61 protein-coding genes and 1 riboswitch (2 of these 62 running past the window's edge) are annotated in these 54848 nt (G+C 71.4%); of the genes, 37 read left to right on the top strand and 24 right to left on the bottom strand.

Annotated elements, in window-relative coordinates; all coding sequences use genetic code 11:
- Positions 1–566: the 5' portion of an ABC transporter ATP-binding protein gene (locus WAB15_RS24250; RefSeq protein WP_407289284.1), read on the bottom strand. It extends 1336 nt beyond the left edge of the window; the window shows 566 of its 1902 coding nt (coding positions 1–566); its start codon is at positions 564–566; its stop codon lies off the left edge, out of view.
- A 110-nt stretch (positions 567–676) separates the two neighbouring features.
- Positions 677–2410: an ABC transporter ATP-binding protein gene (locus tag WAB15_RS24245; protein ID WP_407287525.1), complete on the bottom strand. Its 1734-nt coding sequence runs from the start codon at positions 2408–2410 to the stop codon at positions 677–679.
- Positions 2411–2619: 209 nt separating this feature from the next.
- Here WAB15_RS24245 and WAB15_RS24240 point away from each other — a divergent pair, with 209 nt between their 5' ends.
- From WAB15_RS24240 to WAB15_RS24210, 7 genes are all read left to right on the top strand, one after another.
- Positions 2620–2865 (top strand): MoaD/ThiS family protein, encoded by a 246-nt coding sequence (locus WAB15_RS24240; protein WP_393488526.1) that lies wholly within the window; start codon positions 2620–2622, stop codon positions 2863–2865.
- Between the two features lie 10 nt (positions 2866–2875).
- Positions 2876–4048, top strand: coding sequence for a hypothetical protein (locus tag WAB15_RS24235; protein ID WP_407287524.1), 1173 nt, complete (start codon positions 2876–2878; stop codon positions 4046–4048).
- Between the two features lie 228 nt (positions 4049–4276).
- Positions 4277–4975: a DUF2993 domain-containing protein gene (locus tag WAB15_RS24230; protein ID WP_399148697.1), complete on the top strand. Its 699-nt coding sequence runs from the start codon at positions 4277–4279 to the stop codon at positions 4973–4975.
- Between the two features lie 226 nt (positions 4976–5201).
- Entirely contained in the window at positions 5202–5309 is a 108-nt protein-coding gene (locus WAB15_RS24225) for a putative leader peptide (RefSeq protein ID WP_393488412.1), read from the top strand.
- Positions 5310–5523: 214 nt separating this feature from the next.
- On the top strand, positions 5524–6369 hold the full coding sequence (locus WAB15_RS24220; protein WP_399148698.1) for a sulfurtransferase: 846 nt from the start codon (positions 5524–5526) through the stop codon (positions 6367–6369).
- A 42-nt stretch (positions 6370–6411) separates the two neighbouring features.
- A complete protein-coding gene (locus tag WAB15_RS24215) occupies positions 6412–6699 on the top strand; it encodes a DUF1416 domain-containing protein (protein WP_030660503.1) in 288 nt (95 codons plus the stop codon).
- A 211-nt stretch (positions 6700–6910) separates the two neighbouring features.
- Positions 6911–7141 carry a hypothetical protein gene (locus WAB15_RS24210; protein WP_384486793.1) on the top strand — a complete coding sequence of 77 codons (231 nt, stop codon included), beginning with the start codon at positions 6911–6913 and terminating at the stop codon, positions 7139–7141.
- Positions 7142–7257: 116 nt separating this feature from the next.
- Here the strand turns inward: WAB15_RS24210 and WAB15_RS24205 are convergent, their stop codons facing one another.
- Positions 7258–7623, bottom strand: a complete 366-nt coding sequence (locus WAB15_RS24205) for a DsrE family protein (protein ID WP_399148699.1) — start codon at positions 7621–7623, stop codon at positions 7258–7260.
- Between the two features lie 340 nt (positions 7624–7963).
- On the opposite strand from WAB15_RS24205, the gene WAB15_RS24200 reads away from it, so the two are divergent.
- The 6 genes from WAB15_RS24200 (at position 7964) to WAB15_RS24175 (ending at position 13177) form a co-directional block, all read left to right on the top strand.
- Entirely contained in the window at positions 7964–8551 is a 588-nt protein-coding gene (locus WAB15_RS24200) for an FABP family protein (protein ID WP_399148700.1), read from the top strand.
- Positions 8544–8674, top strand: a riboswitch (cobalamin riboswitch). Its footprint overlaps the gene before it by 8 nt.
- 123 nt (positions 8675–8797) lie before the next feature.
- Positions 8798–9841, top strand: a complete 1044-nt coding sequence (locus WAB15_RS24195) for a FecCD family ABC transporter permease (RefSeq protein WP_407287523.1) — start codon at positions 8798–8800, stop codon at positions 9839–9841.
- Positions 9841–10650, top strand: a complete 810-nt coding sequence (locus WAB15_RS24190) for an ABC transporter ATP-binding protein (protein WP_407287522.1) — start codon at positions 9841–9843, stop codon at positions 10648–10650. Before WAB15_RS24195 ends, WAB15_RS24190 begins: the two co-directional genes overlap by 1 nt.
- An 8-nt stretch (positions 10651–10658) precedes the next feature.
- Positions 10659–11678, top strand: coding sequence for an ABC transporter substrate-binding protein (locus WAB15_RS24185; protein ID WP_407287521.1), 1020 nt, complete (start codon positions 10659–10661; stop codon positions 11676–11678).
- A gap of 46 nt (positions 11679–11724) precedes the next feature.
- Positions 11725–12162 (top strand): Fur family transcriptional regulator, encoded by a 438-nt coding sequence (locus tag WAB15_RS24180; RefSeq protein ID WP_399148704.1) that lies wholly within the window; start codon positions 11725–11727, stop codon positions 12160–12162.
- A 31-nt stretch (positions 12163–12193) separates the two neighbouring features.
- A complete protein-coding gene (locus WAB15_RS24175) occupies positions 12194–13177 on the top strand; it encodes a YgfZ/GcvT domain-containing protein (protein WP_407287520.1) in 984 nt (327 codons plus the stop codon).
- Positions 13178–13289: 112 nt separating this feature from the next.
- Here WAB15_RS24175 and dtd read toward each other — a convergent pair whose 3' ends face one another.
- Positions 13290–13715, bottom strand: coding sequence for a D-aminoacyl-tRNA deacylase (gene dtd / locus WAB15_RS24170; RefSeq protein ID WP_399148706.1), 426 nt, complete (start codon positions 13713–13715; stop codon positions 13290–13292).
- 175 nt (positions 13716–13890) lie between these two features.
- Between dtd and WAB15_RS24165 the strand changes: the two genes are divergently transcribed.
- The 4 genes from WAB15_RS24165 to WAB15_RS24150 all read left to right on the top strand — a co-directional run bounded on the left by WAB15_RS24165 (position 13891) and on the right by WAB15_RS24150 (position 17399).
- Positions 13891–14676, top strand: a complete 786-nt coding sequence (locus WAB15_RS24165; protein WP_399148707.1) for an ABC transporter substrate-binding protein — start codon at positions 13891–13893, stop codon at positions 14674–14676.
- 55 nt (positions 14677–14731) lie between these two features.
- Complete coding sequence (locus WAB15_RS24160) at positions 14732–15757, top strand: asparaginase (protein WP_407287519.1); 1026 nt, start codon at positions 14732–14734, stop codon at positions 15755–15757.
- 408 nt (positions 15758–16165) lie between these two features.
- Positions 16166–16597 (top strand): ankyrin repeat domain-containing protein, encoded by a 432-nt coding sequence (locus WAB15_RS24155; protein ID WP_399148709.1) that lies wholly within the window; start codon positions 16166–16168, stop codon positions 16595–16597.
- A 235-nt stretch (positions 16598–16832) separates the two neighbouring features.
- Positions 16833–17399 (top strand): NADPH-dependent FMN reductase, encoded by a 567-nt coding sequence (locus WAB15_RS24150; RefSeq protein ID WP_407287518.1) that lies wholly within the window; start codon positions 16833–16835, stop codon positions 17397–17399.
- A gap of 82 nt (positions 17400–17481) precedes the next feature.
- Here the strand turns inward: WAB15_RS24150 and WAB15_RS24145 are convergent, their stop codons facing one another.
- Positions 17482–18084 carry a TetR/AcrR family transcriptional regulator gene (locus WAB15_RS24145; RefSeq protein WP_407287517.1) on the bottom strand — a complete coding sequence of 201 codons (603 nt, stop codon included), beginning with the start codon at positions 18082–18084 and terminating at the stop codon, positions 17482–17484.
- 138 nt (positions 18085–18222) lie between these two features.
- On the opposite strand from WAB15_RS24145, the gene WAB15_RS24140 reads away from it, so the two are divergent.
- On the top strand, positions 18223–18636 hold the full coding sequence (locus tag WAB15_RS24140) for a VOC family protein (protein ID WP_399148712.1): 414 nt from the start codon (positions 18223–18225) through the stop codon (positions 18634–18636).
- A gap of 138 nt (positions 18637–18774) precedes the next feature.
- Here WAB15_RS24140 and WAB15_RS24135 read toward each other — a convergent pair whose 3' ends face one another.
- The 5 genes from WAB15_RS24135 to WAB15_RS24115 form a co-directional block, all read right to left on the bottom strand.
- Entirely contained in the window at positions 18775–19677 is a 903-nt protein-coding gene (locus tag WAB15_RS24135) for a class I SAM-dependent methyltransferase (RefSeq protein ID WP_407287516.1), read from the bottom strand.
- A gap of 162 nt (positions 19678–19839) precedes the next feature.
- The gene (locus tag WAB15_RS24130; protein WP_399148714.1) at positions 19840–20253 is read right to left on the bottom strand and encodes a VOC family protein; all 414 of its coding nucleotides are present in this window, start codon (positions 20251–20253) and stop codon (positions 19840–19842) included.
- A 292-nt stretch (positions 20254–20545) separates the two neighbouring features.
- Positions 20546–21538, bottom strand: coding sequence for an aldo/keto reductase (locus WAB15_RS24125; RefSeq protein WP_407287515.1), 993 nt, complete (start codon positions 21536–21538; stop codon positions 20546–20548).
- Positions 21539–21639: 101 nt separating this feature from the next.
- The gene (locus WAB15_RS24120; protein ID WP_399148716.1) at positions 21640–21957 is read right to left on the bottom strand and encodes a winged helix-turn-helix domain-containing protein; all 318 of its coding nucleotides are present in this window, start codon (positions 21955–21957) and stop codon (positions 21640–21642) included.
- The gene (locus tag WAB15_RS24115; RefSeq protein WP_399148717.1) at positions 21954–22397 is read right to left on the bottom strand and encodes a hypothetical protein; all 444 of its coding nucleotides are present in this window, start codon (positions 22395–22397) and stop codon (positions 21954–21956) included. The genes WAB15_RS24120 and WAB15_RS24115 overlap by 4 nt, the downstream gene beginning before the upstream one ends.
- Positions 22398–22822: 425 nt before the next feature.
- Between WAB15_RS24115 and WAB15_RS24110 the strand changes: the two genes are divergently transcribed.
- Positions 22823–23710, top strand: coding sequence for a putative protein N(5)-glutamine methyltransferase (locus WAB15_RS24110; protein ID WP_407287514.1), 888 nt, complete (start codon positions 22823–22825; stop codon positions 23708–23710).
- Positions 23711–23789: 79 nt separating this feature from the next.
- Here WAB15_RS24110 and WAB15_RS24105 read toward each other — a convergent pair whose 3' ends face one another.
- The 3 genes from WAB15_RS24105 to WAB15_RS24095 form a co-directional block, all read right to left on the bottom strand.
- On the bottom strand, positions 23790–24254 hold the full coding sequence (locus tag WAB15_RS24105; protein ID WP_407287513.1) for an SRPBCC family protein: 465 nt from the start codon (positions 24252–24254) through the stop codon (positions 23790–23792).
- Positions 24242–25138 (bottom strand): RNA polymerase sigma-70 factor, encoded by an 897-nt coding sequence (locus WAB15_RS24100; protein WP_407287512.1) that lies wholly within the window; start codon positions 25136–25138, stop codon positions 24242–24244. Before WAB15_RS24100 ends, WAB15_RS24105 begins: the two co-directional genes overlap by 13 nt.
- Before the next feature lie 152 nt (positions 25139–25290).
- A complete protein-coding gene (locus WAB15_RS24095) occupies positions 25291–26460 on the bottom strand; it encodes an FAD-dependent oxidoreductase (RefSeq protein ID WP_399148721.1) in 1170 nt (389 codons plus the stop codon).
- A 261-nt stretch (positions 26461–26721) separates the two neighbouring features.
- On the opposite strand from WAB15_RS24095, the gene WAB15_RS24090 reads away from it, so the two are divergent.
- The gene (locus WAB15_RS24090; RefSeq protein WP_407287511.1) at positions 26722–27327 is read left to right on the top strand and encodes a TetR/AcrR family transcriptional regulator; all 606 of its coding nucleotides are present in this window, start codon (positions 26722–26724) and stop codon (positions 27325–27327) included.
- A gap of 18 nt (positions 27328–27345) precedes the next feature.
- Here WAB15_RS24090 and WAB15_RS24085 read toward each other — a convergent pair whose 3' ends face one another.
- From WAB15_RS24085 to WAB15_RS24075, 3 genes are all read right to left on the bottom strand, one after another.
- Entirely contained in the window at positions 27346–28302 is a 957-nt protein-coding gene (locus WAB15_RS24085) for an SDR family NAD(P)-dependent oxidoreductase (RefSeq protein WP_407287510.1), read from the bottom strand.
- Positions 28303–28502: 200 nt separating this feature from the next.
- The gene (locus WAB15_RS24080) at positions 28503–29387 is read right to left on the bottom strand and encodes a class I SAM-dependent methyltransferase (RefSeq protein ID WP_407287509.1); all 885 of its coding nucleotides are present in this window, start codon (positions 29385–29387) and stop codon (positions 28503–28505) included.
- A 65-nt stretch (positions 29388–29452) separates the two neighbouring features.
- Positions 29453–30343, bottom strand: a complete 891-nt coding sequence (locus WAB15_RS24075) for a GNAT family N-acetyltransferase (protein WP_407287508.1) — start codon at positions 30341–30343, stop codon at positions 29453–29455.
- Positions 30344–30791: 448 nt separating this feature from the next.
- Here WAB15_RS24075 and WAB15_RS24070 point away from each other — a divergent pair, with 448 nt between their 5' ends.
- The 4 genes from WAB15_RS24070 to WAB15_RS24055 all read left to right on the top strand — a co-directional run bounded on the left by WAB15_RS24070 (position 30792) and on the right by WAB15_RS24055 (position 33927).
- On the top strand, positions 30792–32006 hold the full coding sequence (locus WAB15_RS24070) for an erythromycin esterase family protein (protein WP_407287507.1): 1215 nt from the start codon (positions 30792–30794) through the stop codon (positions 32004–32006).
- A gap of 304 nt (positions 32007–32310) precedes the next feature.
- Positions 32311–32754, top strand: coding sequence for a helix-turn-helix domain-containing protein (locus tag WAB15_RS24065; RefSeq protein ID WP_399148738.1), 444 nt, complete (start codon positions 32311–32313; stop codon positions 32752–32754).
- 33 nt (positions 32755–32787) lie between these two features.
- Positions 32788–33426 carry a hypothetical protein gene (locus WAB15_RS24060; protein WP_399148739.1) on the top strand — a complete coding sequence of 213 codons (639 nt, stop codon included), beginning with the start codon at positions 32788–32790 and terminating at the stop codon, positions 33424–33426.
- Positions 33427–33582: 156 nt separating this feature from the next.
- A complete protein-coding gene (locus WAB15_RS24055; protein ID WP_399148740.1) occupies positions 33583–33927 on the top strand; it encodes a DUF2516 family protein in 345 nt (114 codons plus the stop codon).
- A gap of 40 nt (positions 33928–33967) precedes the next feature.
- Here WAB15_RS24055 and WAB15_RS24050 read toward each other — a convergent pair whose 3' ends face one another.
- Positions 33968–35404 (bottom strand): PP2C family protein-serine/threonine phosphatase, encoded by a 1437-nt coding sequence (locus WAB15_RS24050; RefSeq protein ID WP_399148741.1) that lies wholly within the window; start codon positions 35402–35404, stop codon positions 33968–33970.
- Between the two features lie 296 nt (positions 35405–35700).
- Complete coding sequence (locus tag WAB15_RS24045) at positions 35701–36780, bottom strand: NlpC/P60 family protein (protein ID WP_407287506.1); 1080 nt, start codon at positions 36778–36780, stop codon at positions 35701–35703.
- Positions 36781–37229: 449 nt separating this feature from the next.
- Between WAB15_RS24045 and pstS the strand changes: the two genes are divergently transcribed.
- The 4 genes from pstS to pstB all read left to right on the top strand — a co-directional run bounded on the left by pstS (position 37230) and on the right by pstB (position 41403).
- The gene (gene pstS, locus WAB15_RS24040; protein ID WP_399148743.1) at positions 37230–38348 is read left to right on the top strand and encodes a phosphate ABC transporter substrate-binding protein PstS; all 1119 of its coding nucleotides are present in this window, start codon (positions 37230–37232) and stop codon (positions 38346–38348) included.
- A 134-nt stretch (positions 38349–38482) separates the two neighbouring features.
- The gene (pstC, locus tag WAB15_RS24035) at positions 38483–39478 is read left to right on the top strand and encodes a phosphate ABC transporter permease subunit PstC (protein WP_399148744.1); all 996 of its coding nucleotides are present in this window, start codon (positions 38483–38485) and stop codon (positions 39476–39478) included.
- Positions 39475–40554, top strand: coding sequence for a phosphate ABC transporter permease PstA (pstA, locus tag WAB15_RS24030; protein ID WP_399148745.1), 1080 nt, complete (start codon positions 39475–39477; stop codon positions 40552–40554). The genes pstC and pstA overlap by 4 nt, the downstream gene beginning before the upstream one ends.
- Before the next feature lie 72 nt (positions 40555–40626).
- The gene (gene pstB / locus WAB15_RS24025; RefSeq protein WP_399148746.1) at positions 40627–41403 is read left to right on the top strand and encodes a phosphate ABC transporter ATP-binding protein PstB; all 777 of its coding nucleotides are present in this window, start codon (positions 40627–40629) and stop codon (positions 41401–41403) included.
- A 133-nt stretch (positions 41404–41536) separates the two neighbouring features.
- Here the strand turns inward: pstB and WAB15_RS24020 are convergent, their stop codons facing one another.
- Positions 41537–42535 (bottom strand): anion permease, encoded by a 999-nt coding sequence (locus WAB15_RS24020; protein ID WP_399148747.1) that lies wholly within the window; start codon positions 42533–42535, stop codon positions 41537–41539.
- Between the two features lie 9 nt (positions 42536–42544).
- Positions 42545–43165: a DUF47 family protein gene (locus WAB15_RS24015; RefSeq protein WP_361329612.1), complete on the bottom strand. Its 621-nt coding sequence runs from the start codon at positions 43163–43165 to the stop codon at positions 42545–42547.
- Positions 43166–43359: 194 nt separating this feature from the next.
- Here WAB15_RS24015 and WAB15_RS24010 point away from each other — a divergent pair, with 194 nt between their 5' ends.
- The gene (locus WAB15_RS24010; protein ID WP_399148748.1) at positions 43360–43776 is read left to right on the top strand and encodes a metal-sensitive transcriptional regulator; all 417 of its coding nucleotides are present in this window, start codon (positions 43360–43362) and stop codon (positions 43774–43776) included.
- 25 nt (positions 43777–43801) lie between these two features.
- On the opposite strand, the gene WAB15_RS24005 is transcribed toward WAB15_RS24010, so the two are convergent.
- A complete protein-coding gene (locus WAB15_RS24005) occupies positions 43802–43990 on the bottom strand; it encodes a hypothetical protein (RefSeq protein WP_407289283.1) in 189 nt (62 codons plus the stop codon).
- Between the two features lie 116 nt (positions 43991–44106).
- Positions 44107–44985 carry a hypothetical protein gene (locus tag WAB15_RS24000; RefSeq protein ID WP_407287505.1) on the bottom strand — a complete coding sequence of 293 codons (879 nt, stop codon included), beginning with the start codon at positions 44983–44985 and terminating at the stop codon, positions 44107–44109.
- 173 nt (positions 44986–45158) lie between these two features.
- Here WAB15_RS24000 and WAB15_RS23995 point away from each other — a divergent pair, with 173 nt between their 5' ends.
- Positions 45159–45335 (top strand): hypothetical protein, encoded by a 177-nt coding sequence (locus WAB15_RS23995; RefSeq protein ID WP_399148750.1) that lies wholly within the window; start codon positions 45159–45161, stop codon positions 45333–45335.
- Positions 45336–45472: 137 nt separating this feature from the next.
- Entirely contained in the window at positions 45473–47071 is a 1599-nt protein-coding gene (locus WAB15_RS23990) for an FAD-binding oxidoreductase (protein ID WP_407287504.1), read from the top strand.
- 90 nt (positions 47072–47161) lie between these two features.
- Here WAB15_RS23990 and WAB15_RS23985 read toward each other — a convergent pair whose 3' ends face one another.
- Positions 47162–47875, bottom strand: a complete 714-nt coding sequence (locus tag WAB15_RS23985) for a phosphatase PAP2 family protein (protein WP_399148752.1) — start codon at positions 47873–47875, stop codon at positions 47162–47164.
- A gap of 206 nt (positions 47876–48081) precedes the next feature.
- Positions 48082–49080 carry an NlpC/P60 family protein gene (locus tag WAB15_RS23980; RefSeq protein ID WP_399148753.1) on the bottom strand — a complete coding sequence of 333 codons (999 nt, stop codon included), beginning with the start codon at positions 49078–49080 and terminating at the stop codon, positions 48082–48084.
- A 179-nt stretch (positions 49081–49259) separates the two neighbouring features.
- Between WAB15_RS23980 and WAB15_RS23975 the strand changes: the two genes are divergently transcribed.
- From WAB15_RS23975 to WAB15_RS23950, 6 genes are all read left to right on the top strand, one after another.
- Positions 49260–49382, top strand: a complete 123-nt coding sequence (locus WAB15_RS23975; RefSeq protein ID WP_399148754.1) for a hypothetical protein — start codon at positions 49260–49262, stop codon at positions 49380–49382.
- Positions 49383–49666: 284 nt separating this feature from the next.
- Positions 49667–49975, top strand: a complete 309-nt coding sequence (locus WAB15_RS23970; RefSeq protein WP_046930918.1) for a hypothetical protein — start codon at positions 49667–49669, stop codon at positions 49973–49975.
- Between the two features lie 519 nt (positions 49976–50494).
- Positions 50495–51352 (top strand): hypothetical protein, encoded by an 858-nt coding sequence (locus WAB15_RS23965; RefSeq protein ID WP_407287503.1) that lies wholly within the window; start codon positions 50495–50497, stop codon positions 51350–51352.
- Positions 51342–52655: a hypothetical protein gene (locus WAB15_RS23960; RefSeq protein ID WP_407287502.1), complete on the top strand. Its 1314-nt coding sequence runs from the start codon at positions 51342–51344 to the stop codon at positions 52653–52655. The genes WAB15_RS23965 and WAB15_RS23960 overlap by 11 nt, the downstream gene beginning before the upstream one ends.
- The gene (locus WAB15_RS23955; RefSeq protein WP_399148757.1) at positions 52652–54214 is read left to right on the top strand and encodes an SCO6880 family protein; all 1563 of its coding nucleotides are present in this window, start codon (positions 52652–52654) and stop codon (positions 54212–54214) included. Before WAB15_RS23960 ends, WAB15_RS23955 begins: the two co-directional genes overlap by 4 nt.
- Positions 54215–54236: 22 nt before the next feature.
- Positions 54237–54848: the beginning of an ATP-binding protein gene (locus WAB15_RS23950; protein ID WP_399148758.1), read on the top strand. 819 nt of this gene lie beyond the right edge of the window; only the first 612 of its 1431 coding nucleotides appear in the window; its start codon is at positions 54237–54239; its stop codon lies beyond the right edge, outside the window.

The raw sequence follows: 54848 nt of genomic DNA, 5'->3' as shown, positions 1-54848 counted from the left end.
TGGCTGAGGGTCTGCTGCAGGGTCTGCTGGATGTTGTCGATGTCGTTGGTGGCGCGGGAGAGCACCTCGCCGCGCTGCTGCTTGTCGAAGTAGCTCAGCGGCAGCCGGGCGAGCTTCTCCTCGACCTGCTCGCGCATCCGGAAGACGGTGCGCTGGACGACCTTGGTGGCGATCCGGGCCTGGACGAAGCCGCACAGGGACGCCGCGGCGTAGATCACGGTGACCCAGAGCAGGACCGTGCCGACCGCGCCGAAGTCGATGCCGTGGCCGGGGACGACCGGCATCGTGGCGAGCATGTCGGCCAGCCCGCCCTGCCCGTCGGCGCGCAGCCGGGCCGCGGCCTCGGCCTTGGAGAGCCCGTCGGGCAGCCCGCGGCCGATGACGCCGGAGACGATCAGGTCGGTGGCGTGGCCGAGGACCTTGGGGCCGACGACGGTCAGCGCCACGCTCAGCACGCCGAGCAGCAGCGCGACGGACATCACGGCGCCATCGGGCCGCATCTGGGCGAGCAGGCGCTTGCCGGAGCCCTTGAAGTCCATGGACTTCTCGGTGGGCTGGCCGCCCATCATGCGGGCCGGGCCGGCCGCCGGGGCCGGGCCCCGGGCCGGGGCCTTCGAAGGAGCATCCTCGGAGTCCGCGGGGGCCACCGCCCCCTTGTCCGCCTTGTCCGCGGTGGTCACGCCGCCTCCTGCTCGGTGAGCTGGGAGAGCACGATCTCCCGGTAGGTCTCGTTGTCGGCCATCAGCTCGGTGTGGGTGCCGGTGCCCACGACGCGGCCCTCGTCGAGGACGACGATCCGGTCGGCGCCGCGGATCGTGGAGACCCGCTGGGCGACGATCACCACCGTCGCCCGGTCGGTCTCGTGGGAGAGCGCCGCCCGCAGCGCGGCGTCCGTCGCGTAGTCCAGGGCGGAGAAGGAGTCGTCGAAGAGGTAGATCTCCGGGCGGCGCACCAGGGCGCGGGCGATGGCCAGCCGCTGGCGCTGGCCGCCGGAGACGTTGGAGCCGCCCTGGGCGACGGGGGCGTCCAGGCCGCCGTCCATCCGCTCGACGAAGTCCCGCGCCTGGGCGGTCTCCAGGGCGTGCCACAGCTCCTCGTCGGTGGCGTCCGGATTGCCGTAGCGCAGGTTGCCGGCGACCGTCCCGGAGAAGAGGTACGGCTTCTGCGGGACCAGGCCGATGGTCCTGGCCAGGGTCTCCGGGTCGAGGGTGCGCACGTCCACGCCGTCCACCAGGACCGTGCCGCCGGTGGCGTCGAAGAGGCGGGGGACGAGCCCGAGGAGGGTGGACTTGCCGCTGCCGGTCGAGCCGATGACGGCGGTGGTCTCACCGGGGCGGGCGGTCAGCGAGATGTCCTTGAGGACCGGCTGCTCGGCGCCCGGGAAGCGGAACTCGACGTCGCGCAGCTCCAGTTCGCCGTGCCGGCGCAGCTCGGTGACGGGGTGCGCGGGCGGTACGACGCTGGAGTCGGTGGCCAGCACCTCCTGGATGCGCTCGGCGCAGACCTCGGCGCGCGGCAGCATCATCACCATGAACGTCGCCATCATGATCGACATCAGGATGTACATCAGGTAGCTGAGGAACGCGGTCATCGCGCCGATCTGCATGTCGCCGCCGTCGATGCGCAGCCCGCCGAACCAGACGACGGCCACGCTGGAGAGGTTCATGATCAGCATGACCAGCGGGAACATCATCGACATCAGCCGGCCGGCCCGCATCGACACGTCGTACAGGTCGGTGTTGGCCCCGGCGAACCGCTCGCGCTCGTGCGTGTCGCGGACGAAGGCGCGGATGACGCGGATACCGGCGATCTGCTCGCGCAGCACCCGGTTGACGGTGTCGATGCGCTCCTGCACCCCGCGGAAGAGCGGGCGCATCCGGCGCACGATCAGTGAGACGAGGATCCCGAGGACCGGGACGATGACCAGTAGCAGGGCGGACAGCGGAACGTCCTGGTTGAGCGCCATGACGACGCCGCCGACGCACATGATCGGCGCCGAGACCATCATCGTGAACGTCATCAGCACCAGCATCTGGACCTGCTGGACGTCGTTGGTGGTGCGGGTGATCAGCGACGGGGCGCCGAACGTCCCGACCTCCCGGGCGGAGAAGGACTGCACCCGGTCGAAGACCGCGAGGCGGATGTCGCGGCCGAGCGCCATGGCCGTACGGGCACCGAAGTAGACGGCGGCGATCGCGCAGACGATCTGCAGCAGGGTCACGGCGGTCATGTAGCCGCCGATGCGGAGGATGTAGCCCGCGTCCCCCTTGACGACACCGTTGTCGATGATGTCGGCGTTGAGGGTGGGCAGGTAGAGGGTCGCCAGGGTCTGGATCAGCTGCAGGAGCACGATCAGGGATATCGAGCGCTTGTGGGGCCGCAGATGCGCCCGCGCGAGTCGGACCAACACATAGGGAGCTTATGTGAACGCTTGCCTTCGGCAATCGATTTTCCCGGAGCCCGCCGGCGGGGTGCCGGGCGGGCCGCCGCCGGGACGTGCCCGGAGCGGCACCGGCCGCCGCGTGCGCCATCATGGAGGCGGCAACGACGGGGCCGCCCGCAGAACGGGCGGCTCCCGACCGACACGACGAAGAGGCCGCCGTGACAACAACTGGCACCGTGCGCTACTGGGCCGCGGCGAAGGCCGCCGCCGGCACGGCTGAGGAGCCGTATGCGGCGGCGACGCTCGCCGAGGCGCTCGACGCGGCACGCGCGGCGCACTCGGGGAACCCCGAGTTCGCCCGCGTCCTGATGCGCTGCTCGTTCCTGGTGGACGGCGATCCGGTCGGTACCCGCGACCATGCGGCGGTGCCGCTGGCCGAGGGCGGCACCGTCGAGGTTCTGCCGCCGTTCGCGGGAGGGTGAGCAGGAGACCATGAACGACCACCAGCCGCAGGACCACCAGGCGTACCCGTCGCACGACCCGTACGCGCAGCCGGATCCGTACGCCCAGCAGGCCCGGCACTCCGGGCACCCCCCGCACGACGCACCCCAGGCGGCGTACGGCGACCCGTACGGGCAGCAGGCCTACGACCCCTACGCGCAGCAGCCGCAACCGCCGCAGCCCGGACACGACCCGTACGGGCGCGGCCATTACGGCTACGAGGCGTACGAGCAGCAGCCGCAGCAGCCCGCAGCGCCGCAGCAGCACTACGGCCAGCTGCCCGCCCAGCACCAGAGCGCCCCGCCGGCCGAGGAGCCCTACGCCCACCAGCACCCGCCGGCCCGGCCCGCGCCGGCCGCCGCGGCGGCAGCGGCGGTCGCCACCGCACCGGTCGACACCGCGCACCTCGCGCCCAACCAGCGTGCCCGCGCCGAGGGCCGCTCGCCGATCATCCCGCCCGGCGTCCAGCCGGCCGCGCTGACCGCCGTGCTCGCGGCTCTGCTCGCGCTGACCGCGCCGCTGGGCCGCCCGGCGCTCGCCGTGCCGGTGGCGCTGCTGCAGGCGGTCACCGCCGCCGGCTGGTTCCGGCTGAACGGCATGTGGCCGGCCCGCCAGGGCATCGCGCTGGCGTTCCTGGCCGGACTGACCACCGACGCCGCCCTGCTCGCCACCGACCGCGAGAGCGCGCCGCTGGTCGGCATCGGCACGCTCGGCGTGTGGTGCCTGCTCGTCCTCATCCTCCAACTGCGCAACCGCAGCAGCGCCGACGAGCGGATGTACGCACTGACCGCCGGGCTGACCTCGACCGCGCTGGCGGTGCTCGCCGCCGGGCACCTCGCGGCGAGCGGGCACGCGGTGTCCGTCGGCGCCGCCGCGGTCGCGGTGGCCACGCTCGCGAGGGCGCTGCCGATGCCGTCCGCCGTCTCGATCGGCGTCGCCCTGGTGGCCGCCGCGGGCGCCGGCATCGGCGCCGGCCAGCTGACCGGCCTGGGGGCGTCCGGCGCGCTGCTGGGCCTGGCGGCCGGCGGCTGCGCCCTGATCGGCCTGCGGGTGGCCAGCTACGACTACCCGTCGCGCTTCGTACACATGACGGCCGGCGTCGCACTGCCGCTGGCCCTGGCCGCGCCCGCGGTGTACGTACTGGGCAGGGCGCTGGGCCACTAGGGCGAGCACACAGGTCCCGTAGCGCTCCGGCGGCCGTCGGGAGGCACCTCCGCCTCCCGACGGCCGCCGTCGTCGTGCGCGTACCGCGGCACTTCTTGCGCCTTGCGGCGGCCGCCGCTGCCGCTTCGTCGACCACGTCATCTAGGGTCTGTTGTCCGGAGCGCAGGCAGGGGGCCTGCACGGGACGATACGGCCGGGAGCCGGCCCAGGTGTGGGGGTAGTGGTTCGATGCGTGCACTTCGTGTGCTGTTGATCATCGTCGTCATATTCGGCGGTCTCTTCGTGGGCGCCGACCGGCTGGCGGTCAATCTCGCCGAGGACAAGGCCGCGGAGAAGATCCGCGGCAGCCAGGGGCTGGACCGGACCCCGGTGGTCTCCATCAAGGGCTTCCCGTTCCTGACCCAGGTCGCCGGCCGCAGCATCGACGAGGTCGATGCCGAGCTCGGCGGCATCGAGGCCCGCGCCGAGGGGCGCACCCTGCGGATCGACAAGCTCTCCGCGCAGTTCCACGATGTGGCGCTGACCAGCGACTACATGTCCATCCAGAGCGCCGCCTCGGCCACCGGCACGGCCCGGATCAGCTACGCCGACCTGACCAAGGCGGCGGGCGGCGGCGTCAAGATCTCCTACGCCGGGCAGAAGGACGGCCGCAGCCAGGTCAAGATCTCGCCGAACGTCCCGCTGCTGAGCTCGCTGGACGTGACCGGTTCCCTCACCGTGGACGGCAACACCGTCCGGCTGCGGGCCGACAAGGTCCCCACGATGTGCAAGGTGCTCCCGGGCTGCGAGTCGAAGGTGCGTTCCCAGACGGACCACGAGTGGAAGCTCGACCAGCTGCCCGGCAACCTGAAGCTGGACAAGGTCACCACGCAGGCGGACGGCATCTCGATCTCCGCCTCCGGGACGGACGTCAAGCTCCCCGGCTGACCGGGCGTTCGCGGCGGGCCGCCCCACCGGCCCGCTCGTCGACCGAACCACCGTCCAATTCCTGAGACACCCCGGTCCGTACGCCAGACCCCCCACCGGCGCACGGCCCCCGGCGCGGCGCCCGGACCCGCCCCGCACCACCCCGCATCCCGCAATGCGGACAATCACGTCTCGACATTTGACACACCGGTGACACGCCCGGCTTCGCGTCCCTACGATCGGTGCCATGCAGAGCGCATTGAGCCCTCTCCGTCATCGGGGACAGGCGGTACTCACGAAGCGGCGGGCAGTGGACCTGTGTCGCGTCGCCGCCATGCTCTGTCGCCCTGCCTGACGGGCTTGAGCGCCTCCCCCGGCCTCCAGGAGCGGGGGGTGTCCCCTCGCCCGGCCGGCCCCTCAAGGCCGCAACCCCCGCGAGTTCCCCACTCGGCGCCACTTTCGCCCCCGTTCGAATGAATCGGGCCGTCCCGAAGAGATCGGCGCAAAACGGGCGCACCCGCGTGCAACTCTGCAAACCGCCCCCCGCAACTGCCCCGGAGGAGAAGAACATGAGCCGTAGCGACGTCCTCGTAGACGCCGACTGGGTCGAGGCCAACCTCGACGACCCGAAGGTCGTGATCGTCGAGGTCGACGAGGACACCTCGGCCTACGACAAGAACCACATCAAGAACGCGGTCCGCATCGACTGGAAGAAGGACCTCCAGGACCCGGTGCGCCGCGACTTCGTCGACCAGGCGGGCTTCGAGAAGCTGCTGTCCGCCAAGGGCATCGCCAACGACGACACGGTCGTCCTCTACGGCGGCAACAACAACTGGTTCGCCTCCTACGCGTACTGGTACTTCAAGCTCTACGGCCACGGCAGCGTCAAGCTGCTCGACGGCGGCCGCAAGAAGTGGGAGCTGGACTCGCGCGACCTGGTCGACGGCGCGCAGGTGCCCGAGCGCCCGGCGACCGAGTACAAGGCCAAGGCCCAGGACACCGCCATCCGCGCCTTCCGTGACGACGTCGTCGCCGCGATCGACAACCTCAACCTGGTCGACGTGCGGTCCCCCGACGAGTTCAGCGGCAAGCTGCTGGCCCCCGCGCACCTCCCGCAGGAGCAGTCGCAGCGCCCCGGCCACGTGCCCAGCGCCCGCAACATCCCGTGGTCGAAGAACGCCAACGACGACGGCACCTTCAAGTCGGACGACGAGCTCAAGGCCCTCTACGAGGAGGAGTCCGTCGACCTCGCCAAGGACACCATCGCCTACTGCCGGATCGGTGAGCGCTCCGCGCTGACCTGGTTCGTGCTGCACGAGCTGCTCGGCCAGACCAACGTCAAGAACTACGACGGCTCCTGGACCGAGTACGGCTCCCTGGTCGGCGTCCCGATCGAGCTCGGCGCCAACAAGTAAGCAAGACAGCTTCTCCCCCGAACCCCTCAAGGAAGTACCGCTATGTGTGGAGCACAGGCCGGCGGCCCGGACGCCTCGACCATCAAGCCCGGTGAGACCACGATCCAGGGCAGCGTGACCCGCGACGGCCAGCCCGTCACCGGTTACGTCCGACTCCTGGACAGCACCGGCGAGTTCACCGCCGAGGTTCCGACCTCCGCGACCGGACAGTTCCGCTTCTACGCCGCCGAGGGCACCTGGACGCTGCGCGCCCTGGTCCCGGGCGGCACCGCGGACCGCACCGTCGTCGCCCAGAAGGGCGGCCTGGCGGAGGTCGCCATCGCCGTCTGACGGCGGCCTTCGGGCACCTTCGTACGGCCGGAGGGCCGCACCCCAGAGGTTTGGACGCCTTTGCGGGGGTGCGGCCCTTCGGCGTGCCCGGGGGGGACGGAACGGGCCTTCGCGGCGGCTTCTTTCCGCCTCGCCGCGGACTTACCGTGGAGCTATGGACAGCCGCCGCCGGTCGCCCGCCGAGCGCCGCCACCGCCGCTACTTCGTGCTGATGGGCGTGTGCCTGGTGCTTTTCGTGCTGGCGTGGGGCGTGGTGCGGCTGTGGTCGGTGCCGGCCGCGGTGGGCATGTGCCTGGTCGCCATGGTCATCCCGCCGATCGCGGCGATCATCGGCAACCGCCGGGAGCCCGGCGAACGCTGGTGGGACGAGTCGGGCGACCCCGAGTCCGACCGCTGGTGGCGCGAGCTGGACGACCGGGGCGACGACAAGCATCCGCGGTAGACGGCCCGGCGCGGCGCCCGGCTGCCGGACACGCTCAGTACACCAGCGCCCGGTGCGCGTCCGTCGGGGCCACGGTCAGTACACCAGCGCCCGGTGCGCGTCCGTCGGGACCACGGTCAGTACACCAGCGCCTGCACGTCATCCGGCATGATCTCGCTGACGAAGAGCTGGGAGCCGGCGATGCCCGCCCCCTCGATCAGGTCCTTCTGCTCGATGTTCCGCCGGGCCGCGCACTGGGTGCACACCGTGATCGCCCCGCCGCCCGCGCGGATCCCGTCGATCAGCTCCGGCAGCGGCGCGGCGTGCGGCAGCTCGAACTCGGCCGCCCGCCCCGGCAGCGCGAACCACACCGACTCCCCGGTCAGCCACAGCGACACCTCGACGCCGCTGGCCACCGCCACCGCCGCCACCGTGAACGCCTGCGAGCAGCGCTCGGGCGCGTCCGCACCCGCCGTCACCTTGATCACGAGCTTCTTCGCCATAAGGCAAGAGTAGAGCGGGCACCGGCGCGATGCGGGTGCCCTCTGCTCCTTTAGAGCTTGGGGGACGACCTCACAGCGCCGCCGTTCCCCGCGCCGACTAGACTCGCAGGCGGTCCGTTACACCCTCACTCCGTCCAAGGAGCGCGCTCGTGCTTGAGGCATTCTTCACCACCCTGCTGGTTCTGGTCGGCGTCGGCGTGATCGCGTTCGCCGGTCTGACCTGGAAGAAGCTGTACCAGGGCCAGCGCTGAGCGGCCTGCGCGCCGCCCAGCTCCGCCCTTCGCCGCAGCGCTTCGCGCACCCCTGCCGACTGCCCCCTCAATAGATCGCCTGAGCTGTCATGATCGAGATCCCGTCCGACCTGAACCCGGCCTTGGTGCCGCTCGCCTTCCTCCTCGGCCGCTGGGAGGGCGCCGGCGTCGCCGACTTCCCCGGCACCGAGAAGTGCAACTTCGGGCAGGAGGTCGTCTTCGCCCACGACGGCCGCGACTTCCTGGAGTACACCTCGCACAGCTGGGTGCTCGACGGCGAGGGCAACAAGGTCCGCCCACTGGAGACCGAGAGCGGCTACTGGCGCGTCGACGCGGACCGCAAGGTCGAGATCGTCATGATCCGCGACCAGGGCGTGGTGGAGGTCTGGTACGGCGAGCTGGCCGACAAGAAGCCGCAGATCGACCTGGCCACCGACGCCGTCGCCCGCACCGCCGCCTCCGGCCCGTACAGCGGCGGCAAGCGGCTCTACGGCTACGTCAAGGGCGACCTGATGTGGGTCGGCGAGAAGTCCACCCCGGACGTGCCGCTGCGCCCGTACATGTCGGCGCACCTGAAGAAGGTCGCCGGTCTGAAGGAGTGGGCCGAGAGCCTGCCCGACGACATGCCGGACGGGGTCGCCTTCTTCAACCCGGACGGCACCCCGTACCAGGGCTGACCGGCCCTTTCGTGTGACGCGCCCCGCGGGGGAAGTCCGGTGAGAGTCCGGCGCTGACCCGCAACGGTAAGCGGAAGACCCCTTCCGCAAGCCCGATCGCCCGCGGCGGCGCCCGATCCTTTCAACTCGCCGTGGACTGCGAGGGGACGCCGCCGTTGCCTTCGGGCGCCTCCCGGTGTGAGCCGGGGCGCTCCGGCCGCCGCTCCCTTCCCTGCGCCCTCGGCCCGAGCCGAAGGCGCAGGTCCCTTGGCACCCCCCGCCCGAACCACCCCCCTGGTGGCCGCGCTGTGCGCCGTCCTCCTCTGCTCCCTGCTGTGCGGCGTCGGCCTCGGCGCCGCCGGGGTGAGCTGGGCGCAGGTGCTGCGCTACCTCGGTGCCGGGCTGACCGGCGGCACCCTCGCGCCCGACGAGGTCGCCCCGTACACCATCGTGTGGCAGCTGCGCTTCCCCCGGGCGCTGCTGGCCGCGGTCGTCGGCGCCGGGCTGGCCGGCGTCGGCGTCGCCGTCCAGGCGCTGGTCCGCAACGCCCTCGCCGACCCGTTCGTCCTCGGCATCTCCTCCGGCGCGGCCGTCGGCGCCAACGCCGTCCTGCTCTTCGGGGCGCTGGGCGCACTGGGCGTCTGGGCGCTGTCGGCGTCGGCGTTCGCCTCCGCGCTGCTGGCCATGGCCCTGGTGTACGCGGCGGCCCGCACCGCCCATGGGCTGACCCCGCTGCGGCTGGTGCTGACCGGCACCGCGATGTACTACGGCTTCTCCGCCCTCACCACCTTGATGGTCTTCACCGCCGACCGCGGCGAGGCGGCCCGCTCGGCGATGATGTGGCTGCTGGGGAGCCTGAGCGGGGCCGGCTGGGGCTCGCTGCCGATCGCCGCGGTCGCGGTGGCCGCCGCGCTGGCCCGTCTGCTGCTGACCGCGGGCCGGCTGAACGCGCTGGCCATGGGGGACGAGACGGCCGCCGCCCTGGGCGTGGACGCCGGTCGGATGCGCCGCGAGCTGTTCGTGATCGCGGCCGCCGTCACCGGCGCGGTGGTCGCGGTCAGCGGCGCGATCGGCTTCGTCGGGCTGATGGTGCCGCATGTGGCCCGGATGCTGGTCGGTGCCGACCACCGCCGGGTGCTGGCCGTCGCTCCGCTGCTCGGGGCGGTGCTGCTGGTGTGGGTGGACACCCTGTCCCGGGTGCTGCTGGCACCCGTCGAACTGCCGGTCGGGGTGATCACCGCCGTGATCGGCGTGCCCTGCTTCATCGCGCTGATGCGGCGGCGCGGCTACAGCTTCTCGGGCGGTGCCTGATGCGGGTCGACATCGAGGACGTGTCGGTGGACGTGGCGGGCGTCCGCCTCCTGTCCGACATCACCCTGCGCGCGGGCAGCGGCCGGTTCATCGGGCTGGTCGGCCCCAACGGCAGCGGCAAGTCCACCCTGCTGCGCTGCGTCTACCGCGCGCTGCGCCCGTCCGCCGGCACCGTACGGCTCGACGGCGCCGAGCTGGCCGCCATGACCGCCCGCGAGCAGGCCCGGCGCCTGGCCGTGCTCCCCCAGGAGACCGCCACCGACTTCGACTTCACCGCCGCCGAGGTCGTCGCGATGGGGCGGCTGCCGCACCAGCGCGGCGGCTCCGGGCGCCCCGGCGCCGCCGACCGGGAGATCTGTGCGGCGGCGCTGTCGCGCACCGGCACCGGTCACCTGGCCGACCGCGGCTTTACGAGCCTGTCCGGCGGCGAGAAGCAGCGGGTGCTGATCGCCCGCGCGCTGGCCCAGCGGCCCAGGGTGCTGGTGCTCGACGAGCCCACCAACCACCTCGACATCGCACAGCAGTTGGAGGTGCTCGCGCTCGTACGGGGCTGGGGGCGCCCCGGGGACGGGGCCGAGGGCGGGGTGACCGTGCTCGCCGCCCTGCACGACCTCAATCTGGCCGCCGTCCACTGCGACGAGCTGTACGTCGTCGCCGGCGGCCGCATCGTCGCCTCCGGCGCCCCGCACGACGTACTGACCGAGGAGCTGCTCGCCGAGGTCTTCCACGTCCGCGCGCACCGCGTCACGCACCCCGAATCCGGCGCCGTGCAACTGCTCTTCGACCGCATCGCCCCGACCACCCCGTGAGGACCACCATGCGCATCCACCGCCCGGCCGCCCTGCTCGCCGTCCTCGCCCTCGCCCTGACCGGCTGCGGGGCCGAGGTCGCCCCGGACCGCGCCGCCGGCAGGTCCGCCGACGGCCACTACCCGGTCACCGTCGAGAACTGCGGTGTGCCCACGACCTACCGCCAGGCGCCCCGGCGCGTGGTCACCAACGACGTCGGGATCGCCGACATCATGTTCGCGCTCGGCCTTCAGGACCACATGGCCGGCTACGTCATGCCCGCCTACCGGGGCAGGATCGACGCGGTGGCCTGGAAGGACGCCTACGACCAGGTCCCCTGGCTGTCCAAGAAGGCGATCACCAAGGAGATCGCGCTGGACGCCCGGGCCGACCTGGTCTTCGCGGGCTGGAACTACGGCTTCGGCGAGGACACCAACCTCACCCCGGCGTCCCTGAAGAAGCTCGGCATCGGCAGCTATGTGCTCACCGAGTCCTGCCGCAACGGCGCCTCCGGCGGCTCCCGCGGTGTGCTGCCGCCCCTGGAGGCGCTCTACGCCGACCTGGAGAACCTCGGGAAGATCTTCCACGTCGAGGACCGGGCCGCCGCCCTGGTGAAGAAGTACCGCCAGCAGGTCGCCGAGGCCGCCGCCAAGGCACCCGCGCCCGCCCGCCGCCCCTCCGTCTTCCTCTACGACGACGGCCGCGACAAGCCGCTGACCGCGGGCAGGTACGCCGGCCCGCACGACATCATCACCAAGGCCGGCGGCGACCATGTGATGAAGGACCTCAAGGACTCCTGGACGACCGTGGGCTGGGAGACCGTCGTGGCCCGCGACCCCGACGTCATCGTCGTCAACGACTACGGCACCCCCACCGGCGCGCAGAAGAAGGCGTTCTTGAAGTCCTACCCGCCGCTGGCGAACGTCTCGGCCGTGAAGAACGACCGGATCTACGTCATGGACTACGCCGATCTGGTCGAAAGCCCCCGCAACCCGGCCGCGGTCGGCGCGCTCGCCCGCTATCTGCGCGGTGTACGGACGACCGGCTGACGCGGCGGGCGTACGCACCCGCCCCTCGGCCTCCTAGACTGGCCGTGTGGTGACCACCGACTGGCAGAGCGACCTCCGCAGGCGCGGCTACCGCCTGACCCCGCAGCGGCAGCTCGTGCTGGAGGCTGTGGACAGACTGGAGCACGCCACCCCGGACGACATCCTCACCGAGGTGCGCAAGACGGCGGGCGGGGTGAACATCTCCACCGTCTACCGGACCCTGGAGCTCCTTGAGGAGCTCGGCCTGGTCAGCCACGCCCACCTCGGGCACGGGGCACCGACGTACCACCTCGCCGACCGCCACCACCACATCCATCTGGTGTGCCGGGACTGCACGGACGTCATCGAGGCGGATCTGTCGGTGGCCGAGCCGTTCACCGCGACGCTGCGCGAACAGTTCGACTTCGAGACGGACATGAAGCACTTCGCGATCTTCGGGCGTTGCGCCAACTGCCGCACCGCTTCCGAGGAGGGCGACGGCTGAGGCAGTCGCCGGCGAGTCGTAGGCTGGCCCCATGCTGCGACAATCACCTGCCAGCCCCCTGCTGTCGCTGCCCGGCGCCGTCCCCGCCGAGGCGCCCGACGAAGGCGTCGCCGCGCACTACGGCGACCTGTTCCGCGAACAGCGTGCCCTCGCCGACGGCTCCGGCCTCGTGGACCTCTCGCACCGCGGCGTGGTCACCGTCACCGGCCCCGAACGGCTGACCTGGCTGCATCTGCTGCTCACCCAGCACGTCAGCGAACTCCCGCCCGGCCAGGCCACCGAGGCACTGGTCCTCTCCGCGCACGGCCATATCGAGCACGCCGTGTACCTCGTCGACGACGGCGGGACGACCTGGCTGCACACCGAGCCGGGCCGGCAGGAGGCGCTGATCGCCTACCTGGAGAGCATGAAGTTCTTCTACCGGGTCGAGGTCGCCGACCGCACCGCCGAGATCGCCGTGGTGCATCTGCCGGCCGGCTCCATCACCGAGACGCCCGCGGACGCCGTCGTACGCGAGACCGCGCACGGCCGCGACCTGTTCCTGCCGCGCGAGCACCTGGAGTCCTTCGCCGCGGCCGCGGACGGCCCGGCGGTCGGCGTGCTGGCGCTGGAGGCACTGCGGGTCGAGGCGCACCGCCCGCGCCTGGGCCTGGAGACCGACCACCGCACCATCCCGCACGAACTGGGCTGGATCGGCACCGCCGTCCACCTCCAGAAGGGCTGCTACCGCGGCCAGGAGACCGTCGCCCGGGTCCACAACCTGGGCAAGCCGCCGCGCCGGCTGGTCTTCTTGCACCTGGACGGCAGCGAGGTGCATCTGCCGCCGCACGGCACCCCCGTACGCCTGGCCGCGGACGGCCCCGAGGGCCGCCAGCTCGGCTTCCTCACGACCTCGGCCCGCCACCACGAGCTGGGCCCGATCGCCCTGGCCCTGGTCAAGCGGAACGTCCCGGTCGACGCCGAGCTGATGGCGGGGACCACGGCGGCGGCGCAGGAGGTCGTGGTGGAGCCGTAGGGGGCCTGGGACAGGGCGGGGGCTGCTCCTGGGAGCAGCCCCCGTAGGCCGAGCCGGGAAAGAAGCGGCCGCCCCCTAGGGGACGAGGCCTGGACCTCCACGGGGACGAGCCCTAGACCTCCACCAGCACCGTGAACGGCCCGTCGTTCGTCAGCGACACCTTCATCTGCGCACCGAAGCGGCCGGTCTCCACCCGGGCGCCCAGCCCCCGCAGCTGGGCGACGACCTCGTCGACCAGCGGCTCGGCGACCGGCCCCGGCGCCGCGGCGTTCCAGGTGGGGCGACGGCCCTTGCGGGCGTCACCGTAGAGAGTGAACTGGCTGATCACCAGCAGCGGCGCCGAAGTGTCCGAGCAGGACTTCTCGCCCTGCAGCATCCGCACCGACCACAGCTTCCGGGCGAGCTGCGCCGCCTTCTGGGGGGTGTCGTCGTGGGTCACGCCCACCAGCACGCACAGGCCCTCCCCCACGATCTCCCCGACCGTCTCGCCCGCCACCTCGACGCGTGCGCCGTCAACTCTCTGCACCACAGCTCGCATACCCGCCATGATGCCGGGCAGGCGGAGCGCTTCGGACAGCCGTGCCACTACGGGGGCCGTTCGGGTGCCATGGCCCTGCAGAAGGACCGCCCAGAGTGGCACGATGCGTGCACGTGGTGCGTTTCATGGACAACATGCCCTGGACGCGGCACCGGACGAGGGGACGGAACGATTCATGAGCACTCTCGGCGCCGGACAGACACCCGGGCCCGTACCAACCGCCCGTACGACACCGACCGGACGGACACCACCGGCCTCCCCCACACCAGACCCCGGACCCACGGTCCCGGTCCCGCCGGCGCCGCCGGCCGCCTCCACGACGAGCACCACCACCGCACCGGCCACCACCGCACCCACCACCACTACGACCACGGCAGCGGCTCGGGTCGAGCCCGCCGGCACCGAGGACGGCCCCATGCTCCAGGCAGGCCAGGCGCAGCACCCCCGCCCCCCGCAGCAGCGCGACCACTGCCGCCCGGCCGACATTCCCGACCTCTCCGGCCTGGGGCTGCCCGAGCTGCGGGTGGTGCGGCGCGACTCGCAGCAGGAGGAGGCCGATCTGAGCTATCTGCGGCGGCTGCTGCAGGGGCGGATCGACATCCTGCGGGCCGAGATCGCCCGCCGTACCGCGCAGCACTCACCGCTGCTCGACCGGCTGCCGGAGATCCTGACGGACCTGCCGTCCCGGCACCGCTCCTCGGCGCGGCATGTGACGCTGGGCACCCCGCACAGCGAGGAGTACCGCAGGCTGGCCGACGAGATGCTGGGCGATGTGGAACTGTCCGATCTCACCGCGCGTACGGACCAGGAACTGCACGACGCGATGGGCCGGCTGATCCGCCACGAGCGGCAGGTCTCGCAGCGCCGTCAGTCCCTGCAGCGGACCACCGACGAGTGCAGCGCGGAAATCGCCCGCAGGTACCGTGAAGGCGAAGCACAAGTAGACGACCTGCTGTCCTGAACGGGCCACAAGCCTCCGGGCCAGAAGGTCACTCCGCCACCCCGGAAGGCCGCCGATGACCTCGTCCTCGCCCACCCCGATCCCCGCGCCGGCGCCGGCAGCCGCCGCTTCCGTGCCGTCTCCGGCTTCCCCGGCCTCTCCGGTTTCCCCCGTCCTCGCCGAGGTCGTGCGCTCCGGTTTCGTCGAGGGCCGGCACCGCGGCTCGCTGGTGGTGCTCGCGGCCGACGGCAGCGTGGAGACGGCGCTGGGCGATGTGGCCGCCCCGGTCTTCCCGCGTTCGTCGAACAAGCCGATGCAGGCGGCCGCGGTGCTGCGGGCGGGCCTGGAGCTGTCCGACGAGCGGCTGGCGCTGGCCGCCGCGAGCCACTCAGGCGAGGCATTCCACCTCGATCTCGTCCGCACGATGCTGGCCGAGCACGGCCTGACCCCCGACAATCTGCAGACCCCGCCGGACCTGCCGCTGGACCCGGCGGAGGCGGAGGCGTACCTCGCGTCGGGCCGGGTCCGCGACCCCCTCGCCATGAACTGCTCCGGCAAGCACACCGCGATGCTCGCCGCCGCCGCGCTCAACGGCTGGCCGCTGGACTCGTACCTCGACCAGGACCACCCGCTGCAGCAGCTGGTGGCCGAGGGCGTGCGCAGCGCCAGCGGCGAGGACGTCGCCCACATCGGCACCGACGGCTGCGGGGCGCCGCTGCTCTCGCTCTCCCTGATCGGCCTGGCCCGCGCCTTCCGGCACTTCGTACTGGCCGAGCCGGGCACCCCGGAGCGGCGGGTGGCGGACGCGATGCGCGCCCACCCGGAGTACGTCGCCGGCACCCGCCGCCCCGACACCTGGCTGATGCAGGCGCTGCCCGGCACCCTGTCGAAGATGGGGGCCGAGGCCGTGCAGGCGCTGGCCCTCCCGGACGGCCGCGCGGTGGCCTTCAAGATCGACGACGGCGCCACCCGCACCCTCGGCCCGATCCTGGCCCGCACCCTGCGCCAGATGGGCGTCGACTCCCCCGTACTGTCCCGCCTGGAGGACGCACCACTGCTGGGCGGCGGCGTCCGGGTGGGGGAGATCCGGGCGGCGTTCTGAGGGGTGCGGCGGCGCTCTGAGGGTGCGGCGGCGCTCTGAGGCGGACGCCCGGACCGGGGTGCGGGCGTCCGCCCGGACCGGGGTGCCGGCGTCCGCCCGGACCGGGGTGCCGGCTGGACCGGGTTCGCCGGGTGGACCTGTTGCCGGCCGGGCTGGGTTGCCGGCCGGGCCGGAATACCGCCCGCACCCACCACGTTGTGGCCCCGCAGGGGGCCCTCGCGCCCCCTACGGGATCTGTTCGCCCAGCCCGTAGGGCTCTCGGGGCCAACATGGCCGGGAGCCGCCCTCAGACGGGCAACTCCCGGCCACCATCGGCCCCGCGACCGCTGCCGCGACAGCCATGGCCTGCATAAAGTGGCGATGACAGTGCACGCACGCACCATCCACCACAGCAGGAGGCCGGCGACCATGAGCGACGCGAATCCCGAGCCGCAGGGACCCGAGGCGATCGAGCACGCGCACGACCCCGAGGTACTGCAGCTCGCGGCGAAGGTCTTCGACCTGGCACGGCACGGTGACACCGACACCGTCGCCGCGTACGTGGACGCGGGCGTCCCCGCCAACCTGACGAACGACAGGGGCGACTCCCTGGTGATGCTGGCCGCCTACCACGGCCATGCCGCCACCGCCGAGGCCCTGTTGCAGCGCGGCGCCGACGTCGACCGCCCCAACGACCGCGGCCAGACCCCGCTCGCCGGAGCGGTCTTCAAGGGCGAGGACGAGGTCGTCAAGGTGCTGATCGCGCATGGGGCGGACCCGTCGGCGGGCGCGCCCTCGGCGATCGAGACGGCCCGGATGTTCCAGAAGACGGAGCTGCTGAAGGTGTTCGGGGCGGAATGAACCGCCGGGCGGCGCCCGTGACGGCGGGTGAACCACGTCCGTGACGGTGGTGAGTCGCGCCCATGACCGCAGGTAAACGACACCTGCGGCAACGGGCGAACGGCGCCCTTCATGGCGGCTGAACAGGGTTTTCGTGGCGCTTGACCTCAAGCTTGCTTGAGGTCCTAGCGTCGGGTCCCGACGACGGCGACACCGCCGTCCGCCGACCCACCCGCCACGCCACGAAGGACCACACATGTCCGAGCACCGCTACCGCCTCGCAGTGATCATCGCCAGCACCCGGGAGCGCCGGTTCGCGCCCGTCATCGCGAACTGGTTCACCCGGCACGCCGAGAGCCACACCCACATCGACGTGGACGTCGTCGATCTGGACACCATCCGCCCGTACGAACTCCGCCACGGCAGCGAGGAGTTCGAGTCGTACGCCAAGCGCATCGACGAGGCGGACGCCTTCGTCGTGATCACTCCCGAGTACAACCACTCCTTCCCGGCCCCGCTCAAGCACGCCATCGACCTGCTGCATCCCCAGTGGCAGGCCAAGCCGGTCGGCTTCGTCTCGTACGGCGGGATCTCCGGCGGCCTCCGCGCCGTCGAGCAACTGCGGCTGGTCTTCGCCGAGTTGCATGCCACGACGGTGCGCGAGACGGTGAGCCTCCCGTTCGCCGGCAACCTCTTCGACGACGCCGGCCGGCTGCACGACCCGACCCCCGTCGCGCAGGCCGCCGACGCCCTGCTCCACCAGCTGACCTGGTGGGCCGTGGCCCTCCGCGAGGCCCGTACGACCCGCCCGTACGGCGCCTAGCCGCACCGCCCCGCGATGTCGGCGAGGGGCGACACCCTCACGGGGAGAACCCCTACAGGAACGCCCCCCACAGGGAGAACCCCTACGGGGAGACCTCCCGGCTCGCACCGCCCTGCGGGCCGATCGCGCGATCGACGAGCGCCGAGATCAGGCCGTCGGTCTCCTCGACCGGGACCACCCCCGGCAGCGTGAGCTGCTCCAGCATCAGCCCGGTCATCGCGAGATACATCAGCAGCACGGCGGCACGGTCCCCCGGCAGCCCGTTCTCCAGATGGAAGCGGACGTTTTCATCGAGCGTCGCCCGGAACACCCGGTTCAGCTCCACGTGCAGTTCGGGGCGCCGGGTCGCCTCCAGACGCAACTCCAGCATCGCCAGATAGCCGGTGCGGTTCTCGGCCACCCGGCGGTTGATCCACTCCATCAGCTCGACGACCAGCGCCCGACTCGGCGGCGCCGCCATCACCTCGGCGACCTCGTCCGGGTCGGGCGCGATGCGCTGGTGAATCTGCCCGGTGACCTGGCCCAGCAGGTCGTCCCTGTTGGCGAAGTAGTTGGAGGCGGTGCCCTTGGGCACGCCCGCTTCCCCGTCGACGGCCCGGAAGGTCAGTCCGCGGGCACCCTCCCGCGCCAGCACCTCGATCGCGGCATCCACCAGCGCCGCCCGCCGCTCCGGATTACGCACCATGTCGCCCACCTCGCACCATGCCGCCCGCACTCCTTCCGAACATTTTCAGAAAACAACTTGCAACCACTACATCCAGAGTACTACAACTGGAGTTGTTGCCGCGGCCGGATCGACCGGCCGCGAACAGAGAGGACCACCATGCGCTTCGCCAAGCTCGGAACCGCCCTGCTCACCGACGACGTCGCCGCCAGCACCCGCTTCTACGCCGACCACTTCGGCTTCCGCCCGCTGGCGGAACTGGACTGGTACGCCACCCTCCAGCACCCCCAACACCCCGAATTCACCCTGGACTTCGTCCAGCGCGGCCATGAGTGCATGCCCGAGGGCTTTCGCACCCAGGCCACCGGCGGCATAGTGGTCGCCTTCCTCGTGGAGGACGCCGCAGCCGAGGAGGCCGCACTGCGCGCCAAGGGCGTATCGATCGCCGAACCGGTACGCGACGAGCCGTGGGGCCAGCGCCGCTTCAACGTCTGGGGCCCCGAGGGCACCCTGATCGAGGTGCTGCAGCTCATCGAACCCGACCCGGAGTGGATGGCCGCCCAGGCCCTGTGAACGCGGCCGGGACCGGGATCTGGACCGGTGAACGAGACCGGAACGCCCCACCCCCGACGGTGCCGTCGCGCATGCGCTCGCCGGCATCGTCGTCGTCTCGCTCGCCGGAACCCATCGCCCTTCCCACCGGTGCCGTCATCACTTCGCCCCCCGCCGACACCGTCGTCGCCCGCCCGCCAGCACTGTCGTCGCCCGCCAGCCGGCGCCCGGCTCAACGAGGCGCCGGCCGATATGCACCCGCATCGCGCACGGGACACGCCCGTCCGGCAGTGCGGACGCCGCCGCCTCCGCCTCGAATCGTCCCCGTAGCTCCGCCGTGACCGCGGGATCGAGCGGCCCGAGATCGTAGATGCCGCCCACGGTCGCCCAGATCCGCTCCGGCGGCCCGGTCAGATCGATCCGTACGGTCTCCCACTCGGCGGGGCCGAATCCGGCCGGGCCGAACACCGCGTCGAACCCCTCGCGGGTCCGGATCCGCCGGTCCCCGAGCTGCGGAATCCGCTCCGCCTCGGGCGCCGCCTCGAACAGCGGCTTCGCCAGCCGCAGAAACCTCTCGTACGCCTCCCCGCCGGCGGCACCGCCCCCCAGGACGACGGCCAGCGTTCCCCCAGGCGCCAGCACCCGCGCCACCTCGGCCGCGACCCGTTCCATATCGCTCATCAGCATCAGCGCCATATGGGACACACAGCCGTCGAACCGGCCATTCGGGAACGGAAGTCGCTGTGCGCGCCCGACGCGCAGATCGGCCCGATCGAGGCCCGGGCGCCGACGCGCGAGCGCCAGTTCCTCCGGGGACAGATCGAGCCCCGCCAGCTCGGGCACCGCCCGGCCGGGGCCCGGATCGCGCGCGGCAAGGAGTTCCAGCAGCAGCCCGTCGCCGCAGCCCAGGTCCAGTACCCGCCGGCACGCCGCCACCCGGTCCCGCAGGATCTCGTAACTCGACCGGCCGTCCTCGGCCCGCCCGTGAGCCATCGCCCGCACGGTCACCGCCGGACGAGCGGCATGAAAGGTCCGCAGAAAGTCTTCCTGAGGGGTCGTCATCCACCAGACCCTAGGAGAGAACGCCGGCCTCCGACTCGCCCCCGGCAGCGCCGACCGGGGCGGGCAAGCCACCGGCCCGCCGCGGAGAAGGGGCGCCTCGGCCTCTCCCCCCCCCGGCCCCCCGGGCCCCGCGATCCCTCTCTCAGGCCCCCTCAGTTCCCCTCAGTCGTCCTCGGGGCGCTCCTGCAGTGCCCAGCCGTTTCCGTCCGGGTCGTTGAAGTAGACGAACGAGTTCCAGGCACCGCCGGGGCCATCGGCCATCGCCCCGTCCTCGACGTGCTGCACGGGACTGACCGGGACCCCCCGCTCGACCAGCTGCGCACGGGCCGCGGCGATATCGGAGACGACGAGCTGCAGCCCCTGTACCGCACCGGGCTGCACCCGTGTGACGCCGGCGCCGCTCCCGATGACGATCGAGCAGCCCGACCCCGGCGGCGTCAGCTGCACGATGCGCACCTCGCCGTCGCCGACGCACATGTCGTGGTCCACGGCGAAGCCCAGCTGCTCGCCGTAGAAGCGCTTCGCCCGGTCCACATCGGACACCGGGATCGGCACCAGTTCGAGCTTCCAGTCCATGGCGCGCCGTCCTTCCGTACGGGCGGCGGCCCCTGCCCGTGCAGCCGTCACCACCGGCGTTGTCGCGCTGCACAAAGTCTAGGGAGCGAAGACGGATCCCCGCATCCTGTGCCGCCGAGGCGGCGGGCGCGGACCAGGCCCTGCGCGAGCCCGCCACTCGGCCTTCTCACCGGACTCCCCCGGGGGCCCCGCCCCTCCCCTCCCCCACCCCGCCTCCCCCTCGGAGCCGTCAGCCGTCAGCCGTCAGCCGTCAGCCGTCAGCCGTCAGCCGTCAGCCGTCAGCCGTCAGCCGTCAGCCGTCGACGAACGTCATGCTCACCTCGTCGTAACGGGTCCCGGCTATTCGGGCCGCCGGGGCCGCGGCGTCGATGGCGGCGATCTCGGCGGGGGACAGTTCGACGGCGAGTGCGCCGAGGTTCTCCTCCAGGTACTTCTGCCGGCGCGTGCCGGGGATCGGCACGACATCGTCCCCGCGGTACTGGACCCAGGCCAGCGCGAGTTGTCCGGCACTGATGCCCTTCTCGGCGGCGAGTTCGTTCAGCTTGCCGACGATGGCCAGGTTCTGTTCGAGATTGCCGTCGGCGAAGCGAGGCTGGGTCCGGCGGACGTCGGACTCCGCCAGCCCCTGCACCGAGGTGTACTGCCCGGTCAGGAAGCCCCGGCCGAGCGGCGAGAACGGCACCAGACCGATGCCGAGTTCACGGCACACCGGCGCGATCTCCTGCTCCAGATCACGGGTCCACAGCGACCACTCGCTCTGCAGCGCGGCGATCGGATGCACCGCATGCGCCCGCCGCAACGTCTCCACGCCCGCCTCGGACAGTCCGAGGTGCCGCACCTTGCCGGCCGCGACGAGCTCGGCCATCGCACCGACGGTCTCCTCGATCGGGGTGCGGGGGTCGACGCGGTGCTGGTAGTAGAGGTCGATGTGGTCGACGCCGAGTCGGCGCAGCGACGCATCGCAGGCCTGCCGTACGAAGGCGGCGTCACCCCGGATCGCGGTCGGCTCGCCGAGCCTGTTGGCGAACCCGAACTTCGTCGCCAGCACCGCCTCGTCGCGCCGCCCCGCGATGGCTCGGCCGATCAGCTCTTCGTTGTGCCCCGCACCGTAGAAATCGGAGGTGTCCAGCAGGCTGACGCCGAGGTCGAGCGCACGGTTGATGGTCGCGATCGACTGCTCGTCGTCCGATTCGCCGTAGCCGTGGCTCATCCCCATGCAGCCGAGCCCCTGCGCGGAAACCACCAGGTCACCGAGCTTGCGCGAAGGAATGTTGGTCGTGGTCATGCTGCTGCTACCTCCTGGGCCGGGCCTGTCCCGGCATCCCTTCAGGACGGTATTCATTGGAGCGCACTCGAAGTCAACGACGCCTGGATTGCAGGTCGCTGTCAGCCGGCGTCCCGCGCTATGGCCCGCAGGGCCTGGCAGTGGGCGGTGAAGGTGGCGCGGCCGGCGGGTGTCAGGGCGAGCCAGGTGCGTGGGCGCTTGCCGACGTAGCCCTTGGTGACGGCGACATAGCCGGCCTTCTCCAGAGTGGCGACCTGGCGCGACAGCACCGAGTCGCTCACCTCCACGGTGTCGCGGACGAAGGCGAACTCGGCCTTCTCCGCTGCCGCCAGCGTCGCCACGATGGAGAAGCGGACCGGCGCGTGCATGACCTCGTCGAGCCCGTGGCGCGGATGGGTCCCTTGGTGCGGGTCGGTCACCGCCGAGCCTCCAAATAGCCGCCTATCAACCCGGGAAGGGCAACCACCAGTGCGCCGGACACCCACCACGCCGCCGCGTCCTGAAACCAGATCATGCCAGGTACCAGCACCGCGCCGTACAGCAGCGCCCACGCGATGATCAGGCCGCTATGCCGTCGGCCGAACCCGAGCCTGGCGACGCGCTGCCGGGCCGCATACACCGACAGGCCCGCGACTACAGCGCACCAGAAGCCGATGCCGAGCGCCACACCGTAGGGCCGGCTCAACAGCCCTATGGCGAGTACGAGGACCGCGGAGGCGCAGCCGTAGATCACTTGATAGCGGACGTACCACTTCGTGCCGTCCTTGACCGTCGAGCGCAACTCCTGCGCTCGGGCCAGTGCGGCCGCCGCGTCCTGCGCCGCGGATGGCGCCCCAGAAGCCGATGCGTACTCCGACATGGTGTCAGTCCCCCCTGACGATCCGGTGCTTCTTCTGCTTCTTCCGCTTCATCTCCCCGCCGGCCTTCGCAGCCAGCCTCATGCATTCATCGTGACAAGAACTTTCCAATCTGACAAGTACTTTCCGGCAATGCTCCGCGCACTGTGCCTCCGCCGCCCTCGCGCTCCCAGTACCGCCCCGACCCGTCCCCCGTCCCCGCCCCTCGATCCCCACTCGCCCCGACCCCACCCGCCCCCTCATGTGCGCCCCGCCCCAGGTCAGGTACTGTTGCCTGCCAGCAGTGGACCGACCGAGGAGGTGAGACCGATACCCCGCCAGACCAGGCAGGCGCGCTTCCGTCTCACGCCCGTACGGCCCACCCGATGCAGGTGACCGTCCGGCACACGTGACCCGGTAAGCGCCCTCGGCGCCCCGAAAGGCTCACATGTCGTCATCTCAGAAGTCGCTACCCGAACAGTCGTCACCTCTCGCGCTCGGGCCCTGCGCACCGCTCCCCCGCCCCACCGTCGTCGCCAGGCTGCGTGCCGCCGGCTGTGTCTTCGCCGAGGACGAGGCGGAGCTGCTCGTCTCCGCGGCGCGTACGCCGGACGAACTCGCCGTCATGGTGGAGCAGCGAGTCATCGGCCTGCCCCTTGAACACGTCGTCGGCTGGGCGGAGTTCCGCGGCCTGCGGGTCGCCGTCGACCCCGGTGTCTTCGTGCCGCGCCGCCGCACCGAATTCCTCGTGGGCCGGGCCGTGGACCTCGGGCGCCGGGCCGCCAAGCGCACCCGGCGGCCCACCGTCGCCGTCGACCTGTGCTGCGGCTCCGGGGCGGTGGGCGCCGCGCTGGCCGCCGACCTGGAGCGGGTCGAGCTGTACGCGGCCGACATCGAGCCCGCGGCGGTGCGCTGCGCCCGCCGCAACGTCGCCGCCACGGGGGGTGCGGTCTACCAGGGCGATCTCTTCGACCCGCTGCCCGCCGCCCTGCGGGGGCGTATCGACATCCTGGTGGCCAACGTCCCCTACGTGCCGTCCGACGAGGTCGGGCTGCTGCCCCCGGAGGCGCGCGATCACGAGCCGCTGGTGGCGCTCGACGGCGGTGCGGACGGGCTCGACGTGCTGCGGCGGGTGACCGCGACCGCCCCGCGGTGGCTGGCGCCGGGCGGCCATCTGCTGGTCGAGACGAGCGAGCGTCAGGCGCCGCGGGCCGTCGAGGCGTTCACCCGCAACGGGTTGCTCGCCCGGGTGGAGACCTCCGACGAGCTGTACGCCACGATCGTCATCGGGACCCGCCCGGACCGGCGGCAGGAGCCGTCACCGGGAACCCCATGACATAGCGCATGACATAGCACAGGAGCGGCGCTCACCTCCCCCCGTCCGCATGGAACCGCGCCGGGCGCCGTACGCGCCGTCAGACTCGCCTCCGGCCGGGGTGCCGGGCCAGTGCCGCGTCGGCGGTGTCGAGGATGTTGCGGAAGGTGCGGGTGATGATCGGCCGCGCGAGGCGCCGGGTGAGGAAGGCGCCGACCAAGGGGACCGGGATCTCCGCACGAGTGGTCCAGCAGACGTGGGTGCCGCCGTCGACTTCGGTGAACGTCATCCGGCCGAGTTCGTGCCGGGACGGCGGCAGGCTGCGTTCGACGACGTACTCGGTGGCGTACGGCGGGTCGTACCGGGTGATGCGTTCCCGGAACCAGCCGATCAGCCAGAGGTGGTTGCGCACCGCGCCGACCCCGTAGGGCGCGGACTCCCCGTGTCGGCTCAGACGGCAGCGCAGGATCAGCGGCGAGTCCGTGTAGTTGGTGGTCGTGGTGAGCCAGGCGAAGACGTCCTCGATCGGGGCGTCGATGACGCGCTCGACGATCATGGTTTCCACGGCTGGTGGCCTCCTCTGTCGAGTGGGAGCACCGCCTCGGCGCGGTGCAGCTTGTCCGGGTTGCGAATGCCGTAGAGGCCGGTGATCCGTCCGTCGTGGATCTCGAACGCGACCAGCCAGTCGAGTTCGCCGTCGGTGACGAACCGGGCCGCGGGCATGCCGTTGTAGGTGGCGTGCTCGATGCGGGTCGCCGTGGTGGTGGTGCGCAGCACGCCGAGGACGAACCGGGCGACCTCGGCACGGCCGGTGATCGGGCGGCGGGCGGCGACCACCTTCCCGCCGCCGTCGGAGATCTGCACGACGTCGGGGGCCAACAGGTCCATCAGCGCCTGGACCTCGCCGGTCGTCGCCGCGAGCAGGAACCGCTGGACGACCTCTCGGGCGGCGTCGGAGTCCGGCTCGAAGCGGCGGCGCCGCGCGTGGACGTGCCGGCGTGCGCGGTGGGCGATCTGCCGGACGGCGGCCTCGGTCTTGCCGACGGAGGCGGCGATCTCGCCGTGGGTGTAGCCGAACACCTCGTGCAGCACGAAGACCGCGCGTTCGGTCGGGTTCAGCGTCTCCAGGACGAGCATCATGGCCATCGACACCGACTCGGCCAGGATCGTGTCGTCGCTCACGTCCGGCGCGGTACGGATCGGCTCGGGCAGCCACGGGCCGACGTAGTCCTCGCGCCGCGCCCGGACCGTACGCAGGTGGTTGAGGGCCTGCCGGGTCACCACGCGGACCAGGTAGGCGCGCGGATGCTCGACCGTGGCCGGATCGACCGCGCTCCACCGCAGATAGCTCTCCTGCAGCACGTCCTCGGCGTCGGCGGCGCTGCCCAGCATCTCGTAGGCGATGGTGAACAGCAGCGGACGGTGTTCGGTGAAGGCGTCGTCAGGCATGGCCCGCCCCCAGCATGCGTTGGTACCCCGGCATCACACCCGGCTCCTCTCCTCGGACGCCCATCGAGACACCCCGCACCGGCGAACCGTGACAGCCCGCCGGTGTGATTCACTTCACCACCCGGCCCGATGGGGAGGCACACCGGCCGGGCTCAACTGCTCCGCGCGGTACGGGAGTCGGCGAGGGCGTCCGTCGGCCAGAGGGTGTCGGGGAAGGCTGCGGCGTCGGAGTCGTCGTCGGGCATGAGGGTGGTGAGCATCTGCCGGGCGGTCTTCGCGTGGTCGACGGCGCGGGGCAGCATGACGCCCTCGTAGGCGTCGAGTGCCGCGTCGACGGCGGGGTGGCCGATGACGGCCCGGGCGAGTTCGGCGCCGTCGAGCAGGGCGAGGTTGGCGCCGACGCCGACGGGCGGCATCAGGTGGGCGGCATCGCCGAGCAGGGTGATGCCGGGGACGCGCCGCCAGGTGTGGGGAACGGGAAGGACGAACATCGGCCGGTTGAGGAAACCGCCCTCGTTGTCGCGCAGGATCGCCAGCAGGCTCCCGTGCCAGCCCCGGTACTGGGCGAGGAGGCGGGCGCGTACGGCTTCGGTGTCCGCGAGGTCGAGGCCGGCGTGCCAGTCCCGGGGGCCGCGGAAGGTGATGTAGACGCGCACATGTCCGTCGCTGTTGCGCTGCATCACCAGGCTGCGGCGGCCCGCCTTGGCGGACATGGTGCCGCGGCCGACCAGGTGGGCGATGCCGGGGTGGCGGTGGTCGACGTCGTCGAAGTGGGTCTCCACCATCGTGACGCCGGCGTAGGAGGGTTGGGCGTCGGAGAGCGCGGGGCGCACCCGGGACCAGGCGCCGTCGGCGCCGACGACCAGGTCGAAGTCCTCGGTGGTGCGGTCGTGGTGGTGCAGCCGGGCGGCCCCGTTCGGTAGCGGGGTGGCGGCCCTTACGGAGTGGCCCCAGCGGACCGTGCCGGGGGCGAGGGAGTCCAGCAGGAGGGTGCGCAGCTGGCCGCGGTCGATCTCGGGCCGGCTCAGATCGCCCTCGCCGGCCCGGTCGTGGCGTATCAGGGTCGCGTGGCGGTCGTACAGGCGCCACTCCTGACTCTCGGGCCGGGACAGGGCGAGGAACTCGTCGAACAGTCCGGCCGCGCGCAGGGCGACCTGGCCGGTGTCCTCGTGGATGTCGAGGGTGCCGCCCTGCGAGCGGGAGCGGGGGTCGGCCTCCCGCTCGAAGACCGTGACCGGTACGCCGTGCCGCTGCAGGACGCGTGCGCAGACGAGGCCGCCGAGGCCGGCGCCGACGATCGCGAGGCGAGGGGTGGGGGACATGAGAGTCACGCTCCGTTCTGCGGAGGAAGAGGGCGCCGATGGAGGGGGCGCCGATGGGGAGAGTGCTGACGAAGAGAGGGTCGATGAAGCGGGTGCCGAGCAGTCGTTTCGCGGTGCGGACGCGCCCCGGGAGCCGGCAGCCGAGTACCGGTCGGGTGCACTCCCTCACAGAAACACAGCCGCTTCAAAAGTACAACCGCTTCGATTTTCCAGCTGATCGCCTTTGCGATCGAATCCCGTCAAGCGGGGTAGGGTGAGGGCATGGCCGAGACGACGACAGGACGCCGCGAGCGCAAAAAGGCCCAGACCAGGCAGGCACTGTCGGATGCCGCGGTGCGGCTGTTCACCGAGCGCGGCTTCGACGAGGTCGGCGTACGCGAGGTGGCGGAGGCGGCCGACGTCTCGCTGAGCACGCTCTTCAAGCACTTCCCCAGCAAGGAGGCACTCGTCTTCGACCTGGACGCGGACGTCGAGAGCGCCCTGGTCGCCGCCGTGCGCGACCGAGCCCCCGGCCAGTCCGTACTGCACGCCCTGCGCGACCACATGGTCCGCACCCGTACCGCCGTCCGGACCGACGACCCGACGTTCGTCCTCGTCGAATCCACCCCCGCGCTGCGGGACTACGCCCGGCGGATGTGGTCGCGCCACGAGAAGGCGCTGGCCGCCGTCCTCGCCGAGGCCACCGGGCTCGCCCCCGACTCCCCCGCCGTCGCCGCCCTGGCGCGCTTCACCCTGGAAGCCCCCGGCATCGCCCGCGCCGGCGAAGACCCGGCCCGGACCATGCGCGAGGTGTTCGCCCTGCTGGAAGACGGCTGGGCGGGCACCCCGCTGGCACGGCGGGAAGAGCGCCCCGACCAGGAGGGGTGACCGCGACCGGATGCCGCTTCACGCGCCACCGGCGCCCAGGTCGATGTCGATGCCGGTCAGGTCGCAGCTCGCGGCCCACAGCCGCGCCGCGACGGAGGCGTCGGCGAGACGACTCCACACCACCTCCCGTCGGGGCTTGCCGCGCAGGCCGAAGACGCGCGGTCCCCACAACTCCCCGCCGCGCACGGCCGGGTCGAGCACCGCCCGGACCGCGGGCCAGGCGCCGGCGTGCTTGCCCTGGACGAGGAGCGCGGCGGGCGCCCCGCCCAGCCGCGCACCGGTGGTGCGTACGTGGACCGGCGGCCGTGACGGGGTGAGGGAGTCCAGTGCGCCGCCGGGATGGACCACCACGCTCGCCACCGTGCTGTCGACGGCCCGTAGGCGGCGGTCGAGTTCGAGGCCGAAGTACATCTGCGCCAGCTTGGAGCGGCCGTAGGCGCGCTGCGGCCGGTAGTCCTGCCGGGACTGGAGGTCGTCGAGGTCGAGCCGTTCGGACTTCGCCGCGAAGCTGCCCATGGTCACGATGCGGGCCGCCGGTGCGGCCGACAGCAGCGGCAGCAGCCACCGGGTCAGCGCGAAGTGGCCGAGGTGGTTGGTGCCGAACATCAGCTCGTGGCCGTCCCCGGTCTCCCGGCGCGGCGGGTCGTCGAGTGCGACGCCGGCGTTGTGGACCACCGCGTCGAGGCGGTCCACCTCCAGTGATTCCACCGCCGTTCTCAACGACGAGAGGTCGGCGAGGTCCCACCGCACCGCCCGCACCCGCGCGCCGGGCACCCTCGAACGGATCGCGGCCATGGCACCTTCGGCCTTGGCGGGATTCCGGCTGCCCAGTGCGACGGTGGCTCCGGTCGCGGACAACTGCTCCGCGACGAAGTACCCGATGCCGGCGTTGCCGCCGGTGACCAGGAAGACGCCGCCGTCGGCACGTGGCAGGCGTTGGACATCCCAGGGCGGGGTGGAGGACGTGGACACCATGGGTGACGGGGCTCCCTTGCTGTGGAAGGCGGCTGCGGCCGCTCCGCGGGCGGCTCGACACCACGGTCCCCGCGGGCACCGACACCTCGCCTACAGACCACGGACAGCCCCGCCGGACAGCCGACATCCAGGCCACCGCGGCCGGTCGCTGTCGCCGAGGCGCCGGTGTCCGGCCCGACCACCGGGCGGTGCCGCGAGCCTCACTCCGGCCGAACCGCCGTGACGACGTAGTAGTCGAGGACCCGCTCCTCGTAGGCGCGCAGAAAGTTCCGCGGCCAGGTCTCCGGGGACCACCACCGGCCGAGCCAGAGGTCCCACCCTCGCCAGACGTGCGGCCCGATCGATTCGACGCGGACGTCCGTCAGCCCGGACGCCGTGAAGGCCTCCGTGAGTACGTTCACCGGCCAGGCGATGTCCAGCCCGTCCGCGAACGTCTCCAGCAGCCGTGCGAGCTCCTCGGGCCGGCCGGGCGCGTCGTCCACCGTGAAGAAGCTGGCGGCAGCCACCCGGCCGCCCGGTCGCAGCACCCGCGCGGTCTCCGCGGCGAAGGCTCCGAGATCCGGGAAGTGCTGAGCGGCCTCCACGCTGACGATCACATCGAACTCACCGTCCTCGCAAGGCATACGCTCCGCGGCCCCCTGGACGAACCGCAACCGTTCCGGCTCGTCCCGCAGCAGATCCGCGTGCGTGTCACGCGCCCGCCGCAGTTGCTGCGGATGGATGTCCATGCCGGTCACCGCAGCGGAGCCGTACTCCCGCAGGGTCACCGCGCACCCCATGCCCAGCCCACAACCCACTTCAAGGACCTTCGGCCCCTTCGCTTCCGTCGATTCCCTCGACTCCGCCGGTTCCGTCGGCTCCTTCCGCAGTCCGGCGGCGTCCAGGACATGCCGGTAGAGGTCCTCCTGACTGCGGACCCGTTCCGCCTCGCCCAGCGGGAGGCCCAGGTCGATGGCGCGCCAGTACCCGAAGTTGATGAACCCCCCGGCGAAGATCGGCTCCCCGCTCAGATCGGCCGGACCGTACGCCTCCCGCACCATGGGACGCATGGTGGCGAGACCGGATTGCTCCGCACTGTCCGTCACAGTGCCCACCTCCTGAAAGCAGACGTCTTGCATGGTCTTTGCTACCCGTGCCATCCGCATCACCATCAACAGCGACTCGTCGTGCGACCTTGCTCGGCACATGCGAAGTCGTACACGGCCCACTCGGTGACCGGGGCGTATCCGATGCGCTGGTAGAGGGCGTTGCTGGTGGGGTTGGCGGGGTCCGCGAAGAGCACGACGTCCGTGGCGCCCGCGGCCAGTGCGGCCCCGCTCACCTCGACCGTCACGGCGCCCGCGTAGCCGCGCCCCCGGAGGTGGGCCGGGGTGTAGACGGGGTCCACCCGGACCATGCCGCCGATCAGCGAGGTCACGGCAGCCATGGAGACGGGCGTGCCGTCCGGGGTCTCCCAGAACGTGAAGTGCTTGTCGGCGAAGCGCGAGTCGGCCCAGGAGTCGGCGTCCACGGCGGGGACTTCTCCGACGGTGTCGACGAACTCGCCGCACCAGCCCACGAGTTGATCGTGGTCCTGCTCGCCCGCGACGCGACCCCGGCCCTCTGGGCGCGGCTCCGGCGGGGCGAGCGTGCCGAGACGGTACAGGCGGATCCGCTTGCCGAGCGACGGCGCCGCGCCCGTGTGCCGCCGCCATGCCTCGGCGAAGGCGGTGGCGGTGGCGTGGTCCGCGCTGACGTAGGGCAGCCGGTGCCCGAGGTCGGCCAGGTGGGCGGCGAGGGTGTCGGCACGCTCGGGGGTGAGGGGAGTCAGGCTCAGGCCGCGGGACGGGAGGCGGGAGAAGGCGGCACGGACCGTACCCGCTCGCTCCAGTCGGCCGAAGACGGGGGCTCGGGCGCCGTATGCGCCCGCCCCGCGCGTGCGCAGCTTCTCGGTCGTCGTCAGCGCCATCGTGTGCAGTGCGGGCCGTGAGCGCAGGAAGTCTCCGGCTCGGGCGAGGAAGTCGTCGACGTCTTCGGTGAGGTGCCAGCCATCCGGTCGCATGCCTCATGGTTCCCCATGCCGTGGGTGCGCCCCGGGGTTTTGCGCCAGGGCCCCACTGAGACTGAGCGCTTGAGTTGGCCCCTTAGCGGCCGAGTTGGCCCGTCGGAGCGTCGGGGTCGGCCCGCCCGGTCGGAGCGGGTCCCTTCCCCGCCTCAATGTCCCGGGCGAGTTGCCGAGCATACTCGGTGCGCGATTCGCGTAAATCGGCATAGTGGCCCATCGGTTCGGGGCGGGTGAGCTGCAACCGTGTGGAGTTCCGGCGACGAGCCCACTCCTGCAGGATGTGGTGCGCTCGCTCGGCTTCGAGCCCGCCCGCACAGCGCTCTGTGCGACTTCACCCGAAGCCCGGCAGGCAGGCGTGACGGCCGATACCCCGCAGGCCAACCCGGACGCCCAGCCGCCCAACATCCTTGACCTCAACCGAACTTTAGGTAGGAGTCTGGGAGGCATGGAAAATGACACCGCCGCTCCCCGGGGTTCCTTCCCTCCACCTATGGGGTTGTCCGGTCCGCAGCACGCCGACGTCGGCCCGCTGTCCGACGCCACGCTCGATGAGCTGGCCGAGAAGCTCGCCGTCGCGACAACGATCGTCGGCATCGGGGAGTCCACGCGATTCTCCCGGGAAACCTTCGGTGTGCGGGACCAACTCTTCCGCCGGCTGGTCCAGGACCACGGGTTTCGGGCGCTGGCCGTACAGGACAGCGCCGGCGTCGCCGCCGGCCTCGACGAGTACGTGCGCGTCGGTGAGGGTTCGGCTCAATCCGCGCTCGACGGTGCCTGGCGTCCCTGGCGCACCGCCGAGATGGTCGCGACATTGGAGTGGATCCGGGCGTTCAACCGGGACCACCCGAGCGACCCCATACGGATCTTCGGTGTGAAACCCGCCCAGGCGCAGCCCGAGGACTACGACGCCATCCTGAATCACGTCCGGGAGTCGGCCCCGGAACGGCTGGCGGAGGTGGCATCCCACCTGGATCCGATCCGGACCGCTCACCACACCGACGAACACGTGCAGCGCGCCCGGGGAATGCACCCCGGACGCCCGTTCGCCGACCACGCCCGCGACGCGCTCGCGCTGATCCGGTCATTGCCCGACACCAACCATGACGACGGCATCCTGGCGCGGATGCGTCTGATCGCAGACTTCCATGAACGCAGCGTCGCCGGGCGAGGCAACTACGCGGGCGACGCCGAGGTATGGGCGGATGTCATCAGCGACTCTCAGCGTCGGACCGGCCTGCGCGTGGTCTATTGGGACGGCATCGTTCACACGGCGGCAACCGAGACGGTCCTGGGCCTGGCTCCTGAGCGTGGTCCGCAGCCCAGCGTCGGCAGCCTGCTGCGCGAGCGTTACGGCGCGCGGTACGTTTCCGTGGCGATCGGCTTTCACCACGGAGATCTCGGTGTCGCCGCCGTCCCGGAGCCGGCCGGGGATCTGATCGACGCGCTGCTTGGCGAGGTGGACCTGCCCGCCCACTGGCTGGACCTGCGCCGCGACGCCGTACGCCGCCAATGGGACGGACCGGCGAAGGCCCGCGTCATCAGCGGCGTCTACGACCCTTCACGCGACGCCGCCGAGCACCTCGCCGTCGCTTCCCTTGCCGACGCATTCGACGTACTCATCCACATTCGCCGGGTATCTCCAGTGCGATGGCTGTCGTGAGCGGCACCCCGCCACCAACCTGACACCCAAGATGGCCGATCGCGTCGCGCGTGGACACGGGAGGCCGGATCACCGAAGTCGGCAGAAGGCATGGAACCTGCACGTGCAGGTTCCATGCCTCACCCCGTGAGATCGATGCCGGAGGCCCGCCGCCCGCGGCTGAGCCCTCGCGGGCCAACCATGGCACTCAGACGGGCCAACTCAGCCACTAAGAGGCCAACTCAAGCGCTCAGTAACACCCACCCGGACCACTTTTGCTAGCGGCTTGCTTGCAATAGTTAGCACGAGGATGCAGTATCGAGTCATGGCATCACTCAACGTCGGCAATCTCGGCGAGTTCCTGCGGGAGCAGCGGCGCACGGCGCAGCTGAGTCTGCGGCAGCTCGCGGATGCCGCCGGGGTGTCCAATCCGTATCTCAGCCAGATCGAGCGCGGCTTGCGCAAGCCGAGCGCGGAGATCCTGCAGCAGCTCGCCAAGGCGCTGCGGATATCCGCCGAGACGCTGTACGTCCAGGCCGGGATTCTGGACGAGCGGCGCGGGCTGGACGGGGTCGAGGTGCAGACCGCGATACTCACCGACCCCGCGCTGAACGAGCGGCAAAAGCAGGTCCTGCTGCAGATCTACGAGTCCTTCCGCAAGGAGAACGGGCTGGTCGGCGGCGGCAAGGACGACGCTGCGAGCGCGTCCGGGGACGGGCTCGGCACGGACACCCGAACAGAGGCCGAAGGCGGCCCGCACGCCACCTGAGCAACCGAATTCGTTTCCAGGAGGAACAACGTCATGGCCATCAACACCGATGACCTCCGCAAGGCCCTGACCGACGCGACCCCGCTGTACGCCCTGGCCGGCACGGTCGACCTGGCCGCCGAGAAGCTCGGCGAGGTACCGCAGCTGGTCGAGAAGCTCAAGGCCGAGGCGCCCAAGCGCTTCGAGTCCGTGCGCAGCACCGACCCCAAGGACGTCCAGGCGCTGGTCGCCAAGCAGGCCAAGGACGCCCAGGACAAGCTGGCCGAGCTGCTGGACTCGCTCGACGGCGACTTCAAGAAGTTCCGCGACCAGGCGCAGGAGATCGCGCTGCAGGGTGTGGGCCGGGTCGCCGAGACCGCGGTGCGGGCCCGTGAGGGCTACGAGGAGCTGGCCGAGCGCGGCCGCGGCGCGGTGGCGACCTGGCGCGGCGAGGCCGCCGACCAGGTCGAGGAGCTCGCGGTGGCGATCGAGCCGGAGCCGTCCCCGAAGCCGGCGGCCAAGAGCGGCGCGAAGACCGAGACCGCCAACGGGTCCAAGGCGGAGGCCAAGGCCACCCCGTCGACGACCCAGGCCAAGCCCGCCGCCCCGAAGAAGCCGGTGGCGCAGCAGAAGCCGGTGGCGCAGCGCAAGCCGGCGCCGGCGAAGAAGAGCACCCCGCCGTCCGCGAAGTGAGCCGGCGCCCCCTTCACCGGGGACGTGGATTCACCGGCCGGGCCGGGCACGCTTGAGGTGCCCGGCCCGTTGTCCGGGTACGGTGGGGCCGCGGCGGGCCGGTGGACGGCCGCGGCGGACGAAGACGACACGACCGGCGAACGGGCGGTGTAGGGCGTGCTGATTTACGGGTTCCAGAACCTTCTGAGCTGGGTGCAGCTCGCCCTGGGCATCTATGCCGGCGTGATGCTGATCGATGCGGCGGTGCGCCGCGAGGACGCCTACCGCGCCGCGAGCAAGCAGAGCAAGGGCATGTGGCTGATCTTCCTCGCCCTCGCCACGGCGCTGCTGTTCATTCTGCCGATCATGTCGTTCCTGCCGATCATCGGCGTCATCGCGGTGATCGTCTACACCGTCGACGTACGGCCGGCGCTGCGGGAGGTCACCGGCGGCGGGCGCGGCCCGCGACGCGGCGGCTCCAGCTCGGACGGGCCGTACGGGCCCTACAACGGCGGACGCTGAGCCGCCGGACGCGACCCGGTCGCGTCACCCCTGCCGGGATCTAGCGGTCCAGCAGCAGGACGGCCACGTCGTCGGTCAGCTCGCCGCCGTTGAGGTCGCGTACCTCGCGGACCGTGGCGTCGAGCAGGCCCTCGCCCGTGAGGCCGTGTGCCATCTGCCGGCTGACCAGTTCGGTCATGCCCTCCTGGCCCAGGCGCCGGTTGCCCTCGCCGATCCGGCCCTCGATCAGGCCGTCGGTGTACATCATCAGGCTCCAGGAGCCGCCCAGCTCTACCTGCCGGCGCGGCCAGCGGGCCTGCGGCAGCAGGCCGAGCGCCGGGCCGCCGCATTCGTACGGCAGCAGCTGCGGCAGCTCGCCGGCGCGGGCCAGCAGGGGGGCCGGGTGGCCGGCCAGGGAGAGGCCGGCGTAGTGGCCGTCGGCGGAGATGTCGACGGTGCAGAGCGTGGCGAAGATCTCGTCGTCGGAGCGCTCGTGCTCCAGGACCTTCTGGAGGGTGGCCAGCAGTTCGTCGCCGGACAGCCCGGCGAAGGTCAGGGCGCGCCAGGCGATGCGCAGCTCGACGCCGAGGGCGGCCTCGTCGGGGCCGTGGCCGCAGACGTCGCCGATCATCGCGTGGACGGTGCCGTCGGGGGTGCGGACCGTGTCGTAGAAGTCGCCGCCGAGCAGCGCGCGGCTGCGGCCGGGGCGGTAGCAGGCCGCGAAGCGCAGGTCGGAGCCGTCGAGCAGCGGCGTGGGCAGCAGGCCGCGCTCCAGGCGGGCGTTCTCCTGGGCGAGCATCCGCGACTCGGTGAGCTGGCGCTGTGCGAGGTCGGCGCGCTTGCGTTCGACGGCGTAGCGCACGGCACGGCTGAGCACCGCGCCGTCCAGCTCGTCGCGGAAGAGGTAGTCCTGGGCGCCGACGCGTACGGCGTCGGCGGCGCGCTCGGCGTCCGTCTCGTAGGTCAGGACGAGGACGGCGTGCGAGGGCGCCATCCGCAGGACGTCGTGCAGCATGCCCAGCTGGGGGCCGGGGGTGCCGTCCGGGCCGCCGTCGCGTTCGGTGCGGTCACGGCGCTCCGCCGGGGGCAGGTCGAGCAGGATGCAGTGCACGTCGTCGGTGAGCAGCCGCTCGGCCTCGGTGAGGTTGCGGGCGGTGCGCAGGCGCACCCGGCGGCCCGCCCAGTCCGACATCTCGGGGAGGTGGCTGTTGGGGTCCTCGCCGATGAGGAGCAGGGTCAGGCCCTGCTGGGTCGTCCCGTGCTCGGCCGAAAGTCGCCGTTCTTCCATAAGCGGCTCCTCGGGCTCCTGGAGGCCCTGCGGGGCCGCGTGGGCGCTCCACTGGCCGGCGGCGGGTTCCGGGACGCGCACGTCCTGGTCCGTCGCGTACCCCGCGCCCGGCGCGCCGGCCGCCCGCGCGGTATCCGCGCAGGCGTCGTTCACCGGTCCTGCCTGGTGCGGCAGCACGACCGTCCGCTGGTGCGGTACGGGTACGGGCATCGGTCTGCTTCCTTCCCTCCCCCGAGGGGGGTCCGGTGAGCGCCGACCGGCGCACCACCGTGCCCGGCTCCGCATCCCCCCGTCGGTCTTCCGAGCGGGGCGCGCACCGGCACTGAGAGGCGACCATAGCGGCAGCGTGGAGGAAGAGGGAATGGCCGACGGCAATCGGCCATTGTCATATGCCGCGTCCGATAAGGCATTTGACCTGCGGAAGCCGGAATGCGGAATGACGAATATCACCCCGCTTGAGTGCATTCAGCTACACCGCGACAACCCTCAGAGAGGAAACATTCCGGTCATTTATCGTGCCCGCGATCCCCGTCATGGTGTCCGCCGTCACGATCGGGGCGGACCACCCCGAGGATCGGCATCGATCCGGCGCCGGTGACCGTCACCTGGCGGCCGGGGCGCGGTGCGTGCACGATAGCGCCGTCCCCGAGGTACATCCCTACATGGCTGGCGTCCGAGAAGTAAATGATCAAGTCACCGGGGCGCATGTCCCGCAGCGCGACGCGCGGCAGCTGCCGCCACTGCTCCTGCGAGGTCCGCGGAATCGTCCGGCCGCCGCGCTCCCAGGCCCGCAGGGTCAGCCCGGAGCAGTCGAAGGTGTCCGGCCCCTCCGCGCCCCACACATAATCCTTGCCGATCTGCGCGGTGGCGTACGAAATCGCCTTCTTGCCCGAGGCGGACGCTTTGTTGCCGATGTCGTCGAGAACACCCGAGTCGAGCCACTTCTGCTGCTCCTTGAAGGCCCGCTCGTCCTCCAGTTTCCGCAGCCAGTCCTTTTCCTTGGCGGCCAGCCGGGATTCCAGCTTCTTTGCCGCTTCGATTTTTTTCTTGATGTCCCGCTGGGCGCTTTCCTTCTTCTTGCGGTTCGCCTCCAGCTGCGCCCAGCGATCGGTGGCGGAGTCCGAATACTTCTTCAAGTCGCCTTCGAGGCGGGTGAGTTCACCGATCACGCGCTTGGCGGCGAGCTGTCCCTTGCGGGCCAGGGTGACATTGTCGAGAAAGGCCTCGGGGTCGGTGTTGAGCATCAGCTTCGCCTCGGCGGGCAGCCCGCCGCCGCGGTACTGGGCGCTGGCCAGCGCGCCCGCCTGGCGCTTGAGGGCGGCCAGCTTGCGCTGGGTGCCGTCGATGCCGCGGGCCAGCTTGACGATCTCCTTCTGCTGGAGCTCGACCTGCTCCTTGGCCGCGTTGTAGGCATCGGTGGCCCGCTCGGCCTTGCGGTAGAGGGCGTCGATCTTCTGGCGTACCTCGTCGAGGTGCCGGGCGTCGGGCTCGGTCGTAGCGTCGGGTTTGGGGTCGTCGGCGTACGCGGTGGTGGCCGCGGTGCCGAGCAGGCCCGTCACGCACAGGACGACGGCCGTGCACGCCATCAGCCGGCCGCCCCGGGCGCCGCGCCTGCCTCTTACGTCGCCTGCGCCCTGTTCACCCTCTAGTTCCCATACATCCCGAACGCCCCGCTTTGCCCCCTGGCGTCCCACCAGCCACCTCCGGTCGTTCCGCACCGATTCGCGTGGTCCTCCGGCGCGGATGCTGCCATACCCACCAGTAATTCAACAGAGCGACGGGCCCTTTAGTACGAGTGGGCGAACACTTCTTCCCCCGCACCCAGCCGATGGCCGAGGTTCACCTTGCGTTCACTCGCGCCCATCGGCTGCTTCACCTGATCTGCCTAATTTCGGCCGTACCGAGTGCGCGTCATGCCTGATCGGCGTGCGCGGCACGGCTAGCTGACACCGCACCCCCACGGCGGACACCACACACCACGCACACCACCTCGCACGCCGGAGAAGCGGCGCGCCCCAGGAAGGAATTCCCGACTGTGAAGCTTCAGCGCAAGAACCGGGTTCGCGCCCTCGCCGTTGGCGCTCTCGCCGTCTCCGGTGCCCTGGCCCTGACCGCGTGCGGCTCCGACGACACCACCGGCGGCAACGGTGGCGGCGGTGCCGCCAAGGCCTCGAACATCAAGTGTGAGGGCAAGGGCAAGCTGCTCGCCTCCGGCTCCTCCGCGCAGAAGAACGCCATGGACGCCTGGGTGCAGAACTACTCCGGCGCCTGCAAGGACACCGAGATCAACTACCAGCCGACGGGCTCCGGCGCCGGCGTCACCACCTTCCTGCAGGGCCAGACCGCCTTCGCGGGCTCCGACTCGGCCCTCAAGCCCGAAGAGGTCACCAAGTCCAAGCAGGTCTGCAAGGGCGGCCAGGCCATCGACCTGCCGATGGTCGGCGGCCCGATCGCGGTCGGCTACAACGTCCCCGGCGTGGACGACCTCGTGCTGGACGCCCCGACCCTGTCGAAGATCTTCAACTCCGAGATCACCAAGTGGAACGACAAGGCGATCCAGAAGCTGAACCCGGACGCCAAGCTGCCGGACCTCAAGGTCCAGGCGTTCCACCGCTCCGACGACTCGGGCACCACCGACAACTTCACCAAGTACCTCAAGGCCGCCGGCGGCTGGAAGCACGAGCCGGCCAAGAAGTGGGAGGGCGAGGGCGGCCAGGCGGCGTCCGGCTCGGCCGGCGTCTCCTCGCAGGTCAAGCAGACCAGCGGCGCGATCTCCTACTTCGAGCTGTCCTACGCGACCTCCAGCAAGATCCCGACGGTCAAGCTGAACACCGGCGCCAAGGAGCCGGTCGAGGCCACCGTCGACAACGCCTCGAAGGCCATCTCCGAGGCCAAGCAGGTCGGCAAGGGCGATGACCTGGCCCTGCAGCTCAACTACACCACCAAGGCCGACGGCGCCTACCCGATCACCCTGGTGACGTACGAGATCGCCTGCGACAAGGGCAACAAGGCCGAGACCCTGCCGGCCACCAAGTCCTTCCTGACCTACGTCTCCAGCAAGGACGGCCAGGCCGCCCTCAAGGAGCTCGGCTACGCCCCGCTGCCCACCGAGATCGCCGACAAGGTCCGCGCGACCGTCGCCAAGATCTCCTGACCTACCGGGCGGCGGCCCAGACAGCCGCCGTACGGCCGAAGGGGCCCCCTCACAAGGGCCCCTTTCGGGCCGCCGCCCGTCCGGTGCACCGCCGCGCCAGGAGCCCCCACCGGGCTCCGCAGACCGGAGAACCCATGAACACACCCTCCTCGATAACCGACAACCCGCCCGCGCCACGGGCCGACGGCTCCGCCGTGTCCGGCAAGGCGGTCCGTCCCGGTGACCGGATCTTCCTCGGGCTCTCCCGGGGCTCCGGAATCGCCCTCCTGGTGATCATGGCCGCCATCGCGGGCTTCCTCACCTACCGGTCCGTGCTCGCCATCTCCGGCGACAAGGCCAACTTCTTCACCACGCTGGACTGGAACGCCACCGGCACCGAGCCCAAGTTCGGCATCGCGGTGCTCGCCTTCGGCACCCTCGTCAGCTCGGTCGTCGCGATGCTCCTCGCGGTCCCGGTCGCGGTCGGCATCGCGCTGTTCATCTCGCACTACGCCCCGCGCAGGCTGGCCTCGCCGCTCGGCTACGTCATCGACCTGCTCGCCGCGGTGCCCAGCATCATCTACGGCCTGTGGGGCGCGCTCTTCCTCGTCCCCCACCTGGGCGGCTTCTACGGCTGGCTGGACGACTACCTCGGCTGGACCGGCATCTTCGAGTACGGCGGCGGGGCGGCCCGCTCCCTGTTCACCGTCGGCATCCTGCTCGCGATCATGATCCTGCCGATCGTGACCAGCGTCAGCCGCGAGGTCTTCCTCCAGGTCCCGCGGATGCACGAGGAGGCCGCGCTGGCGCTCGGCGCCACCCGCTGGGAGGTCATCCGCATGTCGGTGCTCCCCTTCGGCCGCTCCGGCGTCATCAGCGCCTCCATGCTGGGCCTGGGCCGCGCGCTCGGCGAGACGATGGCCGTCGCCACGGTCCTGTCCCCCAGCTTCCTGATCAACACCAGCCTGCTGGACCCGGGCGGCGGCACCTTCGCCCAGAACATCGCCAGCAAGTTCAGCGAGGCCGACGAATTCGGCCAGGACGCCCTGATCGCCTCCGGCCTCGTCCTCTTCGTGATCACGCTCCTCGTCAACGGCGCGGCCCGCCTGATCATCGCCCGCCGCAAGGAGTACTCGGGAGCCGCAGCATGAGTATCACCACCGACCGCGTCGCGGTCTCCAACGGCGGCACTCCGCTCCCGGTCTCCCTCAAGCACCCCCGGCTGCCCCGCTGGGCCCCGCCGGTCCTCGCGCTGGTCGCGGCCGGCGCCGGCTGCGGCATCGGCCTGGCCGCCGGCCTGGACAGCGCGATCCAGTGGGGCCTGATCGCCGCCCTGCTGTTCGTCTTCGGCACGTTCGCGCTGGCCGCGGGCGTCGAGGGCGCCCGGCAGGCCAAGGACCGGCTGGCCACCAGCCTGGTCTGGGGCGCCTTCCTGCTCGCCGTCGTCCCGCTCGCCTCCCTGCTGTGGGAGACCGTCGCCCGCGGCATCAAGGTCCTGGACGGCTACTTCCTGTCGCACTCGATGGGCACCCTGCCCGACGCGATGCCCGGCGGCGGTATCTACCACGCGATCATCGGCACCCTGGAGCAGGTCGGCCTGGCCACCCTGATCGCCGCGCCGATCGGTCTGCTCACCGCGATCTACCTCGTCGAGTACGGCCGCGGCCGGCTCGCCAAGGCCGTCACCTTCTTCGTCGACGTGATGACCGGCATCCCGTCGATCGTGGCCGGCCTGTTCATCCTCTCCGTGTGGATCCTGATCCTCGGCTTCGGCCCGTCCGGCTTCGCCGGCGCGATGGCCCTGGCGATCCTGATGATGCCGGTCGTGGTCCGCTCCACCGAGGAGATGCTCAAGCTCGTCCCGAACGAGCTGCGCGAGGCCTCCCTGGCGCTGGGCGTGCCCAAGTGGCGCACCATCCTCAAGGTCGTGCTGCCGACGTCGATCGGCGGTATCACCACCGGCGTGATGCTCGCCATCGCCCGTATCGCCGGTGAGACCGCGCCCGTGCTGCTCCTGGTGTGGGGCGCGAAGACGATCAACAACAACCCCTTCGAAGATGCCCAGCAGTCGCTTCCGCTCTACGTTTTCCAGCAGTGGCAGCAGGGTTCCGAGGCCTCCTACGACCGCGCCTGGGCGGCGGCACTGGTCCTCATCGCCTTCGTCATGATCCTCAACCTGGTGGCCCGCGGTATCGCCCGCTGGAAGGCCCCCAAGACCGGTCGCTAACGCGACACTCTCCGCTCCTTGGAGCGGGGCCGACCAGCGACCCTCTGAAGCACCGAAAGAAGCAGTGATCCCATGGCCAAGCGAATCGACGTCAGCGGCCTCTCCGCGTTCTACGGCAGCCACAAGGCCATCGACGACATCTCGATGACGGTCGAGCCGCGCTCGGTGACGGCCTTCATCGGCCCCTCCGGCTGCGGCAAGTCCACCTTCCTGCGCACCCTGAACCGCATGCACGAGGTCACCCCCGGCGGCCGCGTCGAGGGCAAGGTGCTGCTGGACGACGAGAACCTCTACGGCCCCGGGGTCGACCCGGTCGCCGTCCGCCGCACCGTCGGCATGGTCTTCCAGCGCCCCAACCCGTTCCCCACGATGTCGATCTTCGACAACGTCGCGGCCGGCCTGCGGCTGAACGGCTCGCACAAGAAGAGCGAGCTGAAGGACACCGTCGAGAAGTCCCTCAAGGGCGCCAACCTCTGGAACGAGGTCAAGGACCGCCTGAACAAGCCCGGCTCGGGCCTGTCCGGCGGCCAGCAGCAGCGGCTGTGCATCGCCCGCGCGATAGCCGTCGAGCCGCAGGTGCTGCTGATGGACGAGCCGTGCTCGGCCCTCGACCCGATCTCCACCCTCGCCATCGAGGACCTGATCGGCGAGCTGAAGGAGCGCTTCACGATCGTCATCGTGACGCACAACATGCAGCAGGCGGCCCGTGTCTCGGACCGTACGGCGTTCTTCAACCTCGCGGCCGTCGGGCAGCCCGGCAAGCTGATCGAGATCGACGAGACCGAGCGGATCTTCTCCAACCCCTCGGTCCAGGCCACGGAGGACTACATCTCCGGCCGCTTCGGCTAGGCCCCGCCCGGCCGACGCCCCCCTGAGCGTCCTGCGGTGCTGCATGGCGGTGCCACCGCAAGACGAAGGGCCCGCCCCTCCTTCCCGGGGGGCGGGCCCACTGCTTTCGTCCGGCGCCGTGGCGCCGGGCAGGTCAGCCGAACGCCAGCTGGACCAGCCAGTACGCCATCGCCGCGACCAGCGCGGCCGCGGGCATGGTGATGAACCAGCCCATCACGATGTTCTTGGCGACGCCCCAGCGCACCGCGCGCGAGCCCTTGGTCGAGCCCACACCCATGATCGCGGAGGTGATGACATGGGTCGTGGAGATCGGCGCGTGGAACATGAACGACGCGGTGTACATGACCGAGGCGGCCGTGGTCTCCGCGGCGAAGCCCTGCGGCGGGTCCAGCTCGATGATCCGGCGGCCGAGCGTGCGCATGATCCGCCAGCCGCCCGCGTACGTACCGAGCGAGAGGGTGATCGCGCAGGCCAGCTTGACCCAGATCGGGATGGCCGCGTTGGCGTCCTCGACGTCGGCGATGACCAGGGCCATCACCACGACGCCCATGGTCTTCTGGGCGTCCTGCAGACCGTGGCCGAGGGCCATGCCCGCGGCCGAGACCGTCTGGGCTATACGGAAGCCCCGCTTGGCCTTGTGCGGATTGGCCTTCCGGAACATCCACAGGATGACGACCATCACCAGATAGCCGAGCACCAGGCCGATGACGGGGGAGATGAACATCGGCAGGACGACCTTCTCGATCACCCCGGTCCAGATCACCTCGGTACCGCCCGCGAGCGCCGCGCCGACCATGCCGCCGAACAGGGCGTGCGAGGACGACGACGGCAGACCGAAGTACCAGGTGACGAGGTTCCAGACCACCGCGCCGATCAGCGCGGCGAAGAGGATGCCCATCCCCTTGCTGCCATGGGGAGTGGAGATCAGCCCCTCACTGACCGTCTTGGCGACGCCGCTGCCGAGGAAGGCTCCCGCGAGGTTCATCACGGCGGCCATCGCCAGCGCGGCACGTGGGGTCAGCGCCCGCGTCGAGACCGAGGTCGCGATGGCGTTCGCCGAGTCGTGGAAGCCGTTGGTATAGGTGAATCCGAGCGCGACCGCAATGGTCACGACGAGCGCGAAGGTGTCCATGGCCGGGGCTCAGGACTCCTTGACCGCGATGGTCTCGACGGTGTTGGCGACGTGCTCGAAGGCGTCGGCCGCCTCCTCGAGGATGTCCACGATCTGCTTGAGCTTGAGGACCTCGATGGCGTCGTACTTGCCGTTGAAGAGGTGCGCCAGCAGCTTGCGGTGGATCTGGTCGGCCTGGTTCTCCAGACGGTTGACCTCGATCCAGTACTCGGTGAGGTTCGACATCGTGCGCAGGTTCGGCATCGCCTCGGCGGTCAGCTCCGCCGCCCGCGCCAGCACCTCGATCTGCTGCTCGATGCCCTTGGGCAGTTCCTCGACCTTGTAGAGGACGACCAGATCGACGGCCTCCTCCATGAAGTCCATGATGTCGTCGAGCGACGAGGCGAGGTTGTAGATGTCCTCGCGGTCGAACGGCGTGATGAACGAGGAGTTCAGCTGGTGGAAGATCGCGTGCGTCGCGTCATCTCCCGCGTGCTCCGCCGCACGCATCCGTTCGGCGATCTCGGCCCGTGCGGAGGCGTCCGCCCCGAGCAGTTCCATCAGGAGCTTGGAGCCCGTGACGATGTTGTCCGCGGAGGCGGCGAACATGTCGTAGAAGCTCGTCTCCCTGGGGGTCAGACGAAAGCGCACGTGAAATCCTCGGGGTGCATGGGATTCGGTCGGGTTGATGCTAGGCGCATCATCCAGCCACTGCTAACCGGCATTCCCTCAGTGTCGCCCATCGGGCAGCATGCTCTGCACGGGGTACCGCAGGTGCCCGCAAAGTTCGGTACCATATACCCACCAGGGGTATATAGATCGCCTAGATACCACGGGAGACGGCCATGACGACCACGGACGCCGACGCCAACGGCCGCGCCGCAGCCGCCGCGGCCCGCCCCGCTCCGAAGCCGGATCCCGACCCCCACGGCGCCCCCCGGACCGTGACCGATACCGCAGAGACTCCCCCGGCGGCCGGCGTCCACGGCTACGCACAGCAGAAGGACGCACACATCAAGCGACTGCGCCGCATCGAGGGGCAGATCCGCGGACTGCAGCGGATGCTCGAAGAGGATGTCTACTGCATCGACATACTCACCCAGGTCTCGGCGAGCACGAAGGGCCTGCAGTCCTTCGGGCTCCAGCTCCTGGAGGAGCACCTGCGGCACTGCGTCGCCGACGCCGCCGTCAAGGGCCCCGAGGCCATCGACGCCAAGGTCCAGGAGGCGACCAAGGCCATCGAGCGGATGCTGCGCACCTGACGGCGGCCGGGGGCTCCCCGCCTCTTCAAGCCGGCTCGCCCGGCGGTTCGCGGCCGTCCCCGTCCACGTCCAGTACCTCGTCGATACGGTCCGGGCTGAGCCGGTCCTCGCTCGATGCCGCGGCCGCGATCATCAACTCACCGGTCAGGTCGATCTCGACGAGGGCTACGTGGTCCTGAACCGTCGTATGGCGGTGTCCGGCCACGTACGACACCTCCTCCTTCGCGCGCCTTCCCACGCCTCTGAGTGGTTACCGCCCAGCGTAAGGACGGCCGCCCGCTCCGCCCATGGCACGGATGGACCATTTCCGCCACGGGGCAACCGCCCTCGTCACGTGCCCCGGCGGCCCTGGGGAGCGGCGGATGCGATCTTCCCCGCGTAGATGTCGCGCCGGTCGGGCAGCCGGACGGCGACCCGGCCGCCGAAGCCGGTCAGCTCCGTCGTGGAGGTCACCGAGGCCCCCTGGGGCGCGCCGTTGGCGAAGCGGAACCGCTGGCGCACCTTGCGCAGCCGGCCGGCGTCGTCCAGATACGCGTCGAACGGCACCGCGTCGGTGGTGAACCCTTTCTCCGCGGCGAACAGCGCCGGCCTGGAGCGCGGCGAGGCCGCCCGCGCGGCCGTCCCGATGTCCGTCGTGCCGCGGTAGTGCCGCACCACGACGCCGTCCAGCTGCTCCCGGCCCTGGTACGTCACGTCCCGCGCGCCGCGCAGCAGCTCCGCGGCGGCCAGCGGATCGGTGGCGCCGCCGGTGACCAGGTTGCCGTCGGTCAGCGTGCCGGTGTCCACCCGCACCCATTTGTCGGCGGGCACCCCCGCCCCGCGGTTCTTCATGAACAGCGCGCCGGGCGCGAGGATCTCCGTGATCGGCTGGCGGCCCTCGCCGGGCCGGCCCGCGGGGTCGGGCAGGACGACGCGCAGCTGCCCGCTGCTGGTGGTGAAGTCGTAGCCGCCGGTGCCGCGGATGGCGACGCGGGTGCCGCCGCTGACCGTCTCCATGGCCGTGCGGACCGCGGCGGAGCGGGCCCGGACCAGGGCGTCGGCGCTGGCGCGGACGGCGGCCTCGGCGCCGGCGGCCCGGCCGGGCGGCTGCTGGTCGTCGGCCGCGGCGCCCTCGGAGGAACAGCCCGTCGCCAGCAGCCCGACCGCCAGACCCGTCCCGCACACCACGGCCACGGCGGCCGCCCCGCCTCGCCTGTCCTGCACCACCATCGCGTACGAGCCCCCTCGGCCGCCGTCTTCGGGACCGGCCCGGTCCGGCCGGTCCGCTCGGGAGGGTCGGACGTTCCGCCCACGCCACCTCTGACGTTCCGTCGACCGACCCGTTCAACGACCGTTGAGGGGGCTCGTCACGCAAGGGCGGCCGGGGCGCGTAGCGTGGACGGGTGCCCGACCGAGCCCACCACGCGACCTCCACCACCGAGCGAGGTTCCTTCTGCACGGCCCGCTGCACCTGCGGCTGGCGCGGGCCGGCCCGCCGTGCCCGCTCCCAGGCGCGTACGGACGCGGAGCGGCATCTGGTCGAGGCCGGGGCGTCCGGCCCCCTGCCCCCTGTGGAATGACTCCGTCCGTTGCGGGAACCCCCAACGCCCTTACGGCATCTGCCTAGTGGAGGGAAGCAACGGCGCGGCAGCCCCGCGACCACCGGCCGTCATCGGCCGCCGGGACGGGCCGCAGACATCGAGGGGGATTCATCCCAGTGAAGCGGCGCACACTCCTACAGGCCGGCACCGGACTGGCGGCGACCTCGGTCGCCTTCGCCACCGGCTGCGACAACAAGACCGGCGCGGCGGCCGCGACGTCCTCCACCTCGGCCGACGGGGCCGCCGCCGGTGGCGCGCGGACCCAGACGGCGGCCGCCGCCGGCCGCGCCGCGCCGGCCTCCTGGACCGCGCTCGGCAAGAGCCTGGACGGGCGACTGATACAGGCCTCCGACGCCGCCTACGCGACCGCCCGGCGCCTCTACAACACCCGTTACGACACGCTCAAGCCGTCGGCCATCGCGTACGTCAAGCACCCGTCCGACATCGCCGAGTGCCTCGCCTTCGCGCGGCGCCACGGCACCCCGGTCGCCATCCGCAGCGGCGGCCACTCCTACGCGGGCTACTCCAGCGGCAACGGCCGGCTCATCGTCGACGTCTCCGCGCTGTCCAAGGTCGGCGCGCCCTCCGGCGGGATCACCCGCATCGGCGCCGGAGCCAAGCTCATCGACGTCTACCAGGGGCTGGCGGCGCACGGCGTGACCATACCCGGGGGCTCGTGCCCCACCGTCGGGATATCCGGTCTCACCCTCGGCGGCGGCCAAGGCGTGGTCTCCCGCGCCTACGGTCTGACCTGCGACAGCCTGGTCGGCGCGACCCTCGTCACGGCCGACGGCAAGACCGTCTCGTGCGACAAGGACCAGCACGCGGACCTGTTCTGGGCGCTGCGCGGCGCCGGCAACGGCAACTTCGGCGTGGTCACCGAGCTCCGCTTCCGTACGCATCCGGCGCCGCGCGCGGTGATGGCGTATCTGACCTGGCCGTGGGCCAAGGCGGCGAAGGTCGTGGCCTCCTGGCAGAAGTGGGGTCCGGTGCAGGCCGACGAGATCTGGTCCGCCTGCCATCTCGACACTCGGCCCGGGGGCACCCCGGCGGTCTCCGTCGCGGCCTTCTCCCTGGGCGGCTACGGCGAGCTGAAGAACGCCCTCGACAAGCTCGCCGACCAGCCGGGAGGCCCCGGCCCCGCCGCCACCGTCCGCCTCACCCCGATCGGCTATCTGGACGCGATGGAGGCCTACGCGGGCTGCTCGTCGAAGTCCACCGCGCAGTGCCACACACCGGGTTCGCTGCCCGGCCAGACCGGTGCCGGCCAGCTCGGCCGCGAGACCTACGCGGCGCGCTCGCACTTCTTCGACCGCTCACTGTCCGCGGCCGGCATCCGCACCCTGATGGACCAGATCGAGAGCGGCGGCCGCAAGGGCGTCGGCGGTAATGTGGCGCTGACGGCGCTGGGCGGTGCGATCAACCGCGTCGGCCGCACCGACACCGCGTTCGTGCACCGCGGATCGCGGTTCCTCGCCCAGTACTTGACGTCCTGGCCGGCGAACGGCTCGCCCGGTACGCGCACAGCGTGGCTCAATTCGTTCCATGACGCGATGCGCCGCCATGCGTCGGGCGCCGCGTACCAGAACTACACCGACCCCGGGCTGACCGACTGGAAGTCCGCTTACTACGGCGCCGCCGCCGGGCGCCTGGACCGGGTCAAGCGGACCTACGACCCGCAGCGGCTGTTCAGCACCTTCGCACAGGCGCTCTGAGGCGTCCGCCGCCGGACATACGGACGGCCCGGCCCCGTGAGGGTCCGGGCCGTCCCTATCCGCCAGGCTCGTCTTTCTCCTCCGCGGCCCTCAGGCCGCCAGGTCCTTGTCCCGCTCCTTGTGCCCGCTCGGCAGCCCCGATCCCGCGGCCACCACCCGGCTGCCCTCGGCGTCCCCGTCCGCCTCGCCGCCCGGCGCCCGCACCAGCCACGCCAGCGGGGAGCGGGCGACGGCCGTCGTCAGCGGCACCAGCAGCGCCTGGGCGAGCGGCGCGAGCAGCAGCGCGACGGCGGTGCCCAGCGCGAAGCCGCCGACCACGTCGGTCGGGTAGTGCACGCCCATGTAGACGCGGCAGAAGCCCTCGGCGAGCGCCAGCGCGATGCCGATCAGGCCGTACTTGCGGTGGGCGACGAACAGGCCGACGCCGACCGCCATCGTGAGGGTCGCGTGGTCGCTGACGAAGGAGAAGTCGCTCTTGCCGGGGATGAGCACTTCCAGGCCGGCGTGGTCCTTGAAGGGCCGCGGCCGCTCGACGAACTCCCGGATCGGGATGTTGGCCAGCAGCGCGATACCGGCGGCCAGCGGCGCCCACACCAGGCCCGCGACCGCGGACGGGGCGCCGGGCCGGCGGCGCGCGGACCACCAGGCGACCAGGCACAGCACCGCGAGGGCGGCGATGATGCCGTACTCGCCGATGAACTCCATGGCCTTGTTGACCCAGTGGGGGGCGTCCTTCGCGAGGCCGTTGATGCCGTCGAGCACGTCGACGTCGGGGTTCGGCCCCTCGAGTGCGAGTCCAGCCATCTAACGCGGCCCCTTATCTTTCGCGCGCGCGAGCGCCTTCGTGTTGCTGCCAACCCCCGTGGTCGTCGAGCGTGTGCTGCTTCGAGCGCGCTTACGTCCCCACGCAAAGGAAACGCCATGCCCGCCCCGGCCGTTCCACTCTCCACCGGAAGATCACCAGGACGTTATCGAAGCTTGACTCATCACTGCAGTTCAGGGCCTTATGTTTACGCAGCGTTGGCACGAGGGAGCGCTTTTGCGCCATCCGAGGTGACACGGGTCGCACCGATGTAGTCCGGCGTATCGATCTTGTCGAAGCGGATCACGGCACCAGTGTAGGGCGCGTTGATCATGTACCCGCCGCCCACATAGATCCCCACGTGGTGGATCGACCGCGGATCGTGCAGGTCGTAGGCGAAGAACACCAGGTCCCCCGGGAGCAGCTCGTCGCGCTTGGGGTGCGGACCGGCGTTCCACTGGTCGTTCGCCACCCGCGGCAGCTCGATGCCCACCGAGTGGTACGCGGCCTTGGTCAGCCCCGAGCAGTCGAACCGCCCGCCCTGCTCGGGCGTCCCGTTGCCGCCCCACAGATAGCGCGTACCGAGCCGGTCCTGCGCGAAGTAGATGGCGCCCGCGGCCTGCCGCGACGGCGCCACCGGCCCGGCCGGCGCCTCGAAGCTCTTGGCCAGCGTCGTGATCGTCTTCACATAGTTCTGTGTCTCGCGGTACGGCGGGACCCCGTTGTACTGGATCACCCGGTACGCACCCGCGTTGTACGCGGCGAGCATGTTGTGGGTGTCGTCGCCCGGCGCGCGGTCGACGTAGCGGGCCAGCTCGCAGTCGTACGACGCGGCCGACGGAATCGCGTCCTCCGGGTCCCACACGTCCCGCTTGCCGTCGCCGTTGCCGTCGATGCCGTGCGTCTGCCACGTGCCGGGGATGAACTGCGCCATGCCCTGCGCGGCCGCCGGGCTCTGCGCCTTGGGGTTCCAGCCGCTCTCCTGATAGAGCTGCGCCGCCAGCAGCGCGGGGCTTATCGCCGGGCACAGCGTGCCCCACTTCTGCACCAGCGACTGATACGCGGCCGGCACCGCGCCCTTGGCCAGCCCGACCGCCCGGCCGCCGACCAGCCCGGCCGCCGCCGTGTACGTACCGATCACAAGCAGCCCGAGCAGGCAGAACACCAGCCCCGCCCCGAGCCCGCCGGCCACCCAGAATTTCCGCACCTCACAACCCTCCCCCATTCAGCGGCGGTTCACTGCCTTTTTCCGGCCGCTCGGTGCGCGTTGCGTCACACGGGGGGCGCAGCGGCGCTCCGGCCCGGGTGTGACCGCACGCACGGCGGCGCCCGGGGGCGCCCCGGATGAGCGACACTGCACCCAGCACCCGGAACAGGACGAGAGCCATGGACCCGAACGACCAGAAGCAGATGAACCGCCACCTGTGGTGGCGCGTGGCGTACTTCCTCTTCGCCATCCACCTGGTGGCCCTCGTCATGATCTTCGCGATGTCGCACGCCCCGAAGTAGCCGCCCAGAGCCCGTCCCGGATCGGCGCGCACCCCCGGCCCGATGATCATTGCTCAGGGTTACCGCCCGTGATACACACGGTGAGACCAGTCGGTTCAATGGAGGACGTGCGCCCACCCGCACACGTCGCTCGCATCGGATCCGCCAAAGAAAGGCGCCAAGTCGATTTCTGACGGCGCCTTCGTCAGCGAAGATAGAAGCCGACCCGTTCCGAACCGGCGCGGGCGAGGGCAACCAACTACCCATAAAGGGCGGTGAGTTCACACATGGCGCACATGTCACACATGTTCCTTGCGGCCGAAAAGGGCGACATCACCACCATCATCGGCGGAATCGCCCCGGACTGGGGCCCGTTCGGCAGCCTGGGCAACGAGGCCCGCGTGATGGTCGAAGTGGTCATGGCGGTGGCGATCCTGCTGTGCCTCGGCATCGCGATCTGGGGCGCCGCCAAACAGCGCATCGGCGCCACGGCGCTGCGCGACACCTTCAGCGCCGAGCAGGGCAAGGGCCTGATCGTGGCCGGCCTGACCGGCGTCTTCATCATCGGCTCCCTCGGGACGCTGTTCACGATCGTCTACGGCATGGCGGTCTAGCCCGGCCGCGGCGCGGCGCCCGGTGCGCCGCCGCCGTACCGCGCGGCGGCCGCCACCGCCGCCGCACCGCCCGCGCACCCTGGGCACGCGCCCGTCCCCGTGCCGCCTCCCGTGCGCCCCCGTCCGACATCTCTCCGCCGTCCCGTGCCCCCACTCGCCTCCACCGGCCGCCCCCACCCTGCCGAGGCCCCATGCTGACGCCCCCTCACCCCGGACCGCCGCACGCCCGCGCCACCCCCGCCACCAGCGGACCGATTGGGCGACCCACCGCACGGGGACAGGTGAATCCGGGGCCAACCGGCTCCGGACGGCGATGGCGCACGCGGAGCAGGCGATGACCACAAACAGCCCGGAGTCCCCCCATGTCCCCCATTCGCCTCCGCCGCACCGCATCTGAGGACCCGTCACGGTGAGATGTACTCGTACCACTGCGCCCGAGCCGCCGCCCGCGCGGCTACGGTCATATGAGGGCGGCACGACAACGGCACGCACGGCGGCGGCAGAGGGGGCACGGGCGCGATGAGTCTCAGTGACGACGGCGGCTACGGCGGCGACGGCCACCGCGGTCCCGAGACGGGCCAGACACGGACCAGACTCCCCGGCGGCGACGGAGACCTGTACGGCTCGGGACGGCGGCCCCGGGCCGGTATGTCCAGCCGCAACCTCGTCACGATCGTCGGCGTGATCGTCCTGCTGCTCGCGGCCATCGCCTTCGCCAACCGCGACGGAAGCGGCAACAGCGAGTCCGGCGGCGACTCCCCCAAGGACACCGGCCCCGGCGCCGCCCGGCCCACCGCCCCCACCGGCACCAAGCCGGTCACGGGCAAGAACGGCCAGATCGCCTCGGGCTTCGCGAAGACGGAGCAGGGGGCTCAGTCGGCGGCGGCGAACTACGTGGTGGCGCTGTCCAGTGACGGCATGTACACCTCGGACCGGCGGGACGCGATCGTCAACGCCGTCTACACCCCCTCCGCGGCCGCGGCCCGCAAGGAGAGTCTGCGCAAGGTCTACACGGACCCGAAGTTCCTCGGCCGGGTCGGCCTCAAGCCGGACGGCAGCACGCCCAGCGGGATGACCTTCGTCTCCCGGGCGAACCCGGCCGGTACGAAGACCGAGAAGTTCGAGGGCACCACCGCCAAGGTCGCGGTCTGGTACTCCCAGTTGTTCGGCCTCGCCGGGCAGGGCTCCCAGACCCCGGTCGCGGAGAGCTGGTACACGTCCACGATGGAGCTGCAGTGGGTGGACGGTGACTGGAAGGTCGCCGGCTTCACGCAGAAGGCCGGGCCGGCCCCGGTCGGCGGCGACCAGACCGCCGCGACCGCCAAGGACATGTCCCAGGCCGTCCAAGGGTTCGGAGGGTTCACATATGCGAGGTAACAACCGACGCCGGACCCTCGCCGTCACCTCGGCGCTGACCGGCCTGCAGGCGGCAGGCGTGCTGCTGGCGACCCGCGCCTTCGCCGCCCCCTCGCCGAAGCCGACCGACGGTGCCTGCGATCTGCTCACGGACAAGGCCAAGGAGCTCTGCGAGCAGCGGAGCACGGGCGGCGGCGGTGGCGGCGCGGGCGGTTCGGGCGGCGGGCTCACCGACGCCAACCCCCTCGACCCCCTCGAATCCCTCGCCAAAGGCTGTGCCAAAGCCGCCGCGTGGATCGTCGACAAGCTGTCCGACGCCGTGCACGCCACCTCTCAGGTGGACTTCACCAACGCGGCCTTCCTGCGGCAGTACGCCGTCGTCTTCGCCGCCTCCACCGTGCTCACGCTCGTGCTGTGGCTGCTGGCCGTCGCCAAGCGGGCGGTGCGCGGGGTGCGGCTGACGGAGGCGATCAGCGAGGCGATCGGGTTCCTCTGGCTGACGGTGCTGGCCTCCGCCTTCACCCCGCTGATCCTCTATACGGTCGTCTCGGCGACGGACGGCGTCACCGAGATCATCGCGAAGGGGACGGGGGCGCAGACCGACACCTTCTTCGGGTCGTTCTCGCAGGCGCTCACGAAGGGCACCGACATCGGCGGCGGCCCGATCATGCTGATCGTGGTGTCGCTGGTCTCCGTGCTGGCCGCCGGTGTGCTCTGGCTGGAGCTGGTGATCCGGGCCGCGCTGCTGTACGTCGGGGCGCTGCTGGGGACGGTGGTCTACGCCGGGCTGGTCGACAAGAACATGTGGGGGCATGTGCGCCGCTGGGCGGGCATCATGATCGCGGTGATCATGGTGAAACCGGTCATCGTGATCGTGCTGGGCGTCGCCGGGGCGCTGTCGTCCGACAAGGGGCCGAACGCCATCTCCGCGGTGGTCTCCGGGCTCGCGATCATCCTGCTGGCCATCTTCGCCAGCGCCGTGATCTACCGCTTCGTGCCCGGTTTCGGCGACGAGATCGCGGCGTCGCGGAACAACCGGATGAGCCGGGGTGCGGAGAACGCCGCGGCGGCCGTCCTCAGCTCGCCGGCCGCGCTGGTGTCCCAGGGCATCAAGACGCACAGCTCCCGCAGCTCCGGCGGGGACGGCGGCGGCCAGGCGACGGGCGGCCAGTCCCGGCCGGCCGACGCGGTCTCCGGTGGCGTCGCCGCCCACGGCTCCCGCTCCGGCGGCGGCGCGTCCCCCGCCGCCCCCGCTCCCCGTACGAACCCCCGGACCGGCAGTGACGCCCGCACCGGCAAGACAGCAGGAGGTGATGGGCGTTGAGCACGCAGTCCCACCCGATCGCGCCGCGTCGCACATATCTGATCGGCCGCGCCCGGCCCAACGCCATCGTCGGCAAGAACCGCGAGACCGGCGAGATCGCGCTGATCATCGCGGGCGCGTTCCTCGGCATGATGTGCGGGCTGCTGGTGCCCATGCTGCCGCTGCGGATCATGACGCTCACGGGCTTCCCGATGCTGGGCCTGGCCGCCGTCTACGTCCCGTACAAGGGCCGGACGTTCTACAGGTGGTTCGAGATCCGGCGCAGCTTCCGCCGTACGGTCCGCAGCGGCGCGGTCTACCGCTCCGGGGCCGCCGAGGCGGGCGTACGGCTCGACGGCCGGGAGGTCGAGGTCGGCCCGCCGCCCGGGATCGGGCGGATCAACTGGCTGTCCGCGCCGTTCGGCCCGGACGAGATCGCCGTCCTGCTGCACGCCGACCGCAAGACGGTGACGGCCGCCATCGAGATCGAGGGGCCGGGCGTCGGACTGCGCGACAGCGAGGACCAGGAGGCCCTCGTCGACCGGTTCGGGACGCTGCTCAAGCACGTCGCCAACGGGGACGGCTTCGTCACCCGGCTGCAGATGCTGGCGCGTACGCTCCCGGCCGACCCCGACGCGCACGCCAAGGACGTCGCCCAGCGCGGCGACAAGGCCTCCCCACGCTGGCTGCAGGACTCCTACGACCAGCTGCAGTCGATGGTCTCCACCTCCTCCGAGCAGCACCGCGCCTACCTCGTCGCCTGTATGCACTACACCCGCGAACTGGCCGCCGAGGCACAGACGATGGCGCGGGCGGCCCGGATGCACCAGGGCGGACTGCTGCGCCGGAAGCTCGACCGGGACGCCGGGCTCGCGGTGGTGATGGCCCGTGAGCTGACCGACATCTGCGCCCGGCTCGCCGAGGCCGACATCCGGGTGCGCCAGCCCCTCGGCCAGGCCCGGCTCGCGTCCCTGGTGCACTCGATGTACGACCCGGACCACCCCATCGACCACATCCAGGCGATGAGCAAGCGCAACGCCTGGCCGGCCGAGCTCGATGCGATGGAGCCGACGTATCTGCAGGCCAAGACGCGGGAGTCGTCGACCCGCGCGCCGTGGTGCCACGCCACCGCCTGGGTCAAGGAGTGGCCGCTGACCCCGGTGGGCGTCAACTTCCTCGCGCCGCTGCTGGTGCACACCCCCGATGTGATCCGGACGGTCGCGGTCTGCATGGACCTGGAGCCCACCGAGGTCGCCATCGAGCGGATGCTGACGGAGAAGACCAACGACGACGCCGAGGCCAGCCGGGCGGCGAAGATGAACCGGGTGGTCGACCCGCGGGACGTGGCGCACCACGGGCGGGTGGACCAGCGCGGTGAGGACCTCGCGTCCGGCGCGGCCGGCGTCAACCTCGTCGGCTACATCACGGTCTCCTCCCGCTCGCCCGAGGCGCTCGCCCGCGACAAGCGCACCATCCGCGCCTCGGCCGGCAAGTCCTATCTCAAGCTGGAGTGGTGCGACCGCGAGCACCACCGGGCGTTCGTCAACACCCTGCCGTTCGCGACCGGGATCCGCCGCTAAGCCGCTGGGAGGCGCGTACGTCATGGCCCTGCACGATCCGCTCGGAGCGCTCACCGACGCGTTCACCAGCTTCCTGTTCGGGAAGGTGGAGACGACCCGGCTGCCCGTACGCACCTCCACCGGCCAGGCCCAGGCGGTGTATCTGCCGACCGCGGCCCCCGGTCTCGGCGACTCCGGCGTGATCATCGGCCGCGAGGTATACAGCGGCAAGGGGTACATCTACGACCCGTTCCGGCTGTACGGGCAGCAGCTGCCGGCGCCGCACTGGCTGGTGCTCGGCGAGTCCGGCAACGGCAAGTCGGCACTGGAGAAGACCTATGTCCTGCGGCAGTTGAGGTTCCGCGACCGGCAGGTCGTCGTCCTGGACGCGCAGGGCGAGGACGGCGTCGGCGAGTGGAACCTCATCGCCGAGGAGCTGGGCATCACCCCGATCCGTCTGGACCCGACCGCCGCCCTCAACGGCGGCATCCGCCTCAACCCGCTCGACCCGTCGATCACCACCACCGGCCAGCTGGCCCTGCTGCGCACGATCATCGAGGTCGCGATGGGCCACGGACTCGACGAGCGCTCCGGCTTCGCCCTCAAGGTCGCGCACGTCTACGTCAACGAGACCATCACCGACCGGCAGCCCGTC

The organism is Streptomyces sirii, from assembly GCF_045690365.1.
GTDB lineage: Bacteria > Actinomycetota > Actinomycetes > Streptomycetales > Streptomycetaceae > Streptomyces > Streptomyces sirii.
The sequence above is the reverse complement of the archived record's forward strand: the minus strand, read 5'-3'. Positions and strand labels throughout refer to the sequence as shown.

Bases quoted from the DNA above. Each gene is read 5' to 3' on its own strand.
- WAB15_RS24225 (WP_393488412.1), top strand. From the start codon at position 5,202: ATGCAGAGCGCATTGAGCCCTCTCCGTCATCGGGGACAGGCGGTACTC.
- WAB15_RS24110 (WP_407287514.1), top strand. From the start codon at position 22,823: ATGTCGTCATCTCAGAAGTCGCTACCCGAACAGTCGTCACCTCTCGCG.
- WAB15_RS23960 (WP_407287502.1), top strand. From the start codon at position 51,342: ATGCGAGGTAACAACCGACGCCGGACCCTCGCCGTCACCTCGGCGCTG.
- WAB15_RS24070 (WP_407287507.1), top strand. From the start codon at position 30,792: ATGGAAAATGACACCGCCGCTCCCCGGGGTTCCTTCCCTCCACCTATG.
- WAB15_RS24065 (WP_399148738.1), top strand. From the start codon at position 32,311: ATGGCATCACTCAACGTCGGCAATCTCGGCGAGTTCCTGCGGGAGCAG.
- WAB15_RS23975 (WP_399148754.1), top strand. From the start codon at position 49,260: ATGGACCCGAACGACCAGAAGCAGATGAACCGCCACCTGTGGTGGCGC.
- WAB15_RS24185 (WP_407287521.1), top strand. From the start codon at position 10,659: ATGCGCATCCACCGCCCGGCCGCCCTGCTCGCCGTCCTCGCCCTCGCC.
- WAB15_RS24150 (WP_407287518.1), top strand. From the start codon at position 16,833: ATGTCCGAGCACCGCTACCGCCTCGCAGTGATCATCGCCAGCACCCGG.
- WAB15_RS23985 (WP_399148752.1), bottom strand. From the start codon at position 47,875: ATGGCTGGACTCGCACTCGAGGGGCCGAACCCCGACGTCGACGTGCTC.
- WAB15_RS24095 (WP_399148721.1), bottom strand. From the start codon at position 26,460: ATGTCCCCCACCCCTCGCCTCGCGATCGTCGGCGCCGGCCTCGGCGGC.
- WAB15_RS24165 (WP_399148707.1), top strand. From the start codon at position 13,891: ATGAGCACTCTCGGCGCCGGACAGACACCCGGGCCCGTACCAACCGCC.
- WAB15_RS24210 (WP_384486793.1), top strand. From the start codon at position 6,911: ATGGGCGTGTGCCTGGTGCTTTTCGTGCTGGCGTGGGGCGTGGTGCGG.
- WAB15_RS24220 (WP_399148698.1), top strand. From the start codon at position 5,524: ATGAGCCGTAGCGACGTCCTCGTAGACGCCGACTGGGTCGAGGCCAAC.
- WAB15_RS23965 (WP_407287503.1), top strand. From the start codon at position 50,495: ATGAGTCTCAGTGACGACGGCGGCTACGGCGGCGACGGCCACCGCGGT.
- WAB15_RS24090 (WP_407287511.1), top strand. From the start codon at position 26,722: ATGGCCGAGACGACGACAGGACGCCGCGAGCGCAAAAAGGCCCAGACC.
- WAB15_RS24135 (WP_407287516.1), bottom strand. From the start codon at position 19,677: ATGACGACCCCTCAGGAAGACTTTCTGCGGACCTTTCATGCCGCTCGT.
- pstA (WP_399148745.1), top strand. From the start codon at position 39,475: ATGAGTATCACCACCGACCGCGTCGCGGTCTCCAACGGCGGCACTCCG.
- WAB15_RS24085 (WP_407287510.1), bottom strand. From the start codon at position 28,302: ATGGTGTCCACGTCCTCCACCCCGCCCTGGGATGTCCAACGCCTGCCA.
- WAB15_RS24010 (WP_399148748.1), top strand. From the start codon at position 43,360: ATGACGACCACGGACGCCGACGCCAACGGCCGCGCCGCAGCCGCCGCG.
- WAB15_RS23970 (WP_046930918.1), top strand. From the start codon at position 49,667: ATGTTCCTTGCGGCCGAAAAGGGCGACATCACCACCATCATCGGCGGA.
- WAB15_RS24100 (WP_407287512.1), bottom strand. From the start codon at position 25,138: ATGCCTGACGACGCCTTCACCGAACACCGTCCGCTGCTGTTCACCATC.
- WAB15_RS24200 (WP_399148700.1), top strand. From the start codon at position 7,964: ATGATCGAGATCCCGTCCGACCTGAACCCGGCCTTGGTGCCGCTCGCC.
- pstB (WP_399148746.1), top strand. From the start codon at position 40,627: ATGGCCAAGCGAATCGACGTCAGCGGCCTCTCCGCGTTCTACGGCAGC.
- WAB15_RS24060 (WP_399148739.1), top strand. From the start codon at position 32,788: ATGGCCATCAACACCGATGACCTCCGCAAGGCCCTGACCGACGCGACC.
- WAB15_RS24125 (WP_407287515.1), bottom strand. From the start codon at position 21,538: ATGACCACGACCAACATTCCTTCGCGCAAGCTCGGTGACCTGGTGGTT.
- WAB15_RS24045 (WP_407287506.1), bottom strand. From the start codon at position 36,780: ATGGCGTGCACGGCCGTCGTCCTGTGCGTGACGGGCCTGCTCGGCACC.
- pstC (WP_399148744.1), top strand. From the start codon at position 38,483: ATGAACACACCCTCCTCGATAACCGACAACCCGCCCGCGCCACGGGCC.
- WAB15_RS24160 (WP_407287519.1), top strand. From the start codon at position 14,732: ATGACCTCGTCCTCGCCCACCCCGATCCCCGCGCCGGCGCCGGCAGCC.
- WAB15_RS24205 (WP_399148699.1), bottom strand. From the start codon at position 7,623: ATGGCGAAGAAGCTCGTGATCAAGGTGACGGCGGGTGCGGACGCGCCC.
- WAB15_RS24235 (WP_407287524.1), top strand. From the start codon at position 2,876: ATGAACGACCACCAGCCGCAGGACCACCAGGCGTACCCGTCGCACGAC.
- WAB15_RS24175 (WP_407287520.1), top strand. From the start codon at position 12,194: ATGCTGCGACAATCACCTGCCAGCCCCCTGCTGTCGCTGCCCGGCGCC.
- WAB15_RS24130 (WP_399148714.1), bottom strand. From the start codon at position 20,253: ATGGACTGGAAGCTCGAACTGGTGCCGATCCCGGTGTCCGATGTGGAC.
- WAB15_RS24115 (WP_399148717.1), bottom strand. From the start codon at position 22,397: ATGTCGGAGTACGCATCGGCTTCTGGGGCGCCATCCGCGGCGCAGGAC.
- WAB15_RS24230 (WP_399148697.1), top strand. From the start codon at position 4,277: ATGCGTGCACTTCGTGTGCTGTTGATCATCGTCGTCATATTCGGCGGT.
- WAB15_RS24000 (WP_407287505.1), bottom strand. From the start codon at position 44,985: ATGGTGGTGCAGGACAGGCGAGGCGGGGCGGCCGCCGTGGCCGTGGTG.
- WAB15_RS24190 (WP_407287522.1), top strand. From the start codon at position 9,841: ATGCGGGTCGACATCGAGGACGTGTCGGTGGACGTGGCGGGCGTCCGC.
- WAB15_RS24155 (WP_399148709.1), top strand. From the start codon at position 16,166: ATGAGCGACGCGAATCCCGAGCCGCAGGGACCCGAGGCGATCGAGCAC.
- WAB15_RS24020 (WP_399148747.1), bottom strand. From the start codon at position 42,535: ATGGACACCTTCGCGCTCGTCGTGACCATTGCGGTCGCGCTCGGATTC.
- dtd (WP_399148706.1), bottom strand. From the start codon at position 13,715: ATGCGAGCTGTGGTGCAGAGAGTTGACGGCGCACGCGTCGAGGTGGCG.
- WAB15_RS24145 (WP_407287517.1), bottom strand. From the start codon at position 18,084: ATGGTGCGTAATCCGGAGCGGCGGGCGGCGCTGGTGGATGCCGCGATC.
- WAB15_RS24215 (WP_030660503.1), top strand. From the start codon at position 6,412: ATGTGTGGAGCACAGGCCGGCGGCCCGGACGCCTCGACCATCAAGCCC.
- WAB15_RS24075 (WP_407287508.1), bottom strand. From the start codon at position 30,343: ATGCGACCGGATGGCTGGCACCTCACCGAAGACGTCGACGACTTCCTC.
- WAB15_RS24050 (WP_399148741.1), bottom strand. From the start codon at position 35,404: ATGCCCGTACCCGTACCGCACCAGCGGACGGTCGTGCTGCCGCACCAG.
- WAB15_RS24140 (WP_399148712.1), top strand. From the start codon at position 18,223: ATGCGCTTCGCCAAGCTCGGAACCGCCCTGCTCACCGACGACGTCGCC.